The organism is Chryseobacterium sp. SSA4.19 (assembly GCF_022601875.1).
GTDB lineage: Bacteria > Bacteroidota > Bacteroidia > Flavobacteriales > Weeksellaceae > Chryseobacterium.
In genome coordinates this window covers 1-57,671 of sequence record NZ_JAKVIP010000018.1, presented here as the reverse complement: position 1 = coordinate 57,671, position 57,671 = coordinate 1, and the positions used below count along the sequence as shown (strand labels likewise).

The window sequence follows — 57,671 nt, the reverse complement described above, 5'->3', positions numbered from 1 at the left end:
GATCGGACTTTCCATGCGTGGCGGCGGAACGTTTGATGGAATGGAGGTTCTTGCATTGCTGACTTTCAAAAAAAGCAGTTTCAGCATCACGGAGATTATTTTAGGAATGAATGTGGTTATTTTTATCATTGCTGCAGTATTCCTGAAGGTGGAAACGGCTTTGTACGCCATAATGACTTATCTCGTCGCAAGCCAGATTACCAAATATGTGATTGAAGGAATTGAAGCGTATACCGGAGTAACCATTGTTTCAGGAAACAGTGAAGAAATCAAGAGAGCTTTGGTTTTAACCATGAACCGTGGAATTACGGTTTATAAAGGCGAAAGAGGTTTTATGAAAGAATCTTTTGAGCAGAGCAGCGATGCAGATATTATTTTCACGATTGTAACTCGTTTGGAAGTCAGGAAATTACAGAATATCGTTCGTTCCATTGATCCAAAAGCATTCATTTTTACACAAACCGTCAGAGAACCACAGGGCGGAATCGTAAAGGAAATTATAAAACATTGATTTATCGACATATTTGCATCTTGCAATGAAAAAGTCTTTGCAGGTTATATATCTAGGATATTAAATCAAGACAAACTTTACATTAAAAATAAAATTATGTTTAAAGCCTTATGATATTTCCTCATAAGGCTTTACTTTTGTCATCTAACATCTAACATCTAACATCTAACATCTAACATCTCATAATGAAACACTCCGGAACCGCTACATTACCTCTTCACTACGGCAAAGTACCGCCGTGGTTGTATGAACGTATGTCAACACTCGGGCTTTCAATTGTTGAGGTGATTCTTTCAGATTACGGAAAAAATGAGGTGCTGAAAAGGCTCGCTGATCCTTTTTGGTTCCAAAGCTTTGGGGCAGTAATGGGGATGGACTGGCATTCTTCAGGAATTACCACCTCTGTAATGGGCGCTTTGAAACGGAGTATTAATCCGAATTCTAAAGAATTGGGAATTTACATTTGTGGCGGAAAAGGAAGGTTTTCAAAAGAAACCCCTAACGAGCTCCTGGTCATTGCTGATAAAACAGGGTTAAACGGAAATGAACTGGTGCGCGCAAGTAAATTGTCTGCCAAGGTCGATAATACTGCCATTCAGGATGGTTATCAGCTGTATCTTCACAATTTTATAGTATCGGATGAAGGAAACTGGTCGGTTGTCCAGCAGGGAATGAACGATTCAGACCGAACAGCCAGACGTTATCACTGGCATTCTGAGAGTATGCAGTCTTTTGTCGATAAACCCCACAAAGGAATCCAGGGCATCAACCGTGGAAATATTTTAAATCTTACTGACAGTGCAGCTCATGAAAACCGTAAAGGAATTCTTGAAATTTCACACACCAATTCAGAAAAAATCATGCAGGATTTCGCAAATTTAATTTTGCCGAATCATCATGATGTCCGCGCTTCCGATGTCGATTTAAAGAAGCTGGGAACGCTTCTCTATATGACAAGAGAAAACCAGCCGGAGAACTTTGAAGAGTTGCTGCTGTTAAAAGGAGTAGGGCCGAGGACTTTGCAAAGCCTGGCATTAGTAAGCGAGGTGATTCACGGAGCTCCGGCAAGATTCAGGGATCCGGCAAGATTTTCATTCGCTCATGGTGGAAAAGACGGGCATCCGTTTCCGGTTCCGTTAACGGTTTATGATGAAACGATTGGAATTATTCAAAAAGGAATCGAAAAATCAAAGTTGGGAAACTCAGATAAACTACAGTCTATTAATAAGCTTCACACCATCATTGCTGAAGCTGAGAAAAACTTCACCCCTGATTTTGACATCAATAATGTTATTGAAGAAGAACGTCAAAATTCCTGGCGATTCGGCGGAAAAACCGTCTTCGGTGATGCAGAAAAACCTTCTTCTCCCAAGCCCATACAGCTTTCTTTATTTTAAAATCAAACAAGAGAAAGGTTTACGGTCGTCTGTAAAATTGAAGATTAAAAGCTGTAAAAAATGTGTACTGATTACGAAAATAATTAAAATTGATTTGTATTAAAATAATTCACTTCGGATTGCCATAAAAATTCTATTTTTAAATTCAGTTAAACATTGAACAGAATGGACACAAAAGTTCTTGAAATATGCTATGATTTTCCCTTTTTTCTGGATGAAGAGCTTGAAGAAGTATTTAAGGCGCATGAAAAAGTATTTTTTTCAAAAGGCGATTTTATTTTGAAAGAAGGAAAAACGGCCAACGAATATTATATTCTGGAGAAAGGAATGGCGCGTTCTTTTGTCAATGATTTTAACGGAAATGACGTAACCACAAACTTTTTTACAGAAGGAGAGATTGTTATTGAAGTTTCTTCTATTTTTCAAAGGATCCCGACGCAGGAAAATATTGTCTGCATCTCAGATTGCGAATGCTGGAAAATGGATTTTGAAATATTCCAGAATTTATTCCATAAGATTCCAAACCTCGCAGAGTGGGGCAGGACGTGGATGTCGCAGCAGCTTTTTGTATACAAGCAGCGATCTGTGGAAATGTTTACCTTATCCGCTACCAGCCGCTATTTAAAACTGTTGGAGGATAAACCTCGGGTGATACAGTTTGCTCCCTTAAAACAAATTGCCTCTTATCTCGGAGTTACGGACACTTCTTTAAGCCGGATTCGCAAGGAATTGGTTTCGCATCCCAGGAAAAACTAAATCTTGTCTTATGGCAAGCCGGTTTTCATTTGGACTTGGTATTTTTGATGTAAGTCAAATACCTAAAAATTAAAAAATGAAAATCAATCAGATCTATGTTAATCTTCCCGTAAAAGATGTTCAGAAAACCAAAGAGTTCTGGATGAAAGTCGGTTTCTCTATCAATGATCAAATGACTGACGACAGAGCAGTCTGCGTGGCGATGAGTGACAATATGTACGTTATGTTTTTAACAGAGGAGCATTTTCAGACTTTTTCAGAACGGCCTCTTCCGAAAGGAGATACCACCCAGGTTCTTGTCGCAATTGGTTTAAACAGCCGTGAAGAAGTGGATCAGGTGGTAAATACGGCGGTTGCAAATGGCGCAACTCAACATGAAGAACCACAAGACTATGGCTGGATGTATCACAATTCGTTCTGGGATATCAATGGCCATGGCTGGAATGTTATGTTTACCGATGTATCTCAAATGCCGGATCAATTTTAAATCAAGTTTTATGGATACACCGAAATCACAAAAATTAGAGGTTATTATTCCCGCATTTCGCGGCCACAGTCAGAATTTCCTGATGGTTCTCAATGGCATTTCAGAAGAAGATGCTTTAAAAAGGATTGACGGAAGAACCAATCACATCATTTGGATGGCCGGAAACTTCCTTGATATGCGCTATGCCATGGGAAATGTTCTCGGTTTGCATGAAGAATTTGAGTACAGAGATTTTTTCTTTCAGGGTAAGACATTGGATGAAAATTTCAACTATCCGGAGTTGCAACAGTTGAAAGACAGTTTTCATGCTATTTCACCCTTAGTATATAGAAGTTTGCTGGATGTTTCAGATGATGATCTTGATAAAGCTTTTCCTATGGGAATGAATATCGATTTCTTCCCTGAAAATATGTTAAGTTTTATCGGAATGTGCATCGGGCGTGAAGATTATTTATGCGGACAAATCGGTTTGATGCGAAAAATTCTTGGTTATGAAGGAATGAAATATGACTTCGATGATGATTTAAAATATTAAAATAAATCATATCGGAAAAAGGCAAACTGAAATTTTCAAGTATTTCAAAAATCTGTTTCTCTTTACATTCATACATGAGGGCTTTGTTCCAGACTCCTCAAGCTGACAAACCAAATACTAACATTTAAAAATAAAATCATGGCAAAATTAAATCCGTACCTGAATTTTGATGGTACAGCTGAAGAAGCATTCACTTTTTACAAATCGATTTTTGGCGGCGAATTCGTCGGAGCACACAAAATGGGAAACGCTCCCGGAACCGAAAATTTATCCGATGAAGAAAAAAACAGGATGATGCACATCTCATTGCGAATCGGGAGTGACCTCCTGATGGCATCTGATATTGTTCCGTCTTTTGGACAGCATCTTACGGTGGGAAACAATAATTATATTTCTGTTTTCCCTGAATCCAAAGAAGAAGCAGACCGGCTTTTTAACGGGCTTTCACAAGGTGGCATTATTGAAATGCCGATGGAAGAACAGTTCTGGGGAGATTATTTTGGGAGCTTTCAGGATAAATTCGGTGTATATTGGATGATTAATTATAACGAAGAGAATTTAAAATAATTATCTTTACCTTAATTATCAACAGGGCAGTTTTTTTGATTGCCCTTTCACTTTAATCACAAGATAAAATATGGAACCGATAAAAATTGACATCACGATTCTTGCGCCCGTACAGAAAGTCTGGGAATATTTCAGCACCCCGGAACATATTACCCAATGGAATTTTGCCCATGAGTCCTGGCAATGCCCGTCGTCGGAAAATGACTTAAGAGTCGGAGGTAAATTTAAAACAAGAATGGAAGCGAAAGACGGAAGTTCCGGTTTTGATTTTGAAGGCATTTACGATGAAATCATTTTGTATAAGAAAATACAATATCATCTGGAAGATAACAGGAAAGTGGAAGTGATTTTTGAAGCTGTTGATGAAAATACAACAAAAGTGATCGAAATATTTGATCCCGAAAAACAGAATTCTCCAGAGATGCAACGGGAAGGATGGTATGCCATATTCAATAATTTCCACAAATACGTTGAAAACAATTAATTAAATCAACACCTTTAAAGCCATGATCAATTTAATTATAATGGCAAAGTGTCTCACCTCAGTCTGCGCTGTGAGTCACATGGGACAAAGAGATTTTCTGAAAAATGTCATTGCCGTTCCTGCCAGAAAGGCTTTGGAACAGGAAAAAATAGATTCCCTGGAAAAGCTTTCAGGATATTCTGAAGATGAAATTATGAAACTTCATGGCTTTGGGGAAACGACCATGAAAAAACTGAAAACCTATATGAAAAAACATCAGGTTTCTTTTAAAAGTCAAGTGTTCTGATTAAAATATTGATCTCAGTTTTCATAAGCAAATGACTGAAAAAAAATAAATCCATCTAAAGTAAACAATATGAACAATGATATATTTCCATGCCTGTGGTATGACGAAGACGCAAGAGAAGCTGCAGAATTTTACCGCAATGTATTTGACGGCAAGATTACAGCAGATACACCTGTTGTGATAAACATAGACCTTCTCGGACAGAAGTTCATGCTTCTGAACGGAGGCCCGCAATTCAAGAAAAATGCTTCGGTTTCATTTATGGTTATTTGTGAGACGGAAGAAGAAGTGCAAAAGTATTGGGATCAGCTGATGGAAGGAGGAACCATATTGATGCCGCTTGATTCTTATTCATGGAGCAGGAAATATGGCTGGATCAGAGACCGCTATGACGTGACATGGCAGATTTTCTTAGGAGAAAAACAGACTGAACAGAAGCTCATCCCTACTTTGATGTTTATACATCAGAATAACGGGAAAGCCATGGAAGCCATGGAACTGTACACCAAAACATTTCCGGATTCCAGAATAGGAAATATCTTACGGTATGGAGATGGAAGTGAGGGCCATCCGGGCGATGAGCCAGCAGGACACATCCAGCATGCCCATTTTGAAATTGACGGGTACAGTTTTTTTTGTATGGATAATTCTTATGACCATGCATTTGATTTTAATGAAGGGATTTCAATAGTAGTAATGACTGATGATCAAAAACAGACAGATCATTACTGGAATTCACTCACAGGAAATGGAGGCAGAGAGAGTATGTGCGGCTGGCTGAAAGATCCTTATGGCCTTAGCTGGCAGATTGTTCCTAAAAGGCTAATCCAGCTGATGAATGATCCGGATCAGGAAAAAGCCTATAAAGTAGTTCAGGCCATGATGAGGATGCAGAAAATAAATATTGAAGAACTGGAAAAAGCATATTCTTCATAGATGATTGAGATCAGCATAATTCCTGGTTTGATAAATACAAAAGATACGCAAGAGATTGCTGGTTTGTGATTCTTAATAATTTATACGAACACAAAAAAAAGCTAAATTAAGGAGAAAACCATTTTGTTATGAATTTGGAATAAGATTTGAAAATAATGTAAGGTATGCTGGTTTCCGATTTAAAATAATCAGCTGCTGCTTGCATGAAAACGAAAATTAAACAAAAACCTGCAAAATGGAAAAAGACAATACTGATTATTTTAGGAAGTCTGGTTTTTCTGGCACTTGTTTCTCCATTTTTTCTTACGGTTTATCTTAAGCATAAACTTCCGGAACTGGTTAATGAAAAGACACCTTACCGGATTTCACTTAAAGATTTTGACCTTGATCTTTACAAAGGCAATATTTCCGCACATTCAGTATCTATCCGGACGAAAGCGACTAAAGATCCGGCTGTGACGAAGATTGAGGGGAATTTGAAAAGCCTGAAAATCGAAGATTTCGGGATATGGAAGGCCATTATCAGCAAATCCTATCATGTGAAAAATATTCAGCTTATTGACCCAGATCTTCGGATCAGGATAGGCAAAACAAAAAAGAAGAAAAATCCGGGACAAAAGAAAGCAGACTTTGAAGTTGAAAATATTTTTGTAACCAACGGACATATTTCGGTAAAAGACGCTGCACAAAGAGATATTTTTACCGGGAAGAACGTAAACATTAATCTTACGGAGATCCGTCAAAGCAAAGATGCTTCAAAATTACCCGTTTCTTTTAAAGATTTTAAAATCGAAGCCCATGAGTTGATGGTTACTGTTAATGACTTTTGCCAGATCTTTGCCAAACGGATCGATGCAAAAAATAGACAGCTTACCATTACAAATTTTCACCTGAAGCCAATTGAAAGTCCGGGGCTTTACAATGCAAAAAATGTTTTTGATCTGAAAGTCAGCCAGCTTCTGGCGGCGAACTTTATCATCAATCAGGATTCTTTGATTATAGAAAATACAAGGTTTACAAAACCACAGCTAATTGTTACCTCTACAAATAAGAAAACGGTAAAGGAAAACCCGAAAGAAGTCAACCTGAAAATCGGAATTAAAAACTTTGATATCCAACAGGGTTCTGTGTTGGTGCAGCAGAAAAATAAAGTAAAAACCGCATCAGTTGATAATTTCCGGCTGAATTTAAATGATATTGTTTTTGATAAAAATACAGTAAAAGAAAAAGTGCCTTTTGCCTTTTCAGGACACCATATTGAATTGGAAAATATGTATTTTATGACCGATCCTCTGCAGGCGGTAAGTATCAAAAAGATTTCTTCAGACAATGATGATATTTTCTTGGATAATGTTCAGTTCAAAGCGCTCGGAAAAAGCAGGACAAAAGATGTTTTCAACATAAAAACACCTAAAATTGAATTTCTGAAAAATACATCGCGGTTTGCCGGCCAGCAGTTTCAGTTAAAATTTGCTGCCGTTAATATTTACCGGCCGGATATTGAAATTATTGCTGCTGATCATAAAAAGAAAACCTCCGGTAAAAGTAAAGCAGCGGTTCCTGATCTCCTTGCTAATTTGGGAGCTGTAAATATTATTAACGGAATGTTCTCACAGCAATCAAAAGGTATCAATAAAATAAAAGTCGGAAACTTCAATGTTAAACTGAATTCGGTGACAACAGATAGGAATATCCTGAAAGAATCCATTCCCTTTCATGTTAAAAATCAAATGATTACAGCAGGTAAGATCGATGTGGATGCCGGGAAATATTACAGGCTGAAAATACATGGGATAAAAAACACCGGTAAAATAACACAGATTACCAATTTTGGTTTTCTTCCTAAATATTCAAGAGAAAAGTTCAACCGGATGATTGCAGTGGAGGAAGATCTGTACACAATAAAAGTAAAGTCCATTAACATTACCGACAGAAATTCCATCTTCGGAAAAAGTACAGCCATTGATCTTGACCGTATTGTTTTTGACGGTGTCAACTGTAACATTTTCCATGATCTCGCACCTCCGGATGACATTGGGGTCCGATACATGTTCAGCAAAAAGCTCCGTGATGTAAAATTTCCTTTGTTCATTAAGCAAGTCGATGTCAAAAATTCACGGCTTGCCTATGAGGAAGTTGCTGAAAAAGCGAAGATTCCCGGCAAAATTACCTTAGAAAATTTCAATGCGTCCATCTTTAATTTGAACAGTGCAAAAATGAAAGGCAGGCCTACTTTGGTAAAGGTAGATTCCCAGTTCAGGCTTTTCGGAGACGCCGATACCAAGGTGCAGTGGCAGTTTGATGTTGCCAATAAAAATGATGATTATGCCATTAACGGGATCATCAATGATCTTTCCGTGGACAATGCCAATCTCTTCGTAAGACCTTACCTTAATGTAAGCCTGGACGGTAAAATTCATTACCTGAAATTTGATTATAAAGGAAACAGTAAAAATATCGGAGGTAACTTCTACTTCAAGTACAGCGATATGAATGTTAATTTCATGAATAAAAATACGGGTAAGGAAAGGAAACTGCTGAGTGCGATTGCCAATATTTTTGTTAAAAATGATTCAAAGGGTGAGCCCAGCTATGTGGAAGTCAATATCGAAAGAGATCCCAACAAAAGCTTCTTTAATACTTTATGGCAGGGAATTATGGAAGGCCTGAAAAAATATCTGATTTAATTTGGAGTTTCAGTAACAACCACCCATTTCTCATTCTTCGGAGGACCTGTTCGGCTTACTGTTTGATATAGTGTAGAAAAGATTTGCATATGAAAACACAGAACAAGTCAGATTCAAGATCAGAAGTTCCGAATGAAGGAGTATTGCCTGAAATCATCCGTGAAAATTATCTGGGAAGCCGGAAGCTGGTGAATAAAAAAGCATTGATTACCGGCGGAGACAGCGGTATAGGGCAGGCAGTGGCAGTTCACTTTGCAAGAGAAGGAGCAGATGTTGCCATTGTTTATAAAGAAAGTGACGATGATGCCGGAGAAACAAAAAAACTGGTTGAAAAAGAAGGCCGGTTATGTACTTTGATTAAGGGCGACCTGGGAAAAAAAGAATTCCGGGAAAATTGTACCGGTCAGATCAGAGAAGAATGGGGGAAGCTGGATATTCTTGTGAACAATGCAGGGATCCATACTTCTAAAGATGCACTGGAAGAAATTTCCGATGAGCAGATTCAGGAAACATTCAATACGAATATCATTTCAATGATTTCTCTCACAAGAGATCTTTTACCGATAATCCGTGAGGGAGGAAGAATCATCTGTACCACATCCGTTACGGCGTACCGTGGCAGCGATCATCTTATTGACTATGCAGCAACAAAAGGAGCCATATTATCATTTATGAGGTCATTATCAACCAATCTGAATCTGGCAGAGAAAAAAATTTTAGTTAACGGTGTGGCTCCCGGTCCTATCTGGACTCCTTTGGTAAAAGAGACGTTTGATGACCTCTCCACATTCGGAAAAGATACCGCTCTGAAACGTGCGGGGCAACCCTCTGAAGTCGCACCGGCCTACGTTTTTCTGGCGTCAGAAGACTCAAGTTTCATTACGGGCGAAGTAATTCATATCAACGGAGGTGACTTTGTGGGCGGATAATACTTTTTGAAAAATTACAACGTAAAGTCTGTTTATATCTTAAACAGACTTTAATAACTTTATACAGCTATGGAAAAATTACATTTTGAAATACAGATCAGTGCAGAACCGGCAAAAGTCTGGAGTGTATTATGGGATGACATGTCTTACAGGCAGTGGACGACTGCATTTACAGAAGGTTCTTTTTATCAGGGAACATGGGAAGAAGGAAGTATTATGAAATTTTTTGATCCTCATAATAACGGTATGTACAGCAGGGTTGAAAAGAACATTCCGGAAAAGATTATGAAATTTCTGCATCTGGGAGAAATTATTGAAGGGATAGAAATGCCGCAGGATTGGGGAGAAGCTACGGAAGCATATATCTTGGAAGAGAATGAAGAAGGAACAATGTTAAATGTTGAAATTCAGACCAATGAAGAGTTTAAAAGTTTTTTTGAGGAAAAGTTTCCCAATGCTTTAAGAATTATAAAAAATCTTTCAGAAAACCAGTTGTAATATAATAGTTTTAAGATACTGTTGTATGGCTGTCTTTAATCAACTTAAAATAGAGAATTATGGAAACACTGTCTTATGAAAAAGTAATTAATGCACCGAAGCAGAAAATCTGGGATATTCTTTGGAATCCGGAAACCTATGGTGAATGGACTCAGTTTTTTAGTCCCGGATCGGTAATGAAATCTGACTGGGAAGTCGGAGGTAAAACCTATTTTCTGAATGCTGAAGGAAAAGGAATGGTTTCAACCATTGACAGTCTTGAACAGCCAAATCAGATTGTTTTTAAGCATCTGGGCACGCTAGACCAGGAAGGAAATGAAGATATGCGGAGCAAAGAAGTGATGGAATGGAGCGGCTTTTTCGAAAAATATATCCTGATCGATTTTGATGGCCGGACAAAACTGCATGTCGAAGTCCAGACCGAAAAAAACTGGCGTGCACATATGGATGAAGGTTTTACAAAAGGTTTGGAAATAATAAAGAGTCTGGCTGAAGGAAAGTAAGAGGAGATGAATAACGTATTTTCCAGAAATGGAACAGAAATCGTCCGCTTTTATTTAATTTAGGATGTCGCAAAATCTCCGTGACTTTTTAAACACTGAGGAAATAAAAATATCATATGAAACTCTTAACAATTCTTTTCGCTACATTCATTCTGGCTTTACTGGGAACCAAAGTATTTCATGGCGAATGGAATTTTTTATTTTCCGGAAACCTGGGAATGGCTGTTTTTATTGTATTCACCGGACTTTCGCATTTTAAGTTTCAAAAAGGGATGGCCATGATGATTCCTGATTTTATTCCTGCACGCTTATTTTGGGTTTATTTCACCGGAATTATTGAAATAGCAGCAGGGATTGGATTAATGATTCCTTTCATCCGTGAATTAACTGCTGTTTTACTGATTATTTTCTACGTATTGGTTTTTCTGGCCAATATCAATTCTTCAAAAAAGAAAATTAATATTTTCAAAGCGGATTATACAGGGCCTGGAATGGATTATCTTTATAAAGAAAGAATCCCGATGCAGATCATCCTGATTGCCTGGACCTGGTATTTCGGGATCTATCTTAACTGATATATTGATTTATCAACCTCATATTAACGGAAAGTTTTTGCTTTCCGTTTTTTAATGTACGCATTATTTTAAGGAATAAATTAAGCTGATCCAACACTTTGTAGCATCCTTAAATTTTTTTCATTGTAGGGATTATCAAAATTTTCTTAATTTTTGGGAAAGCTTGGTCTATTGGTCTGATCAAGATATTTCAAGAACAAAAAAGTGGTAACCCATTTATTTTTAAAACATATATTCCTATCTTAAAACATGATAATTAAAAGAAAATACGGACTTCTTGAAAAATATTTTAAATTTATTAAAGTAAAACAAAAAATACAATCGTCATAGCAATATGGAGGTTGTCGAAAAAATAGCAATGCCACAGAAAGAGAAGGAAAATATCATCTCACAAACCGTTTCAAAGTACGGGGGAAAGCTGATGTCGTATATTCGCCCTAAAGTGAAGAATACGGAAGATGCGGAAGATATTTTGCAGGAAGTGTGGTATCAGTTCAGTAGTCTTACCAATCTTTCTGAGATTGTGAATGTCGGCGGCTGGCTGTACAGGGTAACCGCAAATAAAATCACGGATAAATACCGCAAAAAGAAAACTGAGAATCTTGAAGACTTTGTGTATGAAGATGAAGACGGTGATTTTTCCATTAAAGATATCCTTCTGATGGATGAAAGTGCCGGCCCGGAAATAAAAATGTTTCAAGATGAAATCTGGAAAAAGCTTTTTGAAGCACTGGATGAGCTTCCTGAAAAACAGCGTCTGGCATATGTTGAAAATGAACTGAATGATAAGACCCTCCAGGAAATTGCCGATGAACAGGGAGAGAATATCAAAACCATCATCAGCAGGAAAAACTACGCAGTCAAGCATTTAAGAAACAGATTACGAAAATTATACGAAGATTTAAACAGTTAGTAAAAAATAAGATATGAACAATCATAAACATAAAAAAAGCTGGATTTTTTTCATTCTTTGTCCACCGCTCATCTTTCTCGGGGTCACATGGATTGTGATGTCACTCTGGAACTGCATTCTTCCTGAAATTATAGGCGTAAAAAGCATTAATTTCTGGCAGGCGATGGGAATCCTGGTGCTGAGTAAAATTCTTTTCGGAGGTTTCCATGGGAAATTCGGGCAGGGCATGCGTGACATGAAAGAGAAACACCTGAGACATAAGATGGAAGGGATGTCTGATGAAGAAAAAGAAAAATTCAAAGAAGTATGGAGAAACAGGTGCGAAAACGGATTCTTCAACAGGAATAAAAAAAATAACGAATAACCGGACGTTTTAGAAGTAGTAAAGTAAAAACCACAGGTATTCGTCTCTATAAAAAATCAAAGTAGTAAAATTTAAAATTTTGAAAAAATGAAAAATTCAGTAGTAAAGGGTGCGCTTGGAGCACTGGCCGTAGCAGGCATAGCAATGATTGCTAAAAAAGCGGTACAAAGAAAAAGATTTGTAAAAGGAATTTTCGAAGAATACGGAATCAAGGAAAAATCGCCTTTCGGACTTGCAGATAAAATCCGCGAAATGGATGAAAACCAATATCAGGAATTGAGAGAAAAATTTAAAAAAGAATTTGCTTCCAGATGTCACAGAAGGTTTGATAAAAAGGAAAATATTGTGGAAGCGTAACCACAAGAATTAAATCAATTGAAATTGTTTGTCCGGGTCAGGAAGCGAAGCTTCCTGACCCGGACTTTTTTAAATTCTACAAACAATCATATCATTATTATCAGTAAGCTCTGATACTTGTATTTACACCATCATAGCAAAAATCACGACATTATTTTAGTGGATCGTAAAGAACAAAAAATAAAATCCTTATTTTTGTCATCTTCAATGAAAGACTACTACTATTTTCTCGGTATTTCGCATGATGCTTCGGAAGAAGACGTCAAAAAAGCTTATCGGAAACTGTCTCTGAAATATCATCCTGACAAGAATGAAAATGATGACTTTTTTGCGGACCGATTCCGGGAGATTCAGGAAGCCTATGAAACGCTGAGTGATAAAAGCAGGAGATATTCCTACGACCAGAACCTGGAAAGCCATCAGAAAAGTTTTCGATACAATATCCCGCCTTCTATAAAGAACTTTACGGCGAATAAAGTGCATGCGAAAAAAGGCGAGGAGATTATCATCAGCTGGCAGACCCAGAATGCAGATGTGGTAAAAGTACTGCCTTTCGGGCTGGAAAAACCATATGGTGAGAGAATTTTTAAAATTACTGAATTTAAAGACGGGAAATTTCAGGTTCTTCTCCACGCGACCAACTCATTATTACATAAAACAGCTGTTCAGGGAATCACGATTACCGAAGTTTTTGACAGTACGACAGAAAAATTTAAAGATAGGGCAGAAGAGTTATTTAAACCACAGCCGGGCACTATGGCAAATCCGAAAGGGCAGCCTAAAATGATACGAATCTTTGTGGCTGTTGTATTGCTTATGGCAGCAATATATTTTCTACTGAAAGCTCTATAGTCTTACGACAGTTTCTTATTGCCGGGACATTTTTTGCACCTTTTTCCTTTTTTGAATTTTTTACAGCAGGATTTTTTTTCACCACAGTATATTTCTTCAGTATGGATAGAAAATGCAGGAGCCAAAGGCGGGACTTTGAAAGGAATGATCATATTCATATTGCAAATATATTAATTTAGAATAAATACAGATAATAAAATGGTATAAATAATTATATTTTGATTATCAGGAATTTGATGCTACGTTTATGATTCAAATATTTCATATAAAATTGTAAAATCTTTGAGGTGAAAATCAATTCCATCAGTTAAAACAATTATCATTTTAACAAAAAAAACATATTTCTAAATTGATCTTTATTTATTAAAAAAAGTTATTTTAACTGCTTTAATAGTTAAAATAATAATAAAAACCTGTTAATAGTAAGATGTACATAATTTATATACTGAATTGTTTATGATTTTATGTTGCTTGCAGATTTTTCTAAAAAATCGTAATTTTACCCATCTTTTTTACAATAAAATCTAATATAAAAAATGAATACAGAACAGTTTGTGAGCCGCCACATTTCCCTGAGTGAATCCGATAAACAGGCAATGCTGGAGAAAGTGGGCGTTTCAAGCATCGAAGAGCTTATTTCTCAGACCATTCCTTCTTCTATCCGTTTAGAAAAGGATCTTAAAATTTCAGAACCGCTCTCGGAATACGAAATGCTGATCCATTCAAAGGAACTGGCATCCAAGAATACTGATTATACAAGCTATATCGGTTTTGGATATCATAATACGCTATTGCCGTCAGCGATTCAGAGAAATATCTTTGAAAACCCAAGCTGGTACACTGCTTATACCCCTTACCAGGCAGAAATTGCACAGGGAAGACTGGAAGCTCTTCTAAATTTCCAGACTGTAGTGTGTGATTTGACGGGTTTTGCTTTGGCAAACGCTTCATTGTTGGATGAGTCTACAGCGGCTGCAGAAGCCATGCACATGTTCTTCAATAACAGAACAAAAGACCAGAAGAAAGCAGGTGCCAATAAATTCTTCGTTTCCGATTTGGTATTGCCTCAGACAGTTTCTGTTTTAAAAACGAAAGCTGAAGGGTTGGAAATAGAAATCGTGGAAGGAGATCATAAAACCCATGAGCTGGACGGTTCTTATTATGGTGTTTTATTACAATACCCTGGCAAAAACGGAATTGTTTTAGATTATACGGAAGATATCACTGAATACAAAAAGCTGGATCTTCAGGTGGTTGTCGCCTGTGATCCTATGGCGTTGGTTAAACTGAAATCTCCTGCGTCCATGGGCGCTGATTGTGCCGTTGGAACGACGCAGAGATTTGGTATTCCATTAGGGTACGGAGGTCCTCACGCTGCATTTTTCTCTTGTAAAGAAGATTACAAAAGGGATATTCCGGGAAGAATCATCGGGGTTTCCCAGGATATGTACGGAAAACGTGCATTAAGAATGGCTTTGCAGACCAGAGAACAGCATATTAAAAGGGAAAGAGCAACTTCAAACATCTGTACAGCACAGGTTCTTTTGGCGGTAATGGCCGGAATGTATGCTGTTTATCATGGTCCGAAAGGATTGAACTATATCGCTGACCAGATTCACTTTAAAGCCAATGCTTTGAAAAACGGTCTTAAAGCATTAGGATATCAGACAGTAGAAGAGCCGATCTTCGACACGGTAAAGATTATGCTGAGCGAGGATGAAAAAGGAAGATTAATGAGAATGATGCTTGATCATAAATTGAACCTGAACTATTTCACGGAAGGTGTGGTGAGCATTGCCATTAACGAAAGCACGACTTTGGATAAACTGAATTATCTGATGGCTTCTTTCGCTCAGTTTATTGATAAGCAGACTTTTAAACTTGAAATTAAAGAAGGATACAGCATTCCTGAAGAAAATCTGAGAAAAGACGAAATTCTTACAGAGCAGGTATTCAACAAATACCATACGGAGACAGAGCTGATGCGTTACATCAAGCGTCTGGAAAGAAAAGATTTATCATTGACACATTCAATGATTTCTTTAGGATCTTGTACAATGAAACTGAATGCAGCGACTCAAATGCTTCCGCTTTCATGGGACAACTGGGGAGCTATTCATCCTTTTGTTCCGGTAGACCAGGCAGGAGGTTATCAGGAAATGATCCGAGAACTGGAAAAAGATCTGGCAGAGATTACAGGTTTCGCAGGAACTTCTCTTCAGCCGAATTCTGGAGCACAGGGAGAATACGCAGGATTGATGGTGATCCGCGAATATCACATTTCAAGAGGTGAAGGCCACAGAAATGTCGTATTGATTCCTCAGTCGGCACACGGAACCAATCCGGCTTCTGCAGCCATGGCGGGAATGAAAATTGTAGTGGTGAAGAACCTTGAAAACGGAGAAATCGATTTCGAAGACCTAAAGGCAAAAACCGAACAGCATTCTGAAAACTTATCTTGTGTAATGATCACGTATCCGTCAACGTACGGGTTCTTTGATGCCAACATTAAAGAAATTACAGCATTGATCCACCAACATGGCGGACAAGTATATATGGATGGTGCCAATATGAACGCTCAGGTAGGATATACAAGTCCTGGAAATATCGGGGCAGATGTTTGTCACCTGAATCTTCACAAAACTTTCGCCATTCCTCATGGAGGCGGTGGACCTGGAGTAGGCCCGATTTGTGTTGCGAAACACCTAGTTCCTTTTTTACCTTCGAATGCCAATATCAGAATCGGTGCGAAAGAAGCGATTGACGGAATTTCTGCGGCGCCTTACGGTTCAGGATTGATCCTGAATATTTCTTATGCATATATTAAAATGCTGGGAACTTCAGGATTAAAGAAAGCGACTGAGCATGCGATCCTGAATGCCAATTATTTAAAAGAAATCTTAGCAGAACATTTTCCGATTTTATATTCAAACGAAAATGGGAAAGTAGCTCACGAATGTATCGTAGACTTCCGACAGTTCAAGTCATTAGGTATTGAAGTGGCTGATGTAGCGAAGCGATTGATGGATTACGGTTTCCATGCACCAACGGTTTCTTTCCCGGTGGCAGGTACCTTAATGATTGAGCCTACGGAATCTGAAAGCAAATCAGAAATCGACCGTTTTGCTGAAGCATTGATTGCAATCAAACATGAGATTGATGAGATTGCCAACGGGGAAGCTGATACTGCCAATAACGTATTGAAAAATGCTCCTCACACTGAGCAATTGGTCATCTCTGATTCTTGGGATAAGCCATACAGCAGAGAAAAAGCAGCCTATCCATTGGAGTGGGTAAGAGACCACAAGTTTTTTGCTTCCGTTTCCAGAGTGGATGAAGCGTACGGAGACCGAAACCTGGTTTGTACGTGTGAGCCGATTGAAGCGTATATGTAAGTATCAGTTCTAAGATATAATCAATCCCTTTCAGTGATGAAAGGGATTTTTTGTTTAGCATTTGTAGTTTTTTATTTATCAGACAATTTGATACTGCATACAGGTGTACTTTTGACGATTATGTCTAACACAACATCATAAAACCATTGTTTTTAAAAGGCATATTGTAGCCTTCATAACATATGCTTTTATCATCATTGTTAATTCCTAAGCTATTAGGCCAGTCATTATTTAAAGATTGGTTTTGAGATAATTATAGAACCTAAACATAGAGTACATGGCTCCTGCCGCAAAAGGACGGCCAGTTTTAAAACGCATGGTCTGATCAGAATTTTTTCAGGAAATCAATTCATAACCAAATATCTTATTCTCATTTTTTTAAATTATTAAAATAAAAGCCACTGTTATTCATTTTTAAATGTTGTAAAATAAGTACTTCTATAACTTTGTGGTAAGATATGAAATATTCACAAAATGAAGTGGGGAATTATTGATAGGTCAGATTATTCTGATAATGCTAAAAGAATTAATAGGCAATCAAATTTCAAATTGTTCTTCAACATTATACAAAACTTCGCAGTCACAATATCCACCATTTTCATTAAGCCAACCGATAACTTTTTCTGCATTTATAATTTGATTCTCTTCCAAAAAATTTCTGGTTAGCGTAAGTGTATCATCACATCCATTTTCTGACAAATGTTCATCCAGAAAATCAAAAAGCATTTTAAAACGTTCACGTGAAATAGGGAGACTTTGCTCAAATTCAAGATTTGCTTTTTCTATAAGCTCTCTTTTGATTTGTTTTCGTCGTCCAATTTCGTTTTTGTCAGGCATATTTATACGGAATAAAGTTTTAGTTTTAACATTGTTAATATACAGTAAGTTTATATTAGTTTAGAGTAGCGAGTATGAATTTCAAATCTTCACTAAAAGTATTCGCAATGACATTAATCAACTAAAATTTTAGAATTAAAAATTTCTTTTCTGTTGATTAAAATAGAATCAAAATTCACTTTTTTAAAGGAAACTTCTCTATGATAATAATCAAAATTGGCTTCATAGATTTCTATAATTTTTCCTTTAATTTCTTCATCGGGTTTTTGAATATATTTTTCGCAAAGGCAAAGAACTAGCTTTTGTATTGCAGATTCATATTCACATTTATTGGGAATGTGATGATCTCGATAAAGCTTTCTTTCCTTTTCTTCATCATGAAGAGGATAATGGATAATACATGTTTTGAAATTTACCTTACCCGTATATTTTTTGGAACAGGAGTCAAAATTATTAATAGTATAACGGACGACAATTTCATGAATCATTCAACATATGGATTTTGAAATTCAATTTGTTGAGTTATATAAACATACGAATTAATTGACCGTTTTATTTTCATCCCAATAATAAGAATCCGGATACATCCTCGCACCGAAAACAGCAGTTCCTACTCTCACCATCGTGGAACCTTCTTCAATAGCAGTTTCCAGGTCACCGCTCATGCCCATGGAAAGTTCCTGCATGTGTACATTCGGAATATTTTGAGAAATGATTTCCTGCTGAAGATTTTTCAGAAGCTTGAAACAGGCTCTTACTTTTTCTGTTTCTGCGCTGAACAGGCCGATTGTCATAAGTCCTTTGATTTTTAGAGCACGAAGTTTAGCCACGTCTTTAACAAGATCAACAGCCTGATCAGGATGAACACCGAACTTGCTTTCTTCACCAGATGTATTGACCTGGATCAGGACCTCAATGGTTTTTCCTTCCTGGAGAAGTCTCTGATTAAGTTTTTCTGCAAGGTCGAGGCGGTCGAGAGACTGGACACAGCTGACTCCGTATTTTAAAATATCTTTGATCTTATTGGTCTGAAGATGGCCAATGAAATGATTTTCGTGCGAAACATCTTTTAAATCCTCGTATTTTTCTTTAAGCTCCTGGACTTTATTTTCGGCAATTAAAGTCGCTCCGTTTTCCAGTGCTATTTTTATTCTCTCTGCAGAAACCGTTTTGGTGGCGAGCAGCAATTTAACTTCATTAGGATTTCTGCCTGTTTTTATACAGGCATTCTTAATTCTGTTATTGATGAGGTTGAGGTTGTGAATCAAGTCTTCTTTCATGGTAGAGTATTATTTATTATAAGCCGGGTTTTACTATCTTCCGTTCTCCGATCTGCTGGCGCCACATGGCATAGTACAGTCCTTTTAATGCCAGCAAATCTTCGTGTGAGCCGGTTTCAATCACTTTCCCTCGTTCCAGAACGTAGATTCTATCAGCATGCATGATCGTGCTTAAACGGTGTGCAATCAGTACAGTGATCTGGTCTTTTTCATCTGATATTTCCTTGATGGTAGTGGTGATTTCTTCTTCAGTAATACTGTCTAAAGCGGAAGTGGCTTCATCAAAAATTAGCAGGTGCGGTTTTCTCAGCAACGCCCGGGCAATGGCGATTCGCTGTTTTTCGCCGCCGCTTAATTTCAAGCCGCCTTCGCCGATCACAGTATCTATACCGTTTTCCGCCCTTTCGATAAGTGCCGTACTGCTGGACTTTTTTAAAGCTAATCTCAGGTCTTCTTCTGTTGCGTTTGGATTTACGAACAACAGGTTTTCTTTAATGGTCCCTGCAAAAAGCTGCGTATCCTGGGTTACAAATCCGATCTGGTTTCTCAGTTCATCAAAATCAAATTCATTTCCGTTGATATGGTTGTAATAAATAGAGCCTTCTTTCGGACGGTACAATCCGACCAATAATTTAACAAGTGTACTTTTCCCTGAACCGCTGGGACCGACAAATGCAATGGTTTCCCCGTTTTTTACACCGAATGAAATACTGTTCAGGGCTTTGTAAGAAGCAGTCTGATGCTTAAAGGAAACCTCTTTGAATTCCAGCTCTTCAATAGCACCAATAGATTTTGGCGTATGCGGTTTTTCTTCAGCCGGTTTTTTCATCAGCTTATCGAAATTATTCAACGAAGCTTCTGCCTCACGGTAGGAAATGATGATGTTTCCTATTTCCTGCATGGGTCCGAAAATAAAAAATCCGTAGAACATCAGAGAAAGATATTGTCCGGGAGTTACGATATTCCTGAAAATCAGGAACAGCAGAGTAAGGGTAATCATTTGCTGTAAGAAGTTTACCATCGTTCCCTGGATAAAGCTAAGAGAACGGATGCTTTTTACTTTCCTGAGCTCAAGTCCAAGGATTTTATACGTATTGTTATTCAGCCGCTTGACTTCCTGTTTGGTCAGGCCTAAACTTTTCACGATCTCAATATTCCTCAGACTTTCCGTGGTGCTTCCCGCAAGGCCTGTGGTTTCTGTAACGATCGTTTTCTGGATATTTTTAATTCTTTTGCTTAATAAATTCGTAATAAACGCAATGAGAAAAATTCCGACAACATACACCGGCATAATCGACCAATGAAGGCGGATGGCATAAACGGAAACGAAAATAATACTCACCAGGATCCCAAAGAAAATGTTGATGAAATTGGTAATGAATTTCACGGAATCTTCCCGTACTTTCGTTAAAACAGAAAGGGTTTCCCCGCTTCTCTGGTCTTCAAATTCCTGGTAGGGCAGTGCCATTGAATGCTGAAGTCCGTCGGTAAAGATGCTGGCCCCGAACTTCTGGGTAATGACATTGACCACATAATCCTGGAAAGCCTTTGCAATCCGGCTCACCATAGCCGTTCCGATTAATAATCCCAAAAAGTAAAATACACCATGGTATATATCAGTCCCGTACAGATACTGATCCAGGTTTCTGGGTAAGGTCTTTTGTTTATCAAAAAAATTAGGATGCGTTACCAGCTGGTCTAAAATATTCCCGGTAATCGCAGGGCCGAATAAGGAAAATACCTGATTCACGGTGGCTAAAACCAGTGATAAAATAAGTAGCCATTTATGAGGTTTTAAATAATTAAATAATGTTTTCATTCTTCTACAATAGTTGTCCGCAAAATTACAGATATAAATCGGATCACGTAAGATTTAATATTTTGCAGTTTACGATGAATCTTAGGATTAATACGGAGAATCAAATTATTGTATACGTTTTATTTGATAATCTCCATAGAGATTTCACTCATCAGATCCCTTACCAGTTTTCCGTTCTGATGATTGGAAAGCACCACGATGACAACCTGTCTGTCAGGTTAATATCGCATCAAGCTGGAGTTGCCGAAAGTATCTCCATTTTTTTCAATAAAACCATTTCCGATTTCCCAGCCAAGCCCGATATTTTTACGTGAATCTTCATCATATGTTTTGTCTGTAAATTTTCTCAGGCCGGTAATTACCAATCCATCATCCGGAATTTGCTGAATTCTTTCCTTACGGCTGAATCGATACATTCTGATGACTTTGGCTGAAGCAAGTAATAGAAGTAATAAGGAACAGTAAAAGAATAAGATTTTTGTTCATAAGGGTTTTGAAATATGGGTTGGATGACCGTGAAGATTGTTACAGTATAATGGCATGAAGAATAAGCGTTTTCTTATAACAGACCATTATTTTTAATCGGTCCGGCTTCAAGTTTTTTAATCAGGTTTCCTTTCACCACCGTGAAAGCGTAATCTTTTGCTTCTGCAAACGAAATCCCGTATTTTTTTTCGATATTTCTCAGGTCTTCAGGAAATTGAGCTAGAATTTTATCATAGAACGTATCCAGGAAATCTGCAGAAGGCATTCCATAGTTGATTTTTAACTGGAAACGTCTCAGTAAAGCCGTATCTATGATTTCTGCATGGTTCGTGGCACAGAGCAGCAGGGCATTGTCAGGATAATAATCTATCAGCTGCAAGAGGGTATTCACCAGTCTTCTCATTTCGCCCACATCCTTATCATCGCTTCCTCTTGATTTGCCGATCTGATCAAGTTCATCAAGGAAAAGAACTGAACGTTCCCTTGCCGCTTTATCAAAAATCATCTTGATATTCTGCGAGGTTTCACCAATCCTTGAGGAAACGATATTGCTTAAGTTCAGGATGATGATGTTCCTGCCCAACGCATGGGCAATCGCTTTTGCCGTCATGGTTTTTCCGCAGCCGGAGCTTCCCTGCAGCAGGATTTTATTATTCACCGGAAGCCCGTATTCCTGAAGTTCTTTGCTGTACGTGTGCTCTTTGATCAGTTGGGCAAACTGTTCCTTATTTTGCGGGGCAAGGAAAACATCATTAAGGGAAACCTCTTCTTTATCCTGTATTATAAGGTTGTACAGACTCATTATTTTTGTTTTTTTAATTAAATTTTCATCATATGTTCCGGGCAGTCGATTCTCAGGTCTTCGGAATATAAAACCTTTTCCAACAGACTGCAGACCGGTTCTTTTCCTTCTGCTGAGGGCCGGAAATGCGTGCAGGTAGTGCACATCCTCTGGATGGTTATGATTCCGGTTCTGTTCAAATAGTGAATCACATCAAAAAGGCTTTGGAGGAATTTCTCCTTTGCTTGCTGATCCATAACCTGAATCGGAGCGCCAATCTGCTGAGTAAAATACGATGTCTTACCGGCAATTTCCATTCCTTTACCACTGAGATGGATGATATAGCTGCGGGTGTCGTGAGGCTCATAATCTTTCGTAACAAGGCCTTTTTGTTCTAAAGATTTTACAGTTTCGCTGATGGTTGCCTTGGTCATATTAAACTCATCGGCGAGATAGCTGATTTTTCTTTTTTCATCACTGTGATTAAGAAGGAAAATCAGGACCTGAACCTGGATCGGGCTCAGAGCATGTTCCTTGCTTTCCTGCCAAAGCAAAACACGGAAAGCCTGTGAAATCCTTTCTAAGGAGGCCACAATTTTGCTTTCCGTGTTCTGGTTCTGATGTTTTAGATTAAAATCTGATTCATTCATTATTCATTACAATTTTCCATTTCAATGATGGAGTACCCTTTTTTGCCGATATCGTTTTCCCATTCCGGCAGCACATTTTCCGTATGGCAGAAACTACATTCTTTTGCCGTAAGTCTTAATTGTTCATGCCCTTTTGTCCGAAGATAGTCTTTCCCGAACTGATGGATAAGGTGTTCATCTTTAATATGTGCAGGAGCAATAATGTCGAAATGCATTACGGTTCCGTTTTTTTTAGTGACATAAGTATCCCAAACTGCAATTTTCATATGATAATTTTACATTAAACAATAAATTGCTTCACAAAGGTAGTAGTCCTAACTATGTGAAGCAAATTTTTTTAGCCTTTTACATCTTCTATTGAAGCTCCAAAATTAATGTGAAGCACATTTCCATTAGGCGTTACTAAAGCCGGCACCGATTGTACCCCTGCATTTTCTGCTTCATTAATTCTGTCCCTGTTGTCACTAAGATGAACGATTTCTACTGAATCTCTTCCGATAAGATCGATAATGTCATGTTCTGCACTAATGCAAACCGGACAGCCTGCGTGATAAAAAACTGATTTTTTCATTGTATATAATTTTATTTGTTTGTGGTACAAATATAGTTAGGATAACTAACTAAATAATGGATTTAGTTAGTTTTAACATGATTTTAACATTTTGATTATAATTTCCTGTTTTAGAACTTATAATTATAGAATTTTATAGCAGATTAGATTTCATTTGATATACGCTTACAGATTTATAAGTAAACAGATTATTACTTGCTTTTATGTCTCTATTCACCCATAACCTACTACATTACAGTACCAACAAACTCATCTGGATTTAAAAATAATGATGGCTTTTAAGTGTAAACACAAAAGTATTAAAACAAAAAAAGGCCGAACAAAAAAGTTCGACCCTATCGGCTATAATAAAAATTAAAGATTTCCTTAGTGTTGTTGCTTATGTTTTGATGAATTTTAATAAAAGGGAATGTTCATCTCAATAAAAACATAAACCGTGTCATTCATTTGTGTATTCTGCTGGCTGAACTATATTCAGCTTTGGAAATTACGGTTAGTTTCTTTCTTCTCTCTTTACTGTTGCGAAATAAGAAGAGAAAACTACTAAACATGTTGCGATTCCGATGTAAGTTAACATTTTATTGTATTTTTAATTATTTGATTATTTATTGCTAATTCTATACTGCAATATTACAACTTTAAAATGAGTCTCCAAATGAAATAATTATGATGTTTATCAGTATGTTATGTGTTTTTAGTTCAGTATTTTGTTGGTTTTTGTTTACATAAATTTAATATAAATTTAAGAATTAATATGTATTATTATTATGTTATCTGTAAATTTTTATCAATCCTTCAATAGTTTTACGTTTTGTAATTAAAAGTTGATAATACAAAGAAGAAAAAATGCTCTGCATAATAATAGAAATCGATTCAACTTTAAATCACTTTATTTTGATATTTTATTTTTTAATGTTAATAAAATTTATTATTAGTGATTTGATCCATTGGTTTTTTATTATACGGATGGCCTACAGGACATGTGAAAGATCTATTTCGTTTGTAGCTTAATTTTACACTACAAAATGAAATATATTATACTGTTTGTGATCTGGCCTGGATTATTTAAAAAGATTTTTTAAATCTGACTGTTTTGGAAATGAGTTTCTGTCAGATATTGTACTGTTATAATAACAGTCAGTTATTATTTTTTGAGTATTCTTAAGACTTTAAATAAATAGTGAATTACCAGATTTAAAACTAGGTGTTAGTTTTATATATATAGTCAAGATTAAAGTCACAACGAAATTATTATCTAATTAGATACTATAAGTTGAAATGCTTTTTACATTCCATTTCCACTTTTGTAAACCGCTTGAGAATAACCTCGGCCTGAACCGCTTCCATAAGAGATAAAAATTTTTTTCCGTCTTTATCTTTTTTGATTTTTCCGATAGAGTAATGAAACAAACCCAAATCTATAATCGGAATCCAGGTAATATCTTTGTTATCAGAATGTGTACTGTTAGCATTGTTATATTCTTGCTTAAGTTTTATCAGCGATGAATTTTATATGAGCAGGATTCGCTTTTAAAATGGCTTTATGAGTATCCGGTTTAAATTCTTTATACGTAATATCCTTTTCTTCCCCAACTTCAGTTTTTCTCTATCTTATACTGTTTACAGGAAATAATGAAAGATAGATATAAAAGATACATGAGTTTCATGGTTGTATTTATTTAATATAATTTCTGATCCTTCTCGCAGTAAAAGCTTCTTCTTTTACCAAGACCTGTCTGTTTTTTAATGAAATTTTCACCACAAACAGGACATATTTTCTTTGTGTGAGCCTGCCAATGCTTTTTAAGGGTGTTTTCGCGCTTCCATTTCAGGAAATCAAAACTGTAGTTTCGGGCTTCTGTGATCAGTTCTCTGAGCTTTTTCGGAGGCATATTTCCCACTATACTTTCCGGCTGGACACCAATCCTGAACAGTACTTCATTTTTAATAATGTTTCCAACCCCGGAAAAAATAGTCTGATCCATTAAAGCATCGCAAACCAACATTTCCGGATGGGCTTTTAATTTTTTCTCTGCTTTTTTAGGATCCCAGTCATCACTCATCACATCTGCTTCCCAGTCAATTGCAGCTAAAAATTCTAAATCCACCAACTTTACGTTGCAGGTATAAAAATACATTCCGCCATCTTTGAAGATCAATGATAGTCTTAATTGCCGATCAGGTTTTGTCTGTTCATCAATTTCATAAGATCCGAACATAAGCAGATGAATTCTTATGGCAATGTCGTCAAAAACAAGATAAGTCTGTTTTCCAAAAGTCCGGATCTCTTTTAAAACTTTTCCTTCAAAAATATCTTTCCCGAATTTGGCATCTCCGCCAGCTTCGATAACTTTCTTGCCTGCAAATTTTTGCAGATCTTCTTTCATTAATATAATAGATGGACCTTCAGGCATGGTGTGTATTTTAGGCTTTTAAATAACAATAATTCTGCCATGAAAAAAAGGTTTGTCGGGTAAATTTTTTACAGGATGTAAGGAAATAATATAACCATTATTATGACTTGACTGAACCATTGACAGGAAAAGCAAAAGCAGATGAACTGAAAAAGTTGATTTCAGAAAGAAGAATATTTGTGGGTTTTCATAAAAAATTGTCCGATTGGTTCATAGAAAATAAAATTTGAAGTAATTTTGAAAAATGATGAACTTAAACCGGATTTTTACCAATCAGAGAACGGGAAACAATCCACAGACGAAAGCTTCGAGAACTGATTTTCAGCGGGACTTTGACCGAATTATTTTTTCATCGGCTTTCAGAAGGCTGCAGAATAAAACGCAGGTTTTTCCGCTTCCAGGAAGTGTTTTTGTACATAACCGTTTAACGCATTCGCTGGAAGTTTCTTCGGTGGGAAGAAGTTTGGGAAGTGTGATTGGGGAATTTATTCACGATCAGTTTAAAAATGATTTAAACGAAGATTCTAAAAATTTTTACCTCCATAATTTAGGAAATGTAATTGCCGCAGGCTGCCTTTGCCATGACGTTGGAAACCCTGCTTTCGGGCATTCGGGCGAAGATGCCATTGCCAGCTATTTTGACAGGAATGAAACGGATTTAAAACCGAAATTTAGTGATAAAGAATGGGCAGACCTGGTTAATTTTGAAGGGAATGCAAATGCAATCAGGGTTTTGGCCCAGCAGCAGCAGGGCAAAGATGCAGGCGGTACTCAGCTAACATTTGCTACGCTGGCAAGCATTGCGAAATATCCATGTGAGTCTGTGGCTAAGAAAAAAGGGGTTATCCACAGGAAGAAATTTGGTTTTTTTCAGAATGAAAAAGACATTTTTCTTAAGATCGCAGAGGGGACGGATTTGATTTCAGAAAGTGAAGACCCGTATATCTTTAAAAGGCATCCTTTTGTATGGCTTGTAGAAGCGGCAGATGATATCTGTTACAATATTATCGATATGGAAGATGCGCACAGGCTTGGGATTGTTTCAACTGCTGACTGTGAAAACCTGTTTTTTGAACTGGTGAAATCTGAAACCGATGATGTAGACCGGGTGAAGAGAAAACTGGATTCTATCGGCAATGAAAACGAAAAAATTTCATATTTAAGAGCGAAAGTAATCAATGCATTAATCAATAAATCTATTGAAATGTATAAAGGCCATTTTGAAACGATTCTTGAAGGAAACCTCAGTAACGGCCTGCTGGATATTTATAAAGCTGAAAATAAAGCATTGCAGGATATTGCAGGTTTTTCAGTCGAAAAGATTTATAACCACAAAGCCGTAGTGGAAATTGAAAATGCAGGATATAACGTGATGTATGAGTTATTGGATCATTTTATTCCGTCCATTCTTAAATCTGAAGAAAAAATTAAATCTTACGATATAAAAGCATTAAAATTAATTCCGAAACAGTTCATCTATGAAAACGGAACCGATTACCAGAAAGTTCTTGGTGTCATTGATTTCGTTTCGGGAATGACTGATAATTATGCCACTGATCTTTATCGTAAAATTAAAGGAATTGATATCGGAATGACCGTTTAATCATACGTTTTATTTGACTGATATCTTATAAATGTGTATCTTATCAGCTCATTGAAAAATAAAAAGTATGATTTTTTTAGGTATTCTCGTCTTTTTCGGACTTATTACGTTATTCGCATCCTTTTTTACGGTGAAGCAGGAATCTGCAGCCGTAGTAGAGAGACTGGGTAAATTTCTGAAGGTAAGCCACGCCGGCCTTCACTTGAAAATTCCGTTTCTGGATCAGATTTCCAAACGTTTGAATCTGAGGATTCAGCAGCTGGATGTGATTATTGATACTAAAACGCTGGATAATGTTTTCATTAAAATGAAAGTTTCCGTCCAGTACCAGGTGATTAGGGAAAATGTAAAGGATGCTTTTTACCGTCTGGAAAATCCTGAAAATCAAATTACATCCTATGTTTTTGATGTCGTTCGTGCAGAAGTTCCAAAAACCAAGCTAGACGATGTTTTTGTAAGAAAAGATGATATTGCCATTGCTGTAAAGAGCGAACTTCAGGATGCGATGCAGAGTTACGGGTACGATATCATCAAAGCATTGGTTACGGATATTGATCCGGATGAGCAGGTAAAACATGCGATGAACAGGATCAATGCTGCAGAACGTGAAAAAACGGCCGCAGAATACGAATCCGAAGCACAGAGAATCAGGATTGTAGCTGTAGCGAAAGCTGAAGCGGAATCTAAAAAACTGCAGGGGCAGGGGATTGCCGATCAGAGGAGAGAGATCGCAAAAGGCCTTGAAGAATCTGTGAAAATGCTGAATGCCGCCAATATCAATGCACAGGAAGCTTCTGCATTAATTGTTGTGACGCAGCATTATGACACCTTGAACTCTATCGGAGCAAACAACAGAAGTAACCTGGTGTTGCTACCGAATTCGCCTACTGCAGCCAGTTCAATGCTGAATGACTTAGTCGTTTCGATGGCAGCCACTCAGAAAATGGATGAGTACAGTAAAATCATCACCGATCCACCCAAAAACCATTAATAGTAAAACTGTTTATTAAAAATATAATCCTTTCATTTTAATGGAAGGATTTTTTCATGTTTCTAAATCTTTTTCCGATCCCATTTTGAGCATGCGTCTTAAGTATAAACAAATATCTTAAATTCGGAACTGTTGTTTTTTAGTTTTTAAATTCCTAATTTGACCTTACTTTTATACCACATTCACAGAACACAGTAAAATATAAATATGGACAATCAAATTGAAATTGAAAATTACAAAATCCAGAAATCGGAGTCATGGGCAGGGAATATTGATGATCAGGAGCTTATAAACAGGATACAGGAGTCTGAATTTTCTAAAGAACAAATTGATAGCGGAAAAGACTTCTGCTATTTTTTAGATAAAAAATACCGTACGAGCAATACTGAAAACAGTGAGTATATCTGTATGGCCTATACTCTTAACGAGCCTGCAAATCTTGAAAGGGCTTCGGTTTCTGATATTATCGTTGAAGAAAATGAAATATACCATATTCACAGGATCAGTGTATTAAGAGATGGCGTATTAATCGATAAGATCCAAGATGCCAAAATAAAGGTGCTGGACAGTGAAAGCCAAAGCAGCGGAGGGATTTTAAGCAGCAATAAGAAAATCAATATTACAATAAAAGACCTCCGGTTATATGATATTCTCATCATGGAAGATTCAAGAGTAAAAGCCTTTACAGAACGTGATTTCCTGAGAAAAGAGTTTTCAAAATACGTTTGGGTAAGTCCGGATAACTACTGGGCGTACGGGAGCTATTCGTTTACATTTATTAATGACAGGGACAAGAAAATCGCCTGTAAAAAAACATTCTTCCGGGATGAAAAAGGAAATGTTATTGAGCCTGAAGCAAGTTATCTGGATAAAGGGGAACGGTTTGTATTTGAAGAGAAAAATTACATCAATCCTGTTGATGCCAACCGCGAAGTTTTCCCTTATATCGATTTCGCAACCGTTGCTGACTGGAAAGATCTTTCTAACTATATTGCCCCGATTTATGATGAAATCTTCAATGAAGCTCCGTTAAAAAGCTTTGCTCCGGATCTCGCTGAAAAGTTGGATGGTATTGCAGATGCAGACGAAAAAGTACAGTTCGCTGTAGAATATGTGCAGAACAATATTTATTATATTTTCAATGCTGATGAAATGAACGGGCACAAGCCGCAGGAACCGGCTGTCACGTATGAAAATAAACAAGGCGACTGTAAAGCGAAATCGGTTCTCTTAAAAGTAATCTTAGATTATATCGGTGTGGAATCTTCGGTTGTTCTGGTAAATTTCCATACTGATTTTTACATTAAATATTACCTGCCTTCATTGCTTACATTTAATCACGCAATTGTAAAAATTAACTATAAAGGCGAAGATGTGTTTGTTGACGCTACGACCCGTGAAGAATTCGGGCTTCTTGAAAACCGTGGCTTCATTTATTTCATGCATTATCTTGAAATAAAACCGGACCAGGAATTAAAGGAAAGAAAACCATACCGTTATCCTTATTTCTGTGTGGATGAGAAAGTGGATTTTAACGTCCGGGGAAATTCCGGAACTTTAGTTTTAACCACTACTTATAAAGGAAACCGTGCCAATGCAATGAGAAGGTATTTTAAAAATACGAACAAGAGAGAAGTGATCGACAGCTGGAATAATTTCCTTTTTTACAGTTTGAACTATTCCAATGACAGAAACGGAACCGATATCAGGAATGTTTTCAAAGATTCGTCCATCGATGTTATCAGCGATGATAAAAGGCTTAATGAATTTAAAATCCAGTACAAATCCACTATAGAAAACCCTTATTTTGTAGATGCAAAAAACAACCGCTTCCTGATGTATTTTGACCGGAATGTAGTCAAGGCAAGTGCCCGGGATTTTATGCATAAAGATGTTTCTTTCTGGCATAATTTCGACAGTGAAAAGTATGAGATTAATCTTTATACCGACCAGAAAATCGATACCGAGGAAAAGTACACTGTTCAGGAAAGTACCATCCGTAATCCGTATTTTGATTTTATCAGCCGTAAAAAAGTAACCAAGAACGGTGCAACGGTTACTATTGAATATAATCCTCTGGTAAATCTTGAAATACCGCAAAATGATTTTGAAAAATTCAGGACAGACCATCATACGGTGGCCGACAGTAATTTCGGTCTGGGGATTGATATTGTCGAACCCGGGTTAATGAATATGCTGAAGTTCAATTTTAAAAAGCGGTTTATGTAAATATCATTTAATTATTCTGAATTAATATGAAAATGACTTCGGGCTTGCTATGCAAGCCCGAAGTCATTTTTTAAGGATAATATATATTTATTAATTCCTTTTTTGGTATTAAAAAAATGTAAAAATAAAAATCATTATTTGCAGATCATCAATGATTTTGTGGTTCTGTGTTTTTGGAAGTGGATTTTCCACCGAATTTTTGTTTCCCGATCAAAAGCTCAAAGAAAAGCTTAAAATCAGATAGGAGCGACCAAACAGGATATTTAAAGGTGGCAGGCCTGTTTTTTTCGATTACAGCGTGACTCAACCAGGCAAATCCGTAACCAAAGATCGGGACATACCATAAAAAACGTTCTTTTCCTGAGGCGATAACATATCCGATAACAAAAAAGACCAGCAGGGTTCCGATGAAATGGAAAACCCGGGTCCCGGATTTGCTGTGCTCTGTCAGATAAAACTGATAAAATTCCTTAAAGTTTTTAATTCTTTCAGCCATGGCATTTGTGATTTAAACTCTAAAACCTAGAGCAATAAGTTCGCCAATCTGAAATAACAAGTCCGGGCTGCGATCGCAGCCCGGACTTGTTTTATATAGCAGTAAAACTATGCTTTTTTCAGCTTGCTGTTCCTGTAGCCATAACAGAAATAAATGATCAGGCCGATTGCAAACCATAACCCGAACCAAAACCAGTTGTCATGGCTCATCCCCGTAAGCAGATACAGGCAGGAACTTAATCCGATTAAAGGAATCAATGAGAAATTTTTAATAAAAGTCAGGATGCAAAGCCCTAGATTAATCAGTATGAAAAAGAAGATGGATGCTCTGAATTCGCCTTGCTCAGGATCTTTCCAATTCATTAACGTATCAAAAAACTCAGGCTGCCAAAGATAGAATACAATCAGTCCGCCGATAAAGATAACCGGAAAAATAAATTTTCCGTTGATATACGGAAGGTGAAACCTGCCCTTCAGCTTTTCTTTGGCAGGCAACATCAGTACCCCTGCGCATACCAGTACGAAAGCGAAAATGGTTCCGATGCTGGTAAAGTCCAGAATAAAGGACTTATCGGTAAACAAAATGGGAATTCCCACCACAATACCGGTAACAACGGTTGCAAACGAAGGGGTTTTATACTTAGGGTGTACCGTCTGGAATTTCTGTGGCATCAGACCGTCACGGCTCATAGCATACCAGATTCTCGGCTGGCCCATCTGGAAAACCAAAAGTACCGTAGTAATGGCGACAATGGCAACGAAAGAAACGGTAAGTTCCATCCATGCTACGTTGGCATTTGATTTTTCAAAAATAAAAGAGAGAGGATCTCCAACACCATCAAACTTTCTGTAATCCACCATTCCCGTCAATACAAGTGTGAGTGCAATATAAATAACGGTGCACAACACCAATGAGATGATCATTCCTTTTGGCAGGGTCTTTTGTGGATCTTTTGTCTCTTCGGATAATACGCTTAATGCATCAAACCCGATGTATGCAAAGAATACCCCGGAAACGGCACTCATGACTCCGGCAAAACCGTTCGGCATAAAAGAGGCCACATGGGTTTCAGGATTAACAGGGGTCCAGTTATCTGTAGTGATGTAAGAAAATCCGACCAGAATAACCAGAACAATAACTGCCAGTTTTAAAATCACCAAAGCATTGTTGAAATTTTTACTTTCTTTGACTCCTATATAACACAGCCACGTAATCAGCCCGTTGATAACCAGGGCCGGAACATCCACAATGAATTTCAGGTTTACGATCAGGGGTGCATGGCTCCACGCGTTAATGAGTTCTTTATTTTCGGAGCCGTTGAGAAAGGCTTTTTTAGCTTCGGTATAGCTGCAGGTCAGATAATCAGGGATGTGCATGCCAAGACGTTCAAGAAAGCTGGTAAAATAATCTGACCAGGAAAAGGCTACATAAATATTTCCGAACGAATATTCCATAATCAGAGCCCAGCCGATAATCCATGCAATTAATTCCCCGAAGCTTGCATAGGCGTACGTATAGGCAGAGCCGGCTGTCGGGATTCTGCTGGCAAATTCTGCATAACAAAGCGCAGTGAAACCACAAGCGAAACCACAGATCAAATATAGTAAGATAACGCCGGGACCTCCCCTGAAAACAGCTTCTCCTAAACTGCTGAAACTTCCTGCCCCGATGATGGCCGCAATACCAAAAAAAACGATGTCCCAAACACCCAAGACTCTCAATAAACCTGTGGATGTATCTGAATCTGAATAAATTTTTCTTCTAAAAAGCTGACCCATTCAATACTATATTTTATTTGAAAAAAGCAAATGTAATTATTTCTCTCAAATAATTTTGTTTTTCTTAAGGTTTCTTATAAAAAGTTAAGAAGTCATAAAATCAGAATCACTTATTAACAATGTGTTAAAAGGCTTGTTTATGCAATATCTTTTCGATATTTTCGTTGACCAATTGTGGATAATTTCCACAGAATTTTAAATATTTAGACCTGGTTTTCAGGCTTGCCCATTTTAAAATTTACAAGTAATGAACTCGAAAAAAATACTCCTGGCGACTGCTGTTCTGTATTTCGGTATTGCCGATGCCCAACAGTCTCAATATTTTACGCATAAAGAAAACTACAGGTTCAATCTGGCAGAAAACCTTTATCAGACCAAGATCTATAATGCTTCACAGTACGAATATGCAAGACAGTATTTCTACAATGAGAACCTGTCCAGATCAAAAAAAGAAGCAGCGAAATTTTTCGATAATGTGATCGGCGTAATTCTTCAGAAGAATCATGCGGAAGACGGGCTGACCGCTTTTATCAAGGAATATCCGAATTCGGCCTATTTTGCTCAGGCGAACCTGCCGTTAGCAGATTATTATTTAGCGAAAAAAGATTTCCCTAAAGCCTTGGAAACGCTGAAAAAGATTAATCAATATCAGCTTTCCAAAGAAGAAAATACACAGTATATTCTGAAATTGGGGTATGCCAAATTTATGATGGGAGATTCCAAAGGCGCAACAGATGCACTGGAAGAAGCTTATAAAACAGCGGATGAATCACAAAAAGGAGATATTGCCTACATGCTGGGCCATTTGTATTATTCGGACAGGCAGAATGATAAAGCTTTCCAATATTTTGATTCGGTGAGAGACCAGCCGAAATATGCCAAACTGGTGCGTCCTTATTATGTTCAGATGTACTATAATGACAAAGATTACGATAAGGCAATTTCTGAAGGTACCGTATTGCTTAATGAAGATATTTCAGAAGCTTACAAAGCCGAAGTTCACAAGATTATAGGGGAAAGTTATTTTATGAAAAACGATTACGCTTCTGCGTATCCGCATCTTAAAGATTATCTGAGCGTTCAGCAGAACCCGTCTGAAAATGACCTGTATGAAATGGGTTTTGTCGCTGCACAGCTTAAAAAATATGACGAAGCCGTTTCTTACTATAACCAGTTGCTGAACAGCAATTCAGCGTTAGCCCAAAATGCTTATTATCAGCTTGGAAATGCTTACCTGGCGGTTGATAAAAAACAGGAGGCCCTTTCAGCTTTCCGTTCATCTTACCAGATGAATTATGATCCTAAGGTTAAAAAGCTGGCTCATGAACAGTATGCCAAATTAAGTTACGACATCGGAAACCCGTTTGAAAGTGCATCGACAGTTATCCAGAATTATATTAATGAAAATCCTAATGCGGCGAACGGAGCAGAAATGAGATCGCTTTTGGTGAAATCTTACCTGTATTCCGGAAACTACAAGGAAACGCTTAATGCTATCGACAGGCTTCAGAATTCCTCTCCGGACATTGATAAGATAGACCAGGAAGTTTCTTACCTGCTGGGGACTGAAGAGTTCAACAAGGGAAATTATGATGAGGCAGAACAGTATTTCCTGAGAAGTTTAGGATTCAATATCAATAAAGAATTTAACAGCAGGGCTTTATACTGGTTAGGACAGGTGTATTACCAAAAAGGGAATTATCCGTCAGCCATTGCCCGCTACGAAAAGCTGCTTACCGAAAACTTCCCTGAGAAACAGCAGCTGCCGTATGACCTCGGATATGCTTATTTTAAATCCAAGAAATTTGACCAGGCAGAAACCTATTTCAGGCAGTATTTGAAGAATCCGAAGCCTGAGTTTAAAAATGATGCTGAACTTCGTCTGGCAGATATTAATTATGCCAACAATAACCTGAATGAAGCCATTGCTATCTACGACAAAAATGAAGATGCGACAGATTATACCTTATACCAGAAAGCCATGGCTTTAGGGTTTAAAGGAGACACACAGGCAAAAATAACCAATCTTAAAAATCTCCTGTCGAAATATCCGGATTCCGATTATTACGATGATGCCCAATATGAGATCGGGACTGCTTATGCGGCTCAGGATGATTTTAACAATGCCAATGATTTCTTTAATAAAGTCATTAAGACGTCTTCCGATAAAGATTTGGTAGCAAATGCTTCCATCTACAGGGCACAGAACTATATTGACCAGAACCAGAATGATAAAGCATTGTCCGAATTGAAATCTCTGGGCGAACAGTACAAAAATACGGCGTATGCAGAGAAAATAGTTCAGGCTGCGAAACCTATCTTTACAAAGAACGGTGATGTCGCAGGATACGAGAGCTTTGCCAGAAATATAGGAGTTAATATAGATGCTGCTGAAATTGATGAAATTAATTTATCAACAGCGAAACAGCTGTTCACTAAAAAAGACTACAAGAACGCCATTTCTTATTACGAAAAATATTTGACCCAGAACCCAACGGGAGAAGGCTTATATCAGGCTAAATATGAACTTGGCGAAAGTTATTACCAGACCAAAAATGCAACCAAAGCACTTCTTGTGCTACAGGAATTAGCGGCTGTTCCTAATGATTACCAGGATGATGCGCAAACCCGTCTTGCTCAGATTTATATTGCTCAGGGCGATAATGCACAAGCAAGAACCTATCTGGAAAATATCAGCAATTCCTCAGACGTCAACATTAAAAACTACGCCAATGTAGAACTGATGAAGCTGTATGCTGAAGAAAGAAACTTCCCACAGGCCGAAAAATTGGCGGATGCTGTTATTGCCAATACTAAAAACTCAGTAGCTGTTATTGAAACGGCAAAAGTAATTAAGGCAAGGAGTCTGATGAATTCCGGAAAAGATAAGGATGCGCAGACGGCATATGCTTCGCTTGAGAAATCCTCAAACACTTCGGTGGCAGCAGAAGCTATTTATGCAAAAGCTTATTATCAGAATAAAGCAAAAGCCTTTAAGTCCTCCAACGAAACTATTTTTAAACTGGCCAATAACTATGCTTCCGAAGAATATTGGGGTGCAAGAGCGTTGGTGCTGATGGCTAAAAACTATGTCGGTTTAAAAGACAATTACCAGGCAAGCTATACCTGTGATCAGATTATTGAAAACTACAAGGATTTTCCTGATGTCGTAGCAGAAGCAAAAGAGGTTAAAAAACAGATTAAAAAGTAAAAGAGTAGTCATGTTAGCGTAAAATGTGTTAATGTACGGAAAGCATTGATACAGATTACATACTTAAATACAAATAATATGAACCGAAGAATTCAATTATTATCCATCATATTTTTAGGGATTTCGTCCGCAGCGTTTTCCCAGATTAAAGAAGAAAAGCTGATTCTTAATAAAAAAAGAGAACCGGAAGTAAAGAAAATTGAAAAAAAGAAAACTTCTGTAGAAACCATCAAAAATTATCCGCCGGAAGAAAAATCCCAGAATCCTGTACAGTACAAGATCACGGATGTTCCCGCAGTGTCCGACTTTAAAACTTCTACAATTCAGGGACAGGATGTAACACCGAAATTTGAAGGTTCAGTTCAGAATAACTATATTCAGTTTGGAATGGGAAATTACGGGAAGATCCTCGGTGATGCCAACGTTTCAAAAACACTGGAAAATAAAATTGAGGTAGGCGCGGATGTACATTTCCTGTCGACACAAGGCCTTAAAAAAGAATATCCATGGGATTCAAAACAAAGCTCGACTACATTGGGTGCATTCCTTAATTCTTACGGAGACAAGGGGAAATTTAACTTAAATGCCGAATACGGCTTAAACAGCTACAATTATTACGGTATTTATGCACTGGAGCCCGTAGATGTTGACCTGGACCAGCGGGTAAATCAGTTTAAAGTAAACGGCTATTATGATTTTTACTCCAATGAGATCCTGAATGATATCAGGGTAAAATCATCATTCTTAAAAGACCATTTCGATGCTCAGGAAAACCAGGTTTCCGTGCTGGCCAATTTATCCAAGCACGCTGTTGAAATCGGAAAATCAGGAATCAACCTGAATGCGGATTTGGGAGTAGGGCTGGAAGCTGTAAAAAGTGAGTTTGCCATCGTCGATAAGAATTCATCCAACTTCGTCAACATAGGTTTGGCACCTGAAGTGACATTCAGAAAAGGAGAATCTTATCTAATGCTCGGTTCTTCTTTTTCATTCCTGAACTCAAAAAATACAAACAGCCTGATGGCAGAACAGCTGAAAGCAAACAAGACATATTGGTTTCCAAAAGCTGAGTTCCAGGTTGCCGCAGGGGATGCATTTAAATTTTACGGTGGGGTAGACGGAGGCCTCAAGCTGAACACGTATGCAGATCTTCTTCAGCAAAACCCATTCATCGTATCGGACCAGTATCTTAAACCTACTGAAACAAAATATCATTTCTATGCTGGATTAAGAGGAGATATCGATGAAACATTCAAATATGATTTTTCAGCAGGATACGGAAAAATGAGAGATATCATGTTCTTTAAGGCAAACAGCTTGTTTGATAACAATTATACCCTCAACCGTGCTGCCTATAATTATGCAAACACATTTTCCACCGTATATGATGACGGAAATGTGAGTGACGTTAAAGGAAGCCTGCAATACTTTCCGTTGGCAAATTTAATATTGGATGCAGAGGTGAAATTTACCAAATTTGATCTTAAAAATTACGAAAATATTTACAATGTGCCGCTGTTTAATGCTACCATCGGAGCAAAATATACCATGCTGGATCAAAAATTATTACTCGGTTTCAAGGGACTTTTTGCCAGCGACAGAACGACCAATTCGTTTGTGCTTGAAGGAGTTGGGAGTCCTCTCATGTACCAGCCAACCGAAGACACCAATGATAAAGTTGGGGGCTACGCCGATTTAAATCTTTCTGCAGAGTACAAAGTTCACAAAAATTTCAGTATTTTTGCTCTCGGAAATAATCTTCTGAGCTCAAAATACCAGACGTACAAAGGCTATAAAGTCTTGGGTGCACAAATTTTGGGAGGCGTGAAAATTACATTCTAATGTATTGATGATACGTAATAATTAAATAAATTAATTGTGTATCGATTGCAGAAATGGCTCCGTAGTTCAACTGGATAGAATATTGGATTTCGGCTCCAACGGTTGGGGGTTCGAATCCCTCCGGGGTCACATTTAAGGAAGAAGTACTTTTATAAGTGCTTCTTCTTTTTTTTAATTTGTTGTTATCAGGAAATCAATTACTGGGACTTCTGCAGATAAACAAAAAAATCTACTATGCTTTTTCCAAGACAATAAAGAACACGGTGGAATATCTTCCGATCCAAATAAAACCATGCTCAGTGAATATCTGCCAGGTATTCAGTACAGACCAATTCTGAGAAGGCAAAAAGTTTTTACTGTTGAGAAAATAAACTGTATCTTATAGACCCGTCAAATGAAGTCCAAGACGTACAATAAAGTTTACGCAACAGCTTAAAAAAAGCAGTAATGAAAAAAGAAATAGACAAGGCTATAGATTTTTGTATTGATGCACTAAGTACTCCGAATGATAACCGACAGGAAGCTTTGGGCAATGATGCAGAAGTATTGGATGTGATTAAAAAGATTGCTGACATTCCCTACAAAGGCAGAGGTCTGGGAATAGGGGCACTGGGATATAAAGGCTACCGCAGCTCATGGAAGGATATATATGAAAGGTTTGAAGGCAAAAAAGAGATTACGCACCCTTTAGATTGGTGTACCGCAGCTTTATTGTTGTATGATTTTGCTGATTATACGGAAGAAGAAATTTTAAACTCTGCGCAAAAGATTACGTATGATGATATCATTTATAATCATATCCTGATACATATCATTACGAATCTTGTGATCAGGGACAAAATTGAAAAAGCTGAAAAATATACCGCATATTTTAGAAAAACAAAAATTTTCAAGGAGAATGACAATGTTGATAAAGGATTCTTAATCATCCTGACCTATTACGCATTAAAAGGAGATCAGAAGAATTTCTTTAAGTACTTTACGGCTTGCAAGCCTTCAATTAACAGATCAGAAGTAAATGATGCCAAGCAATCATTAGTCACCGCTTACGCAGATGCTCATGGGGTAGAAGCTGCCATAAACTTATGCAGACATAAAAACCTGGGCACTAAATATCATTCTGATGCGATAATCACTTACGCAGTGAAAGGTAAATATCAGGAACTTAAAGAAGTTTTTAATAAGTATCCGGAGCTAAAGCAGCATGAACTGGAAACTGAATTAAGTATGTTAATATCTGCTTACGAAAATGCGAAAATCAGAAAATTACCGGTCGATGACGATTTTGAAATCCTGTTTGAAAGAGCAAAACAAGTAGACAGGAAACTGCGGAGGGGAGATGGTAAACTGCAGGATGAATTGTTTCTTAATTTAGGGCTGGCCAGTCAAGATAATCCTGAGCGGGTTAAGCGTTGCAGGAAAGCAATCAAGAATAACAGCCTGAAAAAGGAGCTGCTAATACCATAAAATAATGTTTTTTTAACTGTTGTTTAATCGGATGATAAACTATAAAATAACGTTTCACAGTTTACGATATCTGATTATGAAATATATAGACATGGAACCTTTGTCGAAATGATTAAAACTAATGTTCAAATGAAAAATTCAATGGTTATTTTTAAATGGAAAAGCAATTATTTCATTCTGTGTGGTTTGATGCTTGGTATTTTCCTGAACTGCAGCGGAGACCATCCTCAAAACCGCAAAGATAAATCGTCACTTCCGGAAGTGAAGGAAATGAAAGCAAGTCGTCCGAAGATTATACTGGTTTACATCGATTCTGTAGCAAAACTTCCTGACGCGAAATTTAACGAGGCTGGTATCCGATCTTTAAATAAAAAATTTTTAAATAAACTGCCGCTGGTGATGTATGATTCATTGAAAGAAACACAAGGGCAAAACATAGTGATGCAATATCACTATAGTAAAAAAGAAAACCTCACAACAAATTCAGAAATGATTTTCCTGATTCCTGAATCCATGACAGAAACTTTAACTGTTGGTGATTTTACGGACTATTTCGGAGATATCAGAGAACAAGAGCCGTTGATCGGGATTATAAAGCAGCCTCTTCCTGAGTATATTGACATTTCCCCAAAGAGATCAATTAAACTTACTTTTAACAATAGTGAAAAACGGGATAGGGCAGGTGTTGTTATGATTTCGGTTCAGGATAATAAGTGATTGAATTATATTGTCTAAAAACCAGGAGAGAAGATGATCTATATTTTGGAGTCATATTAACATTAAGTAGATTAATACAGTAAATATGATTCTATAAAACAGACTTTTAACCTGTCAAAATCAAGATTATCCGTAAACATACGGAAAAGTAATTTTCGAGCGTGATCTGGAAACCTCTTCTGTATATGCTGAAAAAATAAAATCAGCTTTGATAAAAATAGAGTTGGATGATCAGGATGCTGATCTGTTATTGTATAAACTATTTTAGGTTAGTATTTATAAAATCTGCCAGCATCTTTGTGTTTCCGCTATAATGATGGTTTCCCGCAATGTGCTTCAACTGGTAATTATTGCCCAATTTTATGTCTTTATACGGAAAGTTTACAAATTCAAAGTCACTCAGAATGACCATCAACGGGATATTGACCATTTTATTGATCTCAGGAATTACCTGAAGGCTGCCTTTCGGTTCTTCGCCAAAATATTCCTTCAGATGAATTTTAAAATCGTTGCTTTTTGAAGGCCCGATAATAAATACTTTTTGAACTTTATTTTTTAAATCACCCGAAAATCTGTTATATACAAAAGGAGTAACATCTGCACCGAATGAATATCCGATCAGGATCACTTTTTTATTTTTTCTTCTTTTTAACTGATGATTGATATAGTCTTCAATATCGGATGAAGTCTGTTCAGGCGTTTTCTTTTCCCAAAAGTAAGTTTTGGTATCCAAAGCAAATACATCATAACCAAGCGCATGAAGATTTTCTCCAAAGCTTTTTGAGAAAGTATTGAAGCCGGCATCACCGCTGAGGTAGAAAATAATGGGTTCGTCGGAATGAGAATTCCATTTTGTAATCTGAAAATCCTTTTTATAATCACAACCCAAAAACAGGGCGAATATGGAGAAGTAGATTACTGTTTTAAGAATTCGTTTCATGGTTTCATCACTTTATTTAATGCGGTTGGAATTTGTAATAGCTCAAGGTCGTTATTGTAAATCAGATATTTATTCTCCCAGAGATCAGCATACTTTTCTTTAAAATTTCTAAGGGTTTGATAATGTTTGAAGCTTCCGACTCTCTGGTACGCAAACTTCAAAATTTCTTCTGCCGTATTATTAGGTTCATCCAGTCCAGCCATGGGTGTCATTCCCATATTGATGAATTGCAGTTCTTTCCCTTTTGCATATTCGACAAGTTTTACAATCAAAGCATCGATACTGCCATTGGGAGCATCTGCTGTTTTTCTTATCATATCGTAGCTGCATTCGTCCGGCGCACAATGAGGGATAATATTCAGGAAAGCAACGTAGTTTCCTTCTGCATTAGAAATAACGATTAAATCCTGCTCTTTCAAAACTTCTCTTTCAAACATACCTTCTGCAAACACAATTTCCTTCTTATCGAACTCCTTTAACCATTCATTCGAAACCAGTTCGGCTTTATCCAGGATTTCATCCTTGTGTGGTGCATATTTTATCTCCGTAGTAAATCCTGACTTCTCCAGGGTATTGATTCCGTTCCGGATAGACTTTTTATCTTTGCCCGATAAGCTGAATTTTTCAGTATCAAGAATGGCATCCTGACCTATGAATAATTGCTTTTTCCGGAAAGGTTTAAAATAATTCAGTTCTGCTTCACCAACCCGATAATAGGTTGTTTTCAGGCTGTTATTTTTACAGTACTCTTCAAATTCTTCAATTAAACTTATTTTATCTCCTTCTTCACAAACAGGACTTTCTAAAATCACTGCGAATCCATTAGCAATTCTATATGCCAAAAAGCTTTCACGGTTTTCAGCAAAGAATAACTTTTTATCAGAAGTCAGTTTAAAATAATCCAGGGATGAGACACCATATTCTTCCACAAGGCTTTCTGCATCATCACGGTCTTGCATATCACTTTGCTCAATCAATTTATTTGTTCTGTAAAAAGAGAAAATAAGCACCAGCCAGGAAACCACCCCCAAAATATGATTCAATTGTTGAAAATCTCTTGCAAAACCCGTGTGCGACGTCAATCCGGAATTTTTGAATAAAAGAAAAGTCTGTAACGTGTAATAGAGCGCTTCTGTCTTAGTGAAATCTATTCTGAAATGAGATGGATCTATAAAATAGAAACTGAGGTAATTGAAGATGAAGATACTGACGAAAATTCCCAGAAACCAACTGAACCCGTTTTGAAGCGATGTTCTGTTAACCCTGAATGCATATTCTTTCCGACTGTAAATCAATAATCCAAAAGTGAACAACGCAAAAAGAGCCTCTTCATAATCTAAAGCTTTTATAAGATTGAAGATCACAGAGCTTATTGTAAGAATCAGAGCAAAATACCAGGCCCGTTTACTTCCTTTGAATAAATTCGCTGAAGTAATCAGTAACAGTACGCCGGACAAAAGCGTAAACATTTTCGAAATATGTATGAAATCCTGTGAGAGATAACTCTTTACGATAGATAAACGATTGGCTAATGCCGGCGTAATGACAGATAGGATATTGATAATACCCAGAAAGAATATCATCATAACAGGTAACAGCCTGGCAAACAACTTCCTGCCGCTCCAAAGGTAAGCGATAACTCCTAAAATCAGGGGCAGCCAAAATTCAAAAAAACGATACAGTAAGGTGATGCCTAATGCTTCTGTGTGATGATAGCCAAAATTAGCCAGAATGTACGTCAGTGAAAATTCGACGGCTCCTAATCCTCTCAAAAATGGCGAGACGATCATCAGTAAGATGGAAATAACATACGATATTGCTGCTGCTGTAAACGATGCTTCCACACCAAAAGCATACATCGCAATGAGCAAATGAAAAACACCACAAAACTCAATAGCTATCGACACTGCAACAGTATACCAAAAGTATTTTTTATCAATTTCGTTATTGAATATTTCATCAGCAGAACTGATGATCTTCGGGAATCTTTTTCCGATGAACCGGTAAAGAGAATTCTTTCTTCTAAATGATATAAAAATCCCATAAAGGAGTACTAATAAAACCGATAATGAAATAATGCCAAACCAGCTGTTATCAAAAGCTTTGTTTACGGAAACTGCATATACAATCAATGGAACACCTACAATAAGGACAGTTAGAAAACTGACAAAACCATAGATGGCACTGGCCTGATGAATTTTTGAAGATTTATATCCTTTGATTCTGATATTGCGGGGAAGATAGGCGAGTGAACTTACTCCTCCCGCAGGAAGAAAAATACTCAGAAGATTACGTTTCAGGAATAAGCTTATGGAGTCTGCAAGCTTAATATTCAGGTTTACACTTTTAAAACTGGTAACATACATCAGACCCTGAAGAAAAACATAAACAAAAACCAAAAGAACTCCAATGAAAACCCACTCAATATTTGAATTTTTTAATTGTGGACCGATTGCTGAAAGTTCGTGTCTTTCGCTCCTGAAAAAAACAAAAGCTAATAGCAAAACAACAATTGCTAAAACCTCTTTCCATCTGCTGAATGTAATCACTTTTGATAATTTCATAATTTTCACTGGGCTCTGTATGGATATAAATTTAATGAAGCGACAGTATCAAAAATAAGTAAAATACAGTTATCTTCATTATAATTATTTGTTGTGAAAAATTAACTTTAATGTTAGCAAATCTCATGAGCACTTGTAGATGTTTTGAAAAGAAATACACCAGTAATTTAGCTTAGGAATTTAATAAAATTTAGCATTGCATTCTCCGATAAAAGACTATATAGTATCCATCAATACTTGCAAAGGTATTGTGCTTGACGGAGCGATTGCATATCCTTTTCAAGATGAGCACAGCTAACAAATCTATCCGTAAAAAATGGAAAAACCTTTACTGTTTATAACGATTAAAGTTCAGCCCTGATTCTGCTGAGCTGAGTAGGAGTAACGGCTAAATAGGAAGCTACCTGGTTAAGCTTCAGACGAGAGATCAATTGTGGATAATTCTTTTCAAACTCCAGATATCTTTGTTTGGCCGTAGCTGATTTAAGGGTGATTTCTGAAAATTCCTTTTCAACGACCCAATGGCGTTCCAGATAAGTAATATAGAAATTGGCGATATCATTATACTTTATTGTCAGATTTCTGAAATCACTGAAAGAATAACTGATGAGTTCCGTATCTTCCAAAGCTTCAATGGAAAAAGACCCGGGTTCCTGTTTTAACAAAGCACTGGTGGAAGCTACCAGTGAGTCTTCCGGAAAAAATCTTTTAATGATCTTTTCACCTTTTTCATTAAGATAATAATAGGACAGCAGTCCTTTTCTGACAAAAGCAATATCCTTAGGAATTACGCCCTGATCTAAAAAATGGTTTCCCTTAACGATAGAGGATGTTTTCAATAAAACCGACCACAACTTTTTCGATTCTTCCGAGATCGAGGAATAACGATCGATAAATTCCCAAAATGCTGTCATCATATAAAGATAAAGCAAAATACAAAGATTGTAACAAAATTTAAAAAAATTAACATGTTTTCTGATCTCTCAACATATGTATAGAATTTTGAAAATGCAGGTATATAACTTTGTCTCAACAAAAATAAATTACAATGATAAGATCATTATTTGTCCTGATCGTTACCTGTCTTGCAGCCAAAATGTTTTCTCAAAAAGTAGACTCATTGAGTATTTACAGTGAATCGATGAACAAGGAAATTAAAACCCTTGTCGTGCATCCTTCAAAAAACAGGAATAAGAATTTGCCAACGGTTTATATCCTGCACGGTTACAGCGGATATCCCAAAAGAACATTAATGCAGGATATTCCGGCTTTAGGAAAGCTTAGTGAAGAAATGCAGATGATATTCGTGTTACCCGACGGAGATTATAATAGTTGGTATATAGACAGCCCGAATCTAAAGTATGAGACCTTTATCGTCAAAGAATTGACCGGCTATATTCAGAAAAACTATAAGTCTGATCAATCGAGGACGACTCTGATGGGATGGAGTATATGCGGGCACGGCGCGTTGTATATTGGTGCAAGACATCAGGAAACTTTCACCGCAATCGGAAGTTTGTGTGGCGTTATAGATTTTGTTCCTTTTGGAAAAGAATATGATGTTCCCAAACTTTTAGGGGAAAATCCTGAAAAATGGGTTTCTTACACAGCTGTTTCGCAAATAGATAAGTTTAAAAATACAAGGCAAAAAATTCTGATCAGTTGCGGAACCAGTGATCCCCTGCTTGTACAAAACAGAAAATTTCACGACCAGTTAATTTTGATGAGTATCCCTTATATCTATGAAGAGCGTCCGGGTGATCACGATGCAGCATATTGGTCCAAGGCTGCTGTTAATCAAATATTTCAACTTTATCAGTTCTTTGCAGACTATGATTAATTTTAAATACTTTACGGATAAGAAAAAAAGTTTTCTGATCTCACCGATATTCATTTTATTGTTTACAGGTTGTTTAAAAAATAATAATAAACCAATCCCAAATCAAAAAGATATGTCAGACATCCAATATAAAAATCCTGTAGGGCTTTTCGATCCTGCACCATATGCATTTTCCCATTCTACAATGGCTTCTGTCAACGGACAGTATGTATTTATCTCCGGACAAAGCGGTGGACAGGGTTTAAAACATCAGCTTTCGGATGATTTCAGGATGCAGGTTAAAGCAGCTCTGCAAAACCTGATCACTGTTCTTAAAACATCAGATCTGACGACTGATGACGTCCTTAAAATAACCATACTGATTGTTGATCACGATCAGGAGAAACTTAAAATCTGGACAGAAGAAATGCAAAAGGTATGGAAGAACAATCAATTTCCTGCCAGTACTTTGATTCCGGTACCGAAACTTGCGCTGGACGGAATGCTCATCGAGGTCGATGCCATAGCATTTAGGCCTTTATAGGATCATTTATTGGTATGGTTTTTAAGGCATCCGACAGCTGTTGGCTGCTTTATTTTTGGTTTTTGTCATCACCATAAGGTAATACTAATATAAAATTAGAATGATCTTATCAATTATTTTGACGGATCATAATTTGGGAAGATAAATTAAAGGGCTTTAATTTAGATTGTCCAGCCAATGTAAATCCAACATTTTCAAAGAAAGGAATCAGTGCGCTATTTGCAGGTAACTCTACCCAGTGTGAATAATTTTTTGTAACAGACAGACATTTATGCCATAACGATAAACATATTTCCTGAGTGTTATATCCGGAAAGAATAAAAAACGATAGGCAGACTGCTCTTTTGTCCTCAAGAACGGTGGGCTGATTGAAAGTATTCCTGATCATGGCATAACCTAAAGCTTCTTCATCATCAAATACAATGATCAACTGGGTTCTGAGGTCATTGAGATCATTAATTGCGGTTCTCCGGTCGAGCTCATTTTCAATATAAGTATTAAGAGTAAGAGGATCAATAAGGTTATCATATATTTCATTTAAATGAGCCTGCTTTAACACTAAAAAGCGATCAATTCCTTCTTCTGATCCTACGGTAAATTTTGATATGATATTCATTGAGTATTGAATTTTCCAACAAATTTAAGGGATGATTCAAAGCAGTACACAATACAGATTATTGAAAAATAAACGGTACAGTTAGTTTTTCATCCAGTTTCCGATTTTTTCTATAGCTTCAAAAGTTTCCGGTGTTAAATGGCTGGAAAATACGGTTCGGAAGTTATGATAATAGGTATTGGTAAACGAAAATGGATGACCTAGTGTGAAGGAAACTCCAAATCTCTCACAGGTTTTATAAAATAGCGCCATATCTCTGTCAGATTCCAGCTGGGTCCAGACACTATATCCTCCCTTTGGAATTGTTGTTAAGGTTGTCTCCGGAAAATATTGATTAAAATGATTGACCAGTTTAATGGCTTGAAGTTCCAGCTGCCGGCGAATCGTTCTAAGGTGGCGGTCATAAATTGATGAAGATAAAAGTTTTATTATAAGCTCTTGATTTATGGGTGAAACGGATCTGCCCAGGGCAAATTTCAAACGTTCTGCTTCAGAAAAGTAACGGCCTGCCGACAGCCAGCCTAACCTGATGCCTGGAGCCAGGCTTTTCGAAAACGAAGATACCCGTTATAACGAGACCCTGATTATCAAAATTTCTGATTGTTGACGGTCGTGCTCCGTTAAAATAGAGATCTCCATAAATATCATTTTCAATAATGGGAAGATTGTGAAAAGCTGCAATATCATAAAGCTCTTCCTTCGCCTGATCAGTCATCAGTATGCCGGTCGGATTATGGAAATTGGGTGTTACAACAATTGCTTTAATATCATTTTTTCTACACACTTCCCTAACGATCTCCAGGTCAATACCGGTGTTATTTCTTACAGGGATTTCTACAGCTCTAAGGCGAAGATTAGCAAGGATTTCCAAAACTGAAAAAATGCAGGGGCTTTCTATGGCAATAATATCATTCGGTTGTGTGGTAACAGCTAATGCAATATATAAAGCCTGCAAAGCTCCGTCTGTGATGATGATTTCTTCCTGTTGTACCAGTGCGCCATGCAACGCTGAACGTTTGGAAATTAGTCTGCGAAGTTCTTCTGCTCCATGAGAAGGGTAATATCGCAATAGAGCCGCCCCTTTCTCACGAATAATTTTCTGCATTGTAGTAAGAATCAATTTTTGAGGAATTAAAAAATCAGAAGGAACGGCCGCATGCAAGTGAGTTATTTCATGATGTTGCCGTTGGTGTGAGGTGATAAATACATTTTTTCTAAAGACCGGATCTCTCGGAATTGCTTTGAGATCAGATCCGGAAAAAACTGATGTTTTTTTCAGTTGATCATCGACTATAAATCCAGAGCGGGGAATGTTTTTTACAAGTTCTTTATATACAAGGTAGTCATAGCCATTTTGTACGGAACTGATGCTGAGTTCATATTCATTTTTGATTTTTCTGACAGAAGGTAGCCGATCACCAGGTTTTAACAGTCCTTTGGTAATGGTTTTTTTCAATTTCATCTGTAAATTTTCTGTATTTGTAATCCTTCATTATGAAACGCACTTTACTAATTTAATAAATGTACCGAATTTATTATCAATTAGCCCGGAAATAACCGTTGAATTTATTTTCATCAATATATAATTAAGATCTTTTTCTTTAGATTCCTGTTTTTCATTTATCAGAAACAATAAGTTTTATCTTCAAGATATTCCAGCATTGCGTACAGAAATCCATTTGACAATAAATAAGCCGGATATATTAGTATCCGGCCTAAACACATTAAGAAAAGTAAAAGTAATACGGTCAGACAGCATACTTCTTCCGGTAGGCAAAATAAAACACCAGCGGCAGGATCGTAAACGAAAGGACCATGCAGATGATCAGTCCGCCGACAATCATAATGGCAAGGGGTTTCTGGATTTCAGATCCCATTCCGTTGGAGATGGCGGCGGGGAAAAGTCCCATCGAGCCCATCAGCGCAATCATGACTACCGGGCGGATCCTGCTTTTAACGCCTTCAGAAATCGCTTTTCTTAACGGCATTTTCTGCTGCAGGTTTTCCTTCATCACGCCGATCAGGACAATCCCGTCGATGGTCGCCACCCCAAAGAGGATGATAAAGCCGATCCCTGCAGAGATTCCGAAAATGGTCCCGGTAAACCATAGGGATAAAAACCCGCCGATGAAGGCAAACGCCAGGGTGACCGATGAGATCAGCGTATCTTTCATATTTCCGAAGTTGAAGTAAAGCAGCATCAGGATCAGGATCAGCGATATCGGAACCACCATCATCAGCTGTTTCGCGGCTCTTTCCTTGCTCTCGAACTCACCGGCCCAGGTCATTTTGTGCTTTTTAGGGATATGGACATCTTTGGCAACTTTGGCTTTGGCATCTTCAATCGTGCTTCCCAGGTCGCGGCCTTCAATGTTGAACCCGACCCCGATATACCGGCTGCTGCCTTCACGGTAGATAAAGGACGGACCTGTATGGTAATCGATGGTGGCGATTTCCTTCAGCGGGACCTTCTTGCTGTCTTTGGTCGGAATCAGAATGTTGCCTATCTTTTCAGGATTGTCACGGTACTGTTTCTCGAAACGGAGTGTGACGTCAAACATCCGTTCTTCCTCATAAAATTTCGTGGCAGCCTGTCCGCCGATGGTCATTTCGATCACTGCCTGGGCATCCGCCGTGGAAATACCGTATTTAGCCATTTTGGAATCGTGCAGCTGGATCCTTAACTCCGGCAGCCCGATGTTTTTGAAAACATTTACGTCCGAAATCCCCGGTACCATTTTAATGGAATTAGCGACTTTGTTGGCATAATCTTCCAGTTCGAAAAGGTCGTTCCCGAAAATCTTGATCACCAGAGGGGCTTTTACACCGGCGACATATTCTTCCACATTGTCCTGGATGGGCTGGCTGAAACCGAAATTGATGCCGGGGTATTTCTCCAGCGAGATCCGCATTTTTTCCAGCAGGTCTTCTTTGGAACCTTTATTTTTCCATTCGCCGGCCGGTTTCAGCTGGATGTTGAATTCGATATTGAAAAATCCGGTAGGGTCGGTTCCGTCATTAGGACGGCCGGTCTGGGTCATGACGAATTTCACTTCATCATAATTTTCCAGGGTCTTTTTCATTTCCTTGGTCAGCCTCACGGATTCGTCAAGGTTGACGCTGTTCGGAAGGGTAGCCCGCACATAGATCGCTCCTTCGTTCAGCTTTGGCAGGAATTCCGAACCGTAGTTGGAAAATTTAAGACCGCAAATGACAAGCAAAGCACCGAAACCGATCATAAACCCTTTCTTATGACGGTCTGCAAAGGTATATAGCCGGTACACATTCACCCTGAAAAACCGGGAAATCACGTTTTCTTTTTCTTCGATATTTTTGGTCAGCAAAAGCTTGCACATCGCTGGAACATACGTCAGGCTCAGGATCAGTGAGCCCAGCAGGGCATATCCTAAGGTAAATGCGAGCGGCGAAAACATTTTCCCTTCCACTTTCTGGAAAGAGAAAATAGGCATCAGCGCAACAATCAGGATCAGCAGGGCAAAAAAGATGTAGCCGGCCACGCTTCCTGCGCTTTTCTTGATGATTCCCAATTTCGACATTTTATTGAACCGCTCAAGGCCCACTTTTTTGGCTTTATGTTCCAGGGCGACGAAGACATGCTCGACGATAACCAACGTTCCTTCCAGCAAAAGACCGAAATCCAGCGCCCCCATGGAGATGAGGTTGGCCGGCAGGCCCTGTATTTTCAGCATAATGATAGCGAAAAGGAAAGCCAGCGGAATGACCGACGCCACAATAAATGTCGTTCTCCAGTTGTACAGGAAAATGAAAACGATAATGGACACCAGGATGATTCCCTCGATCAGGTTTTTGGTCACGGTATGCACAGTCGTGTTCACCAGTTCTGTACGGTCGATAATCGGGACGATCTGTACGTCGCCGGGCAGCTCGCCGCCGTTGAGTCCGGCAATCCGGTCTTTCAGCCGGGCGATCACATCACTCGGATTTTCTCCGCGGAGCATGATCACGATGCCTTCCACCACGTCATCCTCTTTGTTGTAGCCCACTTGGCCCAGCCTTGGCTTTGCCGAAACTTTCACTTCCGCAATATGCTTCACCAGGATCGGCGTCGAACCTTTCACTTCGATCTGTATGTTTTCAATATCCGCTTTGCTTTCCAGAAGACCGATCCCACGGACCACATAGGCCTGGTCGCCTTTGGACACCACATCGCCTCCGACATTTACATTGCTTCTCGATACCGCTTCATAGACGTCAAGAGGGGAGAGATCGTAATTCTGGAGTTCCGTTGGGTTGATCCTGATCTCATAGATTTTTTCCTCACCTCCGAAGCTCACGATGTCCGCCACGCCGGGAACCGCCAGCAGCTCCCTTTCAATCACCCAATCCTGGATGGAAGTCACTTCTTTGATCGGCAGCTTGCTTTTGATGATGTACCGGTAAATTTCACCGGTGGCCCCGGACGGAGGCTCGATGCTGAAATCAGCCCCGTTGGGCAGGTCTACATTGCCGAGCCGGTTGGAGGCATATTGCTGGGCATAAAAATCATCGACATGGTCGTCGAAGGTCACCGTCACCACAGACAGCCCGAATAAGGAAATGGAACGCACCGAAGCTTTGCTTGGGATGGTGTTCATCTCTTTGGAAATTGGCAGGGTGACAAATTTTTCTATTTCCTCGGCACTTCTTCCCGGCCACTGGGTAATGACCCGCACACGGGTATTGGTAACATCCGGAAAAGCCTCGATGGGGGTATGAATATAAGAATAAATGCCTCCGGCCAGCAGCAGAAAAGTTCCCAGAAGGACGATCAGGGAATTTTTAAGGGAGAAGGAGACTATATTCTGAACGAATTTTCGCATTATGGGGTAGAATTAAGTACTTGAAATAATTTAACAATGGGTTTTTGAATTTTAAAATTCTGGCTTTAAAGCCAATAGCAAGAAGCGAATGGCTATCAGCTATTTAACGGTTTGGTTTTTCAGGTTTTCATAAATGATCAGGCCGTTGGTCGCCACGACGCGTTCGCCTGCTTTCAAGGAACCTTCTACATAGGTGGTGCTGTTGTTGGAAACAATTTCGGTAACGTGCCTTACTTCCAGATCGCAATCCTGCTTGTAGACCAGCACATAGCTTTGATTGTTGTCGAAGATCAGTGCCTTGGTCGGGACGGCGAGGGCGCTTACATTCTGGGAATTGATGGGAAGGACAATATCCGCGGACATCCCCGGTCGGAGCTTCATGTTGTTGTTATCCATCACGATCTTAGCCTTTAAGACCCTTTCATTTTCATTAAAAACCTGTGATACTGCATCGATTTTTCCGGTAAAGCTTTCGTCGGGATAGGCGAGTGTTTTGATCACCGCCGGCTGGTTGACGTAAATGTGGCGCATGTTGGTGGCATAGACATTAGCCATCACCCAGACCTTATCCAGGTTGGATATGGTGAAAAGCTTGTCGCCGCCCGCCGAAACCGGCATTCCGTTGGAAATGTTTTTTTCGATCACATATCCGTCTGCCGGAGACTTGATGAGGAAATCGCTTTTCCCGGCCGAATACAGCTTCATGTTCTTCTGGGTCTTGGAAATGTTGGATCTCAGGATCTGGACTTCCGACCTGGCTTCTTCCAGGTCTTTCTGTGAAGCGATATCGTCTTTGAACATGGCTTCCACCGAGGCGAGCTTTCTTTTGGCCACGGCAAGCTGGGCTTCCAGGGTCTGGGTATCGCCCTGCATTTCGTTCAGGGAAACACTTTTCACGCTGGCCAGCACCTGGCCTTTGGAAACATGGTCGCCGATGGAGAAATAGGTCTGGGTCACCACCCCGTCCACCAGGCTCACGAATGGCACGGTCTTATCGGAATTGCTTTCCACCTCACCGGTAAGCGTGATGCTTTCTTCGATGGGCTGCAGGGCAACGGTTGCCAGTTTCAGATTGGATTTAAGCTCGGGGCTGATGCAGTAGGCTGCAGGTTCTTTGTTTTCCCGGATTTCTTTCTGCGAGCAGCCCGAAAGTGCCAGCAGCAGGGGAAAGCCGTAAGCGGCCATATATTTTTTTGTTTTCATTTTCTTAAAGGTCTTTTCCTACGACGTATTGTAGGTTTTCAAAATATTCGTTCAGTTCCTTTTTCGTTTCGAGGATGATGGTTTTGTTGTCGATGAAGGTTTCCAGGAAATCCATGTATTCCAGCATGCTGATGTTCCTCAGCCTGAAATTTTTCTCATGGCTGATCAGCAGGGAATCCAGCGTATTTTCATAGTCGTTGTCCAGCTCAGCGGATATTTTTTTGGTCCTCAGGTAGTTTTGGTAAACGGAACTGATTTCATTCTGCGACTTCACGATATTCTTCCTCGTCTCATAGCCTTTTTTATCAACCTCAATCCGGGCATCCTGGATATTGCCTTTGTTCCGGTCGAAAACCGGCAGATCCAGGGAAACACCGAAACCGATAAAATCTTTCATGATATTCCCGCCTCGGTCATAGCCCACGGAAAAAGTAAGGTCCGGGGTCTTCAGGGCATTCTGCAGTTCCAGATTTTTCAGGGCCTGCTTTTCCTGGTTTCTGGCGAGCAGGATATCAGGGCGGTTTTCGGCGGATTCGATGATCCATTGTTGAAGATCAAGCTCAGAGAAATCTCCCGGAGGCTGTTTCAAAGGGTCGTTAATCATGATGTAACGGTCTGCCGGCAGCATCAGCAGGGCTTTCAGTTCCGTCTGTTGTTCTTCCGCTTCCTGTTGCAGGGAAACCTGTTTTTTCCGGAATTCCACCTCCTGCGCTTTCAGCCGGATGTATTCGGCTTTGCTGATGTTCCCGGAAGTCAGCTGGTTTTTATAGGAGGCCGTCAGTTTCGTGATGGAAGAAATCTGGCTGCCGTACAGGCGTTGCAGTTCCTGGTTGTAAGCCAGTTCCGTCATCGTATTGCGGAGCAGCTTTTTCAGTTCCCGCAGCACTTCCTGCCATTCGTATTTCTCACCGTCCACTTCAATCTTCTGCAGCTCGATGTTTTTCCTCCGCTTGCCGGCGGTTTTAATCACCTGTTCCACCTGCACCGAAACCTGGGAGCTTTTCCCCCAGTTGCCGATGAGTGCCGGCTGTGCTTCAATGTCATACGTCCGCCAGAGGTTCACCTCATCCACGGTTAAGATCGGATTCGGCCAGTATTTCGCCTGCAGCACCCGGGCTTCCGCCTGGGAAATTTCCAGTTTCTGTACCATCAGGTCGATATTTCGTTCAAGGAATATAGCCTCTACTTCGGATCTGCTGACTTTAATCGTGTCATTCACCTGTGCGGAAGCGTACGCAAAAAGCGGGATGCAGAGTATCGTAAAAATAATTTTCTTCAAAGCTTTCTATTTAGGCTGCAAAGTTATTTCCGACAAATTAGAGGGAATGTCAAGCCGGATTAAGATCCGGTTAATCCAACATTAGAGTTTGATTAGAGGGAGTGGGTTAGGCTGGATGCGGGATGCTGGGTGCTGGAAGTTTTTGCGGTTAATGGCAGGATTGACGGTTTTTTGATTTGGTGTGGGTTAGGCTAGGGTATGAAGAGTTGATAGGCTGGATGCGGGATGTCGGGTGATGGAGGTTTTTTGCGGTTAAGAGTATGGTCAATCGTCTTTTTATTGACATAAATCTAATCGTAAGATCTATAGTTTATTATTTGATTATCAATAGTGTCGGGCTTTAGCCCGATGGATGGTATGGTTGCCATTAAAAACCGGCTTCAGCCGAAACGTAGGTTAGGTTTCATCTTCTTCGGTATGAATTTAATCGTAAGATTCATAGGTTGTTCTCTGATTATCAATAGCGTCGGGTTTCAACCCGAGGGATGGATAAGGTGATTTAAATTAAAACCGGTTTCAGCCGAAATGCAGGATAGGTTCCGGCTGAAGCCGATCGTCATGCGTCATAAGGTAAATGGGCTTCCTTCGACTGGCTCAGGATAAAAAAGTTCATTCCTATTGATCTTAAAAACGCATAAATTTTAACGCAAAGTTTTAATAAAGATTCCGCGTATTTTCAAGGGAGCAGAGAAAAGCGGCAAAGCCGCCTGCGAAGCGCACGTTTATGCATACGCTTCATCAGATCAGCTCGCTGATCCCTTCTTTGTCTCCTTAAATTATACGTTATAAAAATAAAACCTTTGCGTTAAAAAAACAACGCAGCATTATGCACCTGCATATTAAATGTTCAATCTTTAACTTAAATAGGTAGGTGATAAACTACTGTTAATCAAAAGACTAAAAATTCCCCTCCCTCGGAGGGGTGTCGAAAATTCAAGGAATTTTTGAAGGGGTGGTTTAAGACAAAGGTTGATGTAAGACCATTGAACCTTTGTAAAACCAGCTTCCAATCCAAACCCGCTTCAATTCAAATCCCCGTTAAAAACCAACGACACCGTCGTCCCTTTCCCCAACGCAGACACAATACTCATCTCAATACCGTGATGCCGCAGGATGCTCTCCGATAGCGACAGCCCGATGCCGCTTCCTTTCACCGCGCCTACGTTTTTTCCCCGGTAGAAGGTCTCCGTGATTTTCAGGAGATCTTCCGGTGCGATCCCGACGCCGGAATCCTCAACATCTATCGCCAGATGCCCTTCTTTCTCATAGATCCGGATGATCACTGGGCTGTTGTCCGAATATTTCAGTGCATTTTCAACGATGTTGTACAGGGCAAGGTAGAGCAGGGTTTCGTTGCCTGGATATTCTAGCAGGGAAAAATTGGTGACCTCCAGCTTTACGGAAATCACGGCAGGGTTCCAGTTCCGGTGGTTCTGCAGCTTTTCGTGAACCTTCCAGACCACTTCATCGATGCGGAACAGCTGTCGGGGTTTTTCGATTTTTGAAAGGCCGGACATCAGCAGCAGGTTGTTGAGGATGCTTTCGATTTCATAGACGTTTTCCAGCACTTCTTTGGCTACTTCTTTGTACTCCTGTGGCGACCGTTCCTTCCGGGCGAAAACTTCAAGGCTGCCCGAAATGGCGGCCAGCGGCGTCTTGAACTCATGGGAAACGTAATTGATAAAGTTCTGCTGCAGCAGCATATTTTCGCCGATCCTTCCGAGGAGGCGGTTGTAGGATTTGATCAGCTCATCGATTTCATCATGGGTGTTGGTGGAAGTGATGGCCTGGGAAATATCGGTTTCACTGACGCTGTTGATGCGCCGGATGACTTCCGAGACCGGTTTGTAAACCACTTTGGAAAGATAGCGGCTCAGCAGGTAAATGGCCAGCAGCCCGACCGCCAGCACCGAAAGCATAATGATCAGCAGGCGGATGATCTGCGACGAAAACGAATCGCTGGACGACTTCACGAAGACCACGAAATTTCCCTGGTTGTCCGGGTAATAAATCCCGTAATAGAAGTTGTTGTCCGCCATAAACTGCACCTTTCCGTCGGCCCGGGCTTTCCGGAGGTCCTGCGGTTTGATATTCGGGTCGTCGAGGTTCATTCCGAAGGTTACCGCGTTGTTGGGATTGTAGACGGCGACCTGGCTGTTGCGGATGAGGTGGTTGTATTCTTTCTTGATCTGGGTATGCGCCGGTTTGGGAAGCTCGTCCTTTTCCAGGTAATAAATGGCCGAGATCAGCGCCGTATTTTTCAGCCGGTCGAAATAGGCCAGCTTCGTGCTGTCGTAATAGGCGATGAAGATCACCACAAAGGTAATGACCGAAACGATGCCGAACGACAGGCTGGAAATCAGGGTAAAGCGGTTCCTCAGCGTCATACCGGTCAGTCTTTGATGAGGTAGCCGGCCCCTTTTACGGTGTAAATCAGCTGCTCCCCGGATTCGTCGATCTTGTTCCGGAGGTAGGAGATGTAGACATCCACCACGTTGGTGGTGCTGTCGAAATTGATGCCCCAGACGCCGTTCAGGATCTGGGTGCGGCTCAGCACTTTGTTCTTGTTTTCCAGCAGGAAGAGCAGGAGCTTGTATTCCGTGGGCGAGAGGTTCAGCGGCCGGTCGTCCTGCGTCACGATGTGGAGGTCTTTGTTGAGGGTAATGTTCCGGCAGTGCAGCAGTTCCGGGCTTTTCTGATAGGACAGCCGGTTGCGGCGGGTCAGCGCATTGATCCGCGAAAGCAGCTCATCAAAATGGAAAGGCTTCGTCAGGTAATCATCGGCGCCCAGGTCCAGCATTTTCACCTTGTCGTCGGGGCTGTTCAGCGCGCTCAAGACCAGGATCGGGATGTGGATTTCCTTAAACCGGATCAGCTGCGTCAGCTGGATCCCGTCCAGGCCGGGAAGCATAATGTCCATCAGGATCATCTCAAAATCATAGGTTCCAATCATCTCCCTTGCTGCTTCACCGCTTTCGGCCAGGCTCACCTGATGCCCCGCTTCGCCCAGCCCCTTCACCAGAAACCTGCTGATTCTTTCGTCATCTTCTACCAGGAGAATATTCATGTTGCGAAATTAAGGCCTAAGATAGGGAATTTTGGGTAAATGGTGATTTTTGAACTGAAGGAGGTTGATAATATAGGATATAAAAATTCAGTATAAATACGGATTGCCGTAAACAGGCATAATTTGTTATTATTACATTTGGTAATTAATGTATACATAAAATTTTATTAGACAGAATGAGAAAATTTATTGTTAATAATTAGAGTAAGAATTAATAATAATATTTTGATCAATTTATAAAATATTCAACAAGAAAAATGTGTAAAAATGAATCCAAGTTATTATCAGAGTCAGATTAATAAATTAGAGAAAGAAATTTCAGAATTTCAGAAAAAAATAGCTGATGAAAGTAAAAAAGAGAATGATAAGAATAAACAAATAGATTCTGTGAATAAATCTATTAATAAAAATACTTCTATATCTACTCTGCAGAGTAAAGAAAGGCAAATTCAAGGCTATCAAAATGATATTTTTAATTGTAAGAAGAAGATAGCAGATTATCAAAAAGGCACCTACATACGACACTCTCCCACAAAGTGTGTAAGTTAAAAAGTCAGGGCTTAGATTTTATAATCTGAGCCTTTCTTCAAAAAT

The 57,671-nt window shown here is 38.8% G+C and carries 53 protein-coding genes and 1 tRNA gene (1 of these 54 running past the window's edge); 31 read left to right on the top strand and 23 right to left on the bottom strand.

The window, feature by feature from the left end; genetic code table 11:
* The 19 genes from MKJ01_RS13290 to gcvP form a co-directional block, all read left to right on the top strand.
* A protein-coding gene (locus MKJ01_RS13290) for a YitT family protein (protein WP_241614552.1) crosses the window boundary here: on the top strand, nucleotides 1-511 show its 3' portion. Its footprint begins 371 nt before the window's first position; the window shows 511 of its 882 coding nt (coding positions 372-882); its start codon lies beyond the left edge, outside the window; its stop codon occupies nucleotides 509-511.
* A gap of 185 nt (nucleotides 512-696) precedes the next feature.
* Nucleotides 697-1,908: a DUF763 domain-containing protein gene (locus MKJ01_RS13285; RefSeq protein ID WP_241632642.1), complete on the top strand. Its 1,212-nt coding sequence runs from the start codon at nucleotides 697-699 to the stop codon at nucleotides 1,906-1,908.
* A 165-nt stretch (nucleotides 1,909-2,073) separates the two neighbouring features.
* Nucleotides 2,074-2,664, top strand: coding sequence for a Crp/Fnr family transcriptional regulator (locus MKJ01_RS13280; protein ID WP_241614553.1), 591 nt, complete (start codon nucleotides 2,074-2,076; stop codon nucleotides 2,662-2,664).
* 76 nt (nucleotides 2,665-2,740) lie between these two features.
* Nucleotides 2,741-3,151, top strand: coding sequence for a VOC family protein (locus MKJ01_RS13275; RefSeq protein WP_241614554.1), 411 nt, complete (start codon nucleotides 2,741-2,743; stop codon nucleotides 3,149-3,151).
* 10 nt (nucleotides 3,152-3,161) lie between these two features.
* Nucleotides 3,162-3,686 (top strand): hypothetical protein, encoded by a 525-nt coding sequence (locus MKJ01_RS13270; RefSeq protein ID WP_241614555.1) that lies wholly within the window; start codon nucleotides 3,162-3,164, stop codon nucleotides 3,684-3,686.
* Between the two features lie 138 nt (nucleotides 3,687-3,824).
* Nucleotides 3,825-4,253 carry a VOC family protein gene (locus MKJ01_RS13265; protein WP_241614556.1) on the top strand — a complete coding sequence of 143 codons (429 nt, stop codon included), beginning with the start codon at nucleotides 3,825-3,827 and terminating at the stop codon, nucleotides 4,251-4,253.
* A 70-nt stretch (nucleotides 4,254-4,323) separates the two neighbouring features.
* Entirely contained in the window at nucleotides 4,324-4,737 is a 414-nt protein-coding gene (locus tag MKJ01_RS13260; RefSeq protein ID WP_241614557.1) for an SRPBCC family protein, read from the top strand.
* Nucleotides 4,738-4,777: 40 nt separating this feature from the next.
* On the top strand, nucleotides 4,778-5,023 hold the full coding sequence (locus MKJ01_RS13255; RefSeq protein ID WP_241614558.1) for a hypothetical protein: 246 nt from the start codon (nucleotides 4,778-4,780) through the stop codon (nucleotides 5,021-5,023).
* Nucleotides 5,024-5,092: 69 nt separating this feature from the next.
* On the top strand, nucleotides 5,093-5,959 hold the full coding sequence (locus MKJ01_RS13250) for a VOC family protein (RefSeq protein ID WP_241614559.1): 867 nt from the start codon (nucleotides 5,093-5,095) through the stop codon (nucleotides 5,957-5,959).
* A gap of 203 nt (nucleotides 5,960-6,162) precedes the next feature.
* Nucleotides 6,163-8,646 carry a hypothetical protein gene (locus MKJ01_RS13245; RefSeq protein WP_241614560.1) on the top strand — a complete coding sequence of 828 codons (2,484 nt, stop codon included), beginning with the start codon at nucleotides 6,163-6,165 and terminating at the stop codon, nucleotides 8,644-8,646.
* A gap of 89 nt (nucleotides 8,647-8,735) precedes the next feature.
* On the top strand, nucleotides 8,736-9,575 hold the full coding sequence (locus MKJ01_RS13240) for an SDR family oxidoreductase (RefSeq protein ID WP_241614561.1): 840 nt from the start codon (nucleotides 8,736-8,738) through the stop codon (nucleotides 9,573-9,575).
* Between the two features lie 69 nt (nucleotides 9,576-9,644).
* Nucleotides 9,645-10,073 (top strand): hypothetical protein, encoded by a 429-nt coding sequence (locus tag MKJ01_RS13235; RefSeq protein WP_241614562.1) that lies wholly within the window; start codon nucleotides 9,645-9,647, stop codon nucleotides 10,071-10,073.
* A 59-nt stretch (nucleotides 10,074-10,132) separates the two neighbouring features.
* Complete coding sequence (locus MKJ01_RS13230; protein WP_241614563.1) at nucleotides 10,133-10,576, top strand: SRPBCC domain-containing protein; 444 nt, start codon at nucleotides 10,133-10,135, stop codon at nucleotides 10,574-10,576.
* 116 nt (nucleotides 10,577-10,692) lie between these two features.
* Complete coding sequence (locus MKJ01_RS13225; protein ID WP_241614564.1) at nucleotides 10,693-11,151, top strand: hypothetical protein; 459 nt, start codon at nucleotides 10,693-10,695, stop codon at nucleotides 11,149-11,151.
* A 334-nt stretch (nucleotides 11,152-11,485) separates the two neighbouring features.
* The gene (locus MKJ01_RS13220; protein WP_241614565.1) at nucleotides 11,486-12,064 is read left to right on the top strand and encodes an RNA polymerase sigma factor; all 579 of its coding nucleotides are present in this window, start codon (nucleotides 11,486-11,488) and stop codon (nucleotides 12,062-12,064) included.
* A gap of 13 nt (nucleotides 12,065-12,077) precedes the next feature.
* Nucleotides 12,078-12,428 (top strand): hypothetical protein, encoded by a 351-nt coding sequence (locus MKJ01_RS13215; protein WP_241614566.1) that lies wholly within the window; start codon nucleotides 12,078-12,080, stop codon nucleotides 12,426-12,428.
* 87 nt (nucleotides 12,429-12,515) lie between these two features.
* Nucleotides 12,516-12,785 carry a hypothetical protein gene (locus MKJ01_RS13210; RefSeq protein WP_241614567.1) on the top strand — a complete coding sequence of 90 codons (270 nt, stop codon included), beginning with the start codon at nucleotides 12,516-12,518 and terminating at the stop codon, nucleotides 12,783-12,785.
* A 207-nt stretch (nucleotides 12,786-12,992) separates the two neighbouring features.
* Entirely contained in the window at nucleotides 12,993-13,637 is a 645-nt protein-coding gene (locus tag MKJ01_RS13205) for a J domain-containing protein (RefSeq protein ID WP_241614568.1), read from the top strand.
* Nucleotides 13,638-14,173: 536 nt separating this feature from the next.
* Nucleotides 14,174-17,032, top strand: a complete 2,859-nt coding sequence (gene gcvP, locus MKJ01_RS13200; RefSeq protein WP_241614569.1) for an aminomethyl-transferring glycine dehydrogenase — start codon at nucleotides 14,174-14,176, stop codon at nucleotides 17,030-17,032.
* A 537-nt stretch (nucleotides 17,033-17,569) separates the two neighbouring features.
* On the opposite strand, the gene MKJ01_RS13195 is transcribed toward gcvP, so the two are convergent.
* The 10 genes from MKJ01_RS13195 to MKJ01_RS13150 all read right to left on the bottom strand — a co-directional run bounded on the left by MKJ01_RS13195 (nucleotide 17,570) and on the right by MKJ01_RS13150 (nucleotide 25,870).
* Nucleotides 17,570-17,869 (bottom strand): DUF2695 domain-containing protein, encoded by a 300-nt coding sequence (locus tag MKJ01_RS13195; RefSeq protein ID WP_241614570.1) that lies wholly within the window; start codon nucleotides 17,867-17,869, stop codon nucleotides 17,570-17,572.
* Nucleotides 17,870-17,982: 113 nt separating this feature from the next.
* The gene (locus MKJ01_RS13190) at nucleotides 17,983-18,357 is read right to left on the bottom strand and encodes a hypothetical protein (protein ID WP_241614571.1); all 375 of its coding nucleotides are present in this window, start codon (nucleotides 18,355-18,357) and stop codon (nucleotides 17,983-17,985) included.
* A 51-nt stretch (nucleotides 18,358-18,408) separates the two neighbouring features.
* Nucleotides 18,409-19,149, bottom strand: a complete 741-nt coding sequence (locus MKJ01_RS13185; protein ID WP_241614572.1) for a YggS family pyridoxal phosphate-dependent enzyme — start codon at nucleotides 19,147-19,149, stop codon at nucleotides 18,409-18,411.
* Between the two features lie 16 nt (nucleotides 19,150-19,165).
* Nucleotides 19,166-20,968, bottom strand: coding sequence for an ABC transporter ATP-binding protein (locus MKJ01_RS13180; protein WP_241614573.1), 1,803 nt, complete (start codon nucleotides 20,966-20,968; stop codon nucleotides 19,166-19,168).
* Between the two features lie 218 nt (nucleotides 20,969-21,186).
* The gene (locus MKJ01_RS13175) at nucleotides 21,187-21,384 is read right to left on the bottom strand and encodes a hypothetical protein (protein ID WP_241614574.1); all 198 of its coding nucleotides are present in this window, start codon (nucleotides 21,382-21,384) and stop codon (nucleotides 21,187-21,189) included.
* Between the two features lie 143 nt (nucleotides 21,385-21,527).
* Nucleotides 21,528-22,256, bottom strand: a complete 729-nt coding sequence (locus MKJ01_RS13170) for an AAA family ATPase (RefSeq protein ID WP_241614575.1) — start codon at nucleotides 22,254-22,256, stop codon at nucleotides 21,528-21,530.
* Between the two features lie 17 nt (nucleotides 22,257-22,273).
* On the bottom strand, nucleotides 22,274-22,885 hold the full coding sequence (locus tag MKJ01_RS13165) for a MarR family winged helix-turn-helix transcriptional regulator (RefSeq protein WP_241614576.1): 612 nt from the start codon (nucleotides 22,883-22,885) through the stop codon (nucleotides 22,274-22,276).
* Entirely contained in the window at nucleotides 22,885-23,151 is a 267-nt protein-coding gene (locus MKJ01_RS13160) for a DUF2024 family protein (protein WP_241614577.1), read from the bottom strand. Before MKJ01_RS13160 ends, MKJ01_RS13165 begins: the two co-directional genes overlap by 1 nt.
* A 71-nt stretch (nucleotides 23,152-23,222) precedes the next feature.
* Nucleotides 23,223-23,456 carry a thioredoxin gene (locus MKJ01_RS13155; RefSeq protein ID WP_241614578.1) on the bottom strand — a complete coding sequence of 78 codons (234 nt, stop codon included), beginning with the start codon at nucleotides 23,454-23,456 and terminating at the stop codon, nucleotides 23,223-23,225.
* A 1,679-nt stretch (nucleotides 23,457-25,135) separates the two neighbouring features.
* A complete protein-coding gene (locus MKJ01_RS13150; RefSeq protein WP_241614579.1) occupies nucleotides 25,136-25,870 on the bottom strand; it encodes a DNA-formamidopyrimidine glycosylase family protein in 735 nt (244 codons plus the stop codon).
* A gap of 247 nt (nucleotides 25,871-26,117) precedes the next feature.
* Between MKJ01_RS13150 and MKJ01_RS13145 the strand changes: the two genes are divergently transcribed.
* The 3 genes from MKJ01_RS13145 to MKJ01_RS13135 all read left to right on the top strand — a co-directional run bounded on the left by MKJ01_RS13145 (nucleotide 26,118) and on the right by MKJ01_RS13135 (nucleotide 30,693).
* Nucleotides 26,118-27,473, top strand: a complete 1,356-nt coding sequence (locus MKJ01_RS13145) for a deoxyguanosinetriphosphate triphosphohydrolase (protein ID WP_241632647.1) — start codon at nucleotides 26,118-26,120, stop codon at nucleotides 27,471-27,473.
* Between the two features lie 67 nt (nucleotides 27,474-27,540).
* Entirely contained in the window at nucleotides 27,541-28,464 is a 924-nt protein-coding gene (locus MKJ01_RS13140; protein ID WP_241614581.1) for an SPFH domain-containing protein, read from the top strand.
* A gap of 207 nt (nucleotides 28,465-28,671) precedes the next feature.
* Nucleotides 28,672-30,693: a DUF3857 domain-containing protein gene (locus MKJ01_RS13135; RefSeq protein WP_241614582.1), complete on the top strand. Its 2,022-nt coding sequence runs from the start codon at nucleotides 28,672-28,674 to the stop codon at nucleotides 30,691-30,693.
* Nucleotides 30,694-30,841: 148 nt separating this feature from the next.
* Here MKJ01_RS13135 and MKJ01_RS13130 read toward each other — a convergent pair whose 3' ends face one another.
* A complete protein-coding gene (locus tag MKJ01_RS13130) occupies nucleotides 30,842-31,189 on the bottom strand; it encodes a DUF962 domain-containing protein (RefSeq protein WP_241614583.1) in 348 nt (115 codons plus the stop codon).
* Nucleotides 31,190-31,296: 107 nt separating this feature from the next.
* Nucleotides 31,297-32,967, bottom strand: a complete 1,671-nt coding sequence (locus MKJ01_RS13125; protein WP_241614584.1) for an APC family permease — start codon at nucleotides 32,965-32,967, stop codon at nucleotides 31,297-31,299.
* A gap of 247 nt (nucleotides 32,968-33,214) precedes the next feature.
* Here MKJ01_RS13125 and MKJ01_RS13120 point away from each other — a divergent pair, with 247 nt between their 5' ends.
* The 5 genes from MKJ01_RS13120 (at nucleotide 33,215) to MKJ01_RS13100 (ending at nucleotide 40,204) form a co-directional block, all read left to right on the top strand.
* Nucleotides 33,215-36,178, top strand: a complete 2,964-nt coding sequence (locus tag MKJ01_RS13120) for a tetratricopeptide repeat protein (RefSeq protein WP_241614585.1) — start codon at nucleotides 33,215-33,217, stop codon at nucleotides 36,176-36,178.
* A 78-nt stretch (nucleotides 36,179-36,256) separates the two neighbouring features.
* Complete coding sequence (locus MKJ01_RS13115) at nucleotides 36,257-38,020, top strand: hypothetical protein (protein WP_241614586.1); 1,764 nt, start codon at nucleotides 36,257-36,259, stop codon at nucleotides 38,018-38,020.
* A gap of 55 nt (nucleotides 38,021-38,075) precedes the next feature.
* Nucleotides 38,076-38,149 (top strand) — tRNA-Arg (locus MKJ01_RS13110).
* A gap of 318 nt (nucleotides 38,150-38,467) precedes the next feature.
* A complete protein-coding gene (locus tag MKJ01_RS13105; protein WP_241614587.1) occupies nucleotides 38,468-39,487 on the top strand; it encodes a hypothetical protein in 1,020 nt (339 codons plus the stop codon).
* 129 nt (nucleotides 39,488-39,616) lie between these two features.
* Nucleotides 39,617-40,204 (top strand): hypothetical protein, encoded by a 588-nt coding sequence (locus MKJ01_RS13100; RefSeq protein WP_241614588.1) that lies wholly within the window; start codon nucleotides 39,617-39,619, stop codon nucleotides 40,202-40,204.
* A 259-nt stretch (nucleotides 40,205-40,463) separates the two neighbouring features.
* Here the strand turns inward: MKJ01_RS13100 and MKJ01_RS13095 are convergent, their stop codons facing one another.
* From MKJ01_RS13095 to MKJ01_RS13085, 3 genes are all read right to left on the bottom strand, one after another.
* The gene (locus MKJ01_RS13095; protein WP_241614589.1) at nucleotides 40,464-41,144 is read right to left on the bottom strand and encodes a virulence factor; all 681 of its coding nucleotides are present in this window, start codon (nucleotides 41,142-41,144) and stop codon (nucleotides 40,464-40,466) included.
* Complete coding sequence (locus MKJ01_RS13090) at nucleotides 41,141-43,708, bottom strand: phosphatidylglycerol lysyltransferase domain-containing protein (protein ID WP_241614590.1); 2,568 nt, start codon at nucleotides 43,706-43,708, stop codon at nucleotides 41,141-41,143. Before MKJ01_RS13090 ends, MKJ01_RS13095 begins: the two co-directional genes overlap by 4 nt.
* Before the next feature lie 344 nt (nucleotides 43,709-44,052).
* On the bottom strand, nucleotides 44,053-44,625 hold the full coding sequence (locus MKJ01_RS13085; protein WP_241614591.1) for a Crp/Fnr family transcriptional regulator: 573 nt from the start codon (nucleotides 44,623-44,625) through the stop codon (nucleotides 44,053-44,055).
* A 131-nt stretch (nucleotides 44,626-44,756) separates the two neighbouring features.
* Between MKJ01_RS13085 and MKJ01_RS13080 the strand changes: the two genes are divergently transcribed.
* On the top strand, nucleotides 44,757-45,548 hold the full coding sequence (locus tag MKJ01_RS13080; RefSeq protein ID WP_241614592.1) for an alpha/beta hydrolase family protein: 792 nt from the start codon (nucleotides 44,757-44,759) through the stop codon (nucleotides 45,546-45,548).
* Nucleotides 45,549-45,660: 112 nt separating this feature from the next.
* The gene (locus MKJ01_RS13075; protein ID WP_241614593.1) at nucleotides 45,661-46,071 is read left to right on the top strand and encodes a RidA family protein; all 411 of its coding nucleotides are present in this window, start codon (nucleotides 45,661-45,663) and stop codon (nucleotides 46,069-46,071) included.
* Between the two features lie 109 nt (nucleotides 46,072-46,180).
* Here the strand turns inward: MKJ01_RS13075 and MKJ01_RS13070 are convergent, their stop codons facing one another.
* The 4 genes from MKJ01_RS13070 to MKJ01_RS13060 all read right to left on the bottom strand — a co-directional run bounded on the left by MKJ01_RS13070 (nucleotide 46,181) and on the right by MKJ01_RS13060 (nucleotide 51,468).
* Nucleotides 46,181-46,687, bottom strand: a complete 507-nt coding sequence (locus MKJ01_RS13070) for a hypothetical protein (RefSeq protein ID WP_241614594.1) — start codon at nucleotides 46,685-46,687, stop codon at nucleotides 46,181-46,183.
* A gap of 81 nt (nucleotides 46,688-46,768) precedes the next feature.
* On the bottom strand, nucleotides 46,769-47,203 hold the full coding sequence (locus tag MKJ01_RS18795; protein ID WP_252120879.1) for a hypothetical protein: 435 nt from the start codon (nucleotides 47,201-47,203) through the stop codon (nucleotides 46,769-46,771).
* Nucleotides 47,178-48,149: a PLP-dependent aminotransferase family protein gene (locus MKJ01_RS13065; protein WP_252120878.1), complete on the bottom strand. Its 972-nt coding sequence runs from the start codon at nucleotides 48,147-48,149 to the stop codon at nucleotides 47,178-47,180. The genes MKJ01_RS18795 and MKJ01_RS13065 overlap by 26 nt, the downstream gene beginning before the upstream one ends.
* Nucleotides 48,150-48,435: 286 nt before the next feature.
* Entirely contained in the window at nucleotides 48,436-51,468 is a 3,033-nt protein-coding gene (locus MKJ01_RS13060) for an efflux RND transporter permease subunit (RefSeq protein WP_241632645.1), read from the bottom strand.
* Here MKJ01_RS13060 and MKJ01_RS18845 point away from each other — a divergent pair.
* Nucleotides 51,421-51,552 carry a hypothetical protein gene (locus tag MKJ01_RS18845; protein WP_302850489.1) on the top strand — a complete coding sequence of 44 codons (132 nt, stop codon included), beginning with the start codon at nucleotides 51,421-51,423 and terminating at the stop codon, nucleotides 51,550-51,552. The genes MKJ01_RS13060 and MKJ01_RS18845 overlap by 48 nt on opposite strands.
* A 75-nt stretch (nucleotides 51,553-51,627) precedes the next feature.
* On the opposite strand, the gene MKJ01_RS13055 is transcribed toward MKJ01_RS18845, so the two are convergent.
* The 4 genes from MKJ01_RS13055 to MKJ01_RS13040 all read right to left on the bottom strand — a co-directional run bounded on the left by MKJ01_RS13055 (nucleotide 51,628) and on the right by MKJ01_RS13040 (nucleotide 57,077).
* Entirely contained in the window at nucleotides 51,628-52,731 is a 1,104-nt protein-coding gene (locus tag MKJ01_RS13055; protein WP_241614595.1) for an efflux RND transporter periplasmic adaptor subunit, read from the bottom strand.
* A gap of 4 nt (nucleotides 52,732-52,735) precedes the next feature.
* Nucleotides 52,736-54,010, bottom strand: a complete 1,275-nt coding sequence (locus MKJ01_RS13050; RefSeq protein ID WP_241614596.1) for a TolC family protein — start codon at nucleotides 54,008-54,010, stop codon at nucleotides 52,736-52,738.
* A gap of 1,022 nt (nucleotides 54,011-55,032) precedes the next feature.
* Complete coding sequence (locus MKJ01_RS13045; RefSeq protein WP_241614597.1) at nucleotides 55,033-56,397, bottom strand: HAMP domain-containing sensor histidine kinase; 1,365 nt, start codon at nucleotides 56,395-56,397, stop codon at nucleotides 55,033-55,035.
* 5 nt (nucleotides 56,398-56,402) lie between these two features.
* Nucleotides 56,403-57,077, bottom strand: a complete 675-nt coding sequence (locus tag MKJ01_RS13040; protein WP_241614598.1) for a response regulator transcription factor — start codon at nucleotides 57,075-57,077, stop codon at nucleotides 56,403-56,405.
* 267 nt (nucleotides 57,078-57,344) lie between these two features.
* Between MKJ01_RS13040 and MKJ01_RS13035 the strand changes: the two genes are divergently transcribed.
* Complete coding sequence (locus tag MKJ01_RS13035; protein WP_241614599.1) at nucleotides 57,345-57,626, top strand: hypothetical protein; 282 nt, start codon at nucleotides 57,345-57,347, stop codon at nucleotides 57,624-57,626.
* Nucleotides 57,627-57,671 lie beyond the last annotated feature (45 nt).

Excerpts from the sequence above, each read along its gene's own strand:
- MKJ01_RS13285 (WP_241632642.1), top strand. The coding sequence starts at position 697 with ATGAAACACTCCGGAACCGCTACATTACCTCTTCACTACGGCAAAGTA.
- MKJ01_RS13280 (WP_241614553.1), top strand. The coding sequence starts at position 2,074 with ATGGACACAAAAGTTCTTGAAATATGCTATGATTTTCCCTTTTTTCTG.
- MKJ01_RS13275 (WP_241614554.1), top strand. The coding sequence starts at position 2,741 with ATGAAAATCAATCAGATCTATGTTAATCTTCCCGTAAAAGATGTTCAG.
- MKJ01_RS13270 (WP_241614555.1), top strand. The coding sequence starts at position 3,162 with ATGGATACACCGAAATCACAAAAATTAGAGGTTATTATTCCCGCATTT.
- MKJ01_RS13265 (WP_241614556.1), top strand. The coding sequence starts at position 3,825 with ATGGCAAAATTAAATCCGTACCTGAATTTTGATGGTACAGCTGAAGAA.
- MKJ01_RS13260 (WP_241614557.1), top strand. The coding sequence starts at position 4,324 with ATGGAACCGATAAAAATTGACATCACGATTCTTGCGCCCGTACAGAAA.
- MKJ01_RS13255 (WP_241614558.1), top strand. The coding sequence starts at position 4,778 with ATGGCAAAGTGTCTCACCTCAGTCTGCGCTGTGAGTCACATGGGACAA.
- MKJ01_RS13250 (WP_241614559.1), top strand. The coding sequence starts at position 5,093 with ATGAACAATGATATATTTCCATGCCTGTGGTATGACGAAGACGCAAGA.
- MKJ01_RS13245 (WP_241614560.1), top strand. The coding sequence starts at position 6,163 with ATGAAAACGAAAATTAAACAAAAACCTGCAAAATGGAAAAAGACAATA.
- MKJ01_RS13240 (WP_241614561.1), top strand. The coding sequence starts at position 8,736 with ATGAAAACACAGAACAAGTCAGATTCAAGATCAGAAGTTCCGAATGAA.
- MKJ01_RS13235 (WP_241614562.1), top strand. The coding sequence starts at position 9,645 with ATGGAAAAATTACATTTTGAAATACAGATCAGTGCAGAACCGGCAAAA.
- MKJ01_RS13230 (WP_241614563.1), top strand. The coding sequence starts at position 10,133 with ATGGAAACACTGTCTTATGAAAAAGTAATTAATGCACCGAAGCAGAAA.
- MKJ01_RS13225 (WP_241614564.1), top strand. The coding sequence starts at position 10,693 with ATGAAACTCTTAACAATTCTTTTCGCTACATTCATTCTGGCTTTACTG.
- MKJ01_RS13220 (WP_241614565.1), top strand. The coding sequence starts at position 11,486 with ATGGAGGTTGTCGAAAAAATAGCAATGCCACAGAAAGAGAAGGAAAAT.
- MKJ01_RS13215 (WP_241614566.1), top strand. The coding sequence starts at position 12,078 with ATGAACAATCATAAACATAAAAAAAGCTGGATTTTTTTCATTCTTTGT.
- MKJ01_RS13210 (WP_241614567.1), top strand. The coding sequence starts at position 12,516 with ATGAAAAATTCAGTAGTAAAGGGTGCGCTTGGAGCACTGGCCGTAGCA.
- MKJ01_RS13205 (WP_241614568.1), top strand. The coding sequence starts at position 12,993 with ATGAAAGACTACTACTATTTTCTCGGTATTTCGCATGATGCTTCGGAA.
- gcvP (WP_241614569.1), top strand. The coding sequence starts at position 14,174 with ATGAATACAGAACAGTTTGTGAGCCGCCACATTTCCCTGAGTGAATCC.
- MKJ01_RS13195 (WP_241614570.1), bottom strand. The coding sequence starts at position 17,869 with ATGCCTGACAAAAACGAAATTGGACGACGAAAACAAATCAAAAGAGAG.
- MKJ01_RS13190 (WP_241614571.1), bottom strand. The coding sequence starts at position 18,357 with ATGATTCATGAAATTGTCGTCCGTTATACTATTAATAATTTTGACTCC.
- MKJ01_RS13185 (WP_241614572.1), bottom strand. The coding sequence starts at position 19,149 with ATGAAAGAAGACTTGATTCACAACCTCAACCTCATCAATAACAGAATT.
- MKJ01_RS13180 (WP_241614573.1), bottom strand. The coding sequence starts at position 20,968 with ATGAAAACATTATTTAATTATTTAAAACCTCATAAATGGCTACTTATT.
- MKJ01_RS13175 (WP_241614574.1), bottom strand. The coding sequence starts at position 21,384 with ATGTATCGATTCAGCCGTAAGGAAAGAATTCAGCAAATTCCGGATGAT.
- MKJ01_RS13170 (WP_241614575.1), bottom strand. The coding sequence starts at position 22,256 with ATGAGTCTGTACAACCTTATAATACAGGATAAAGAAGAGGTTTCCCTT.
- MKJ01_RS13165 (WP_241614576.1), bottom strand. The coding sequence starts at position 22,885 with ATGAATGAATCAGATTTTAATCTAAAACATCAGAACCAGAACACGGAA.
- MKJ01_RS13160 (WP_241614577.1), bottom strand. The coding sequence starts at position 23,151 with ATGAAAATTGCAGTTTGGGATACTTATGTCACTAAAAAAAACGGAACC.
- MKJ01_RS13155 (WP_241614578.1), bottom strand. The coding sequence starts at position 23,456 with ATGAAAAAATCAGTTTTTTATCACGCAGGCTGTCCGGTTTGCATTAGT.
- MKJ01_RS13150 (WP_241614579.1), bottom strand. The coding sequence starts at position 25,870 with ATGCCTGAAGGTCCATCTATTATATTAATGAAAGAAGATCTGCAAAAA.
- MKJ01_RS13145 (WP_241632647.1), top strand. The coding sequence starts at position 26,118 with ATGAACTTAAACCGGATTTTTACCAATCAGAGAACGGGAAACAATCCA.
- MKJ01_RS13140 (WP_241614581.1), top strand. The coding sequence starts at position 27,541 with ATGATTTTTTTAGGTATTCTCGTCTTTTTCGGACTTATTACGTTATTC.
- MKJ01_RS13135 (WP_241614582.1), top strand. The coding sequence starts at position 28,672 with ATGGACAATCAAATTGAAATTGAAAATTACAAAATCCAGAAATCGGAG.
- MKJ01_RS13130 (WP_241614583.1), bottom strand. The coding sequence starts at position 31,189 with ATGGCTGAAAGAATTAAAAACTTTAAGGAATTTTATCAGTTTTATCTG.
- MKJ01_RS13125 (WP_241614584.1), bottom strand. The coding sequence starts at position 32,967 with ATGGGTCAGCTTTTTAGAAGAAAAATTTATTCAGATTCAGATACATCC.
- MKJ01_RS13120 (WP_241614585.1), top strand. The coding sequence starts at position 33,215 with ATGAACTCGAAAAAAATACTCCTGGCGACTGCTGTTCTGTATTTCGGT.
- MKJ01_RS13115 (WP_241614586.1), top strand. The coding sequence starts at position 36,257 with ATGAACCGAAGAATTCAATTATTATCCATCATATTTTTAGGGATTTCG.
- MKJ01_RS13105 (WP_241614587.1), top strand. The coding sequence starts at position 38,468 with ATGAAAAAAGAAATAGACAAGGCTATAGATTTTTGTATTGATGCACTA.
- MKJ01_RS13100 (WP_241614588.1), top strand. The coding sequence starts at position 39,617 with ATGAAAAATTCAATGGTTATTTTTAAATGGAAAAGCAATTATTTCATT.
- MKJ01_RS13095 (WP_241614589.1), bottom strand. The coding sequence starts at position 41,144 with ATGAAACGAATTCTTAAAACAGTAATCTACTTCTCCATATTCGCCCTG.
- MKJ01_RS13090 (WP_241614590.1), bottom strand. The coding sequence starts at position 43,708 with ATGAAATTATCAAAAGTGATTACATTCAGCAGATGGAAAGAGGTTTTA.
- MKJ01_RS13085 (WP_241614591.1), bottom strand. The coding sequence starts at position 44,625 with ATGATGACAGCATTTTGGGAATTTATCGATCGTTATTCCTCGATCTCG.
- MKJ01_RS13080 (WP_241614592.1), top strand. The coding sequence starts at position 44,757 with ATGATAAGATCATTATTTGTCCTGATCGTTACCTGTCTTGCAGCCAAA.
- MKJ01_RS13075 (WP_241614593.1), top strand. The coding sequence starts at position 45,661 with ATGTCAGACATCCAATATAAAAATCCTGTAGGGCTTTTCGATCCTGCA.
- MKJ01_RS13070 (WP_241614594.1), bottom strand. The coding sequence starts at position 46,687 with ATGAATATCATATCAAAATTTACCGTAGGATCAGAAGAAGGAATTGAT.
- MKJ01_RS13065 (WP_252120878.1), bottom strand. The coding sequence starts at position 48,149 with ATGAAATTGAAAAAAACCATTACCAAAGGACTGTTAAAACCTGGTGAT.
- MKJ01_RS18845 (WP_302850489.1), top strand. The coding sequence starts at position 51,421 with ATGAATATAAGAATAAATGCCTCCGGCCAGCAGCAGAAAAGTTCCCAG.
- MKJ01_RS13055 (WP_241614595.1), bottom strand. The coding sequence starts at position 52,731 with ATGAAAACAAAAAAATATATGGCCGCTTACGGCTTTCCCCTGCTGCTG.
- MKJ01_RS13045 (WP_241614597.1), bottom strand. The coding sequence starts at position 56,397 with ATGACGCTGAGGAACCGCTTTACCCTGATTTCCAGCCTGTCGTTCGGC.
- MKJ01_RS13040 (WP_241614598.1), bottom strand. The coding sequence starts at position 57,077 with ATGAATATTCTCCTGGTAGAAGATGACGAAAGAATCAGCAGGTTTCTG.
- MKJ01_RS13035 (WP_241614599.1), top strand. The coding sequence starts at position 57,345 with ATGAATCCAAGTTATTATCAGAGTCAGATTAATAAATTAGAGAAAGAA.